Source organism: Paracoccus yeei ATCC BAA-599, from assembly GCF_000622145.1.
GTDB lineage: Bacteria > Pseudomonadota > Alphaproteobacteria > Rhodobacterales > Rhodobacteraceae > Paracoccus > Paracoccus yeei.
The window spans coordinates 54,018-109,201 of the sequence record NZ_KK211404.1; the positions used below are offsets into that span (position 1 = coordinate 54,018).

56 protein-coding genes (2 of these 56 cut by a window edge) are annotated in these 55,184 nt (G+C 68.7%); 35 read left to right on the top strand and 21 right to left on the bottom strand.

The window, feature by feature from the left end; genetic code table 11:
* The 8 genes from BU28_RS0120970 to cysQ form a co-directional block, all read right to left on the bottom strand.
* Positions 1–274, bottom strand: partial view of a beta-1,6-N-acetylglucosaminyltransferase gene (locus BU28_RS0120970; RefSeq protein ID WP_223850348.1) — the start only. 1,433 nt of this gene lie to the left of the window's left edge; the window shows 274 of its 1,707 coding nt (coding positions 1–274); the start codon lies at positions 272–274; its stop codon lies off the left edge, out of view.
* Positions 271–1,296, bottom strand: coding sequence for a glycosyltransferase family 2 protein (locus tag BU28_RS0120975; RefSeq protein ID WP_081791498.1), 1,026 nt, complete (start codon positions 1,294–1,296; stop codon positions 271–273). Before BU28_RS0120975 ends, BU28_RS0120970 begins: the two co-directional genes overlap by 4 nt.
* Positions 1,297–1,312: 16 nt before the next feature.
* Positions 1,313–2,569: a glycosyltransferase family 4 protein gene (locus tag BU28_RS0120980; protein WP_028721175.1), complete on the bottom strand. Its 1,257-nt coding sequence runs from the start codon at positions 2,567–2,569 to the stop codon at positions 1,313–1,315.
* The gene (gene galE, locus BU28_RS0120985) at positions 2,559–3,557 is read right to left on the bottom strand and encodes a UDP-glucose 4-epimerase GalE (protein ID WP_028721176.1); all 999 of its coding nucleotides are present in this window, start codon (positions 3,555–3,557) and stop codon (positions 2,559–2,561) included. Before galE ends, BU28_RS0120980 begins: the two co-directional genes overlap by 11 nt.
* Before the next feature lie 2 nt (positions 3,558–3,559).
* Positions 3,560–4,450, bottom strand: coding sequence for a UTP--glucose-1-phosphate uridylyltransferase (locus BU28_RS0120990; protein WP_028721177.1), 891 nt, complete (start codon positions 4,448–4,450; stop codon positions 3,560–3,562).
* A gap of 149 nt (positions 4,451–4,599) precedes the next feature.
* Positions 4,600–5,802, bottom strand: coding sequence for a glycosyltransferase family 2 protein (locus tag BU28_RS0120995; RefSeq protein ID WP_036763980.1), 1,203 nt, complete (start codon positions 5,800–5,802; stop codon positions 4,600–4,602).
* Entirely contained in the window at positions 5,795–6,595 is an 801-nt protein-coding gene (locus tag BU28_RS0121000; protein WP_028721179.1) for a 3-deoxy-manno-octulosonate cytidylyltransferase, read from the bottom strand. The genes BU28_RS0120995 and BU28_RS0121000 overlap by 8 nt, the downstream gene beginning before the upstream one ends.
* 4 nt (positions 6,596–6,599) lie before the next feature.
* Positions 6,600–7,397, bottom strand: coding sequence for a 3'(2'),5'-bisphosphate nucleotidase CysQ (gene cysQ, locus BU28_RS0121005; RefSeq protein WP_028721180.1), 798 nt, complete (start codon positions 7,395–7,397; stop codon positions 6,600–6,602).
* A 130-nt stretch (positions 7,398–7,527) separates the two neighbouring features.
* Between cysQ and BU28_RS0121010 the strand changes: the two genes are divergently transcribed.
* The 10 genes from BU28_RS0121010 (at position 7,528) to uvrC (ending at position 20,392) form a co-directional block, all read left to right on the top strand.
* A complete protein-coding gene (locus BU28_RS0121010) occupies positions 7,528–8,349 on the top strand; it encodes an ABC transporter permease (protein WP_028721181.1) in 822 nt (273 codons plus the stop codon).
* Positions 8,350–8,529: 180 nt separating this feature from the next.
* Positions 8,530–10,446, top strand: coding sequence for a molecular chaperone DnaK (gene dnaK / locus BU28_RS0121015; protein ID WP_028721182.1), 1,917 nt, complete (start codon positions 8,530–8,532; stop codon positions 10,444–10,446).
* A gap of 81 nt (positions 10,447–10,527) precedes the next feature.
* Positions 10,528–11,685: a molecular chaperone DnaJ gene (dnaJ, locus tag BU28_RS0121020; protein ID WP_028721183.1), complete on the top strand. Its 1,158-nt coding sequence runs from the start codon at positions 10,528–10,530 to the stop codon at positions 11,683–11,685.
* A gap of 49 nt (positions 11,686–11,734) precedes the next feature.
* Positions 11,735–12,529, top strand: coding sequence for a RadC family protein (gene radC, locus BU28_RS0121025; protein WP_028721184.1), 795 nt, complete (start codon positions 11,735–11,737; stop codon positions 12,527–12,529).
* Between the two features lie 262 nt (positions 12,530–12,791).
* On the top strand, positions 12,792–13,364 hold the full coding sequence (gene petA / locus BU28_RS0121030; RefSeq protein WP_028721185.1) for a ubiquinol-cytochrome c reductase iron-sulfur subunit: 573 nt from the start codon (positions 12,792–12,794) through the stop codon (positions 13,362–13,364).
* A 10-nt stretch (positions 13,365–13,374) separates the two neighbouring features.
* Positions 13,375–14,697 carry a cytochrome b gene (gene petB / locus BU28_RS0121035; protein ID WP_028721186.1) on the top strand — a complete coding sequence of 441 codons (1,323 nt, stop codon included), beginning with the start codon at positions 13,375–13,377 and terminating at the stop codon, positions 14,695–14,697.
* A gap of 11 nt (positions 14,698–14,708) precedes the next feature.
* Positions 14,709–16,223 carry a cytochrome c1 gene (locus BU28_RS26695; protein WP_028721187.1) on the top strand — a complete coding sequence of 505 codons (1,515 nt, stop codon included), beginning with the start codon at positions 14,709–14,711 and terminating at the stop codon, positions 16,221–16,223.
* Positions 16,224–16,368: 145 nt separating this feature from the next.
* Complete coding sequence (locus BU28_RS0121045) at positions 16,369–17,244, top strand: PfkB family carbohydrate kinase (protein WP_028721188.1); 876 nt, start codon at positions 16,369–16,371, stop codon at positions 17,242–17,244.
* A gap of 55 nt (positions 17,245–17,299) precedes the next feature.
* A complete protein-coding gene (locus BU28_RS0121050) occupies positions 17,300–18,109 on the top strand; it encodes a S49 family peptidase (RefSeq protein WP_028721189.1) in 810 nt (269 codons plus the stop codon).
* 414 nt (positions 18,110–18,523) lie between these two features.
* The gene (uvrC, locus tag BU28_RS0121060; RefSeq protein ID WP_028721190.1) at positions 18,524–20,392 is read left to right on the top strand and encodes an excinuclease ABC subunit UvrC; all 1,869 of its coding nucleotides are present in this window, start codon (positions 18,524–18,526) and stop codon (positions 20,390–20,392) included.
* Positions 20,393–20,422: 30 nt separating this feature from the next.
* Here the strand turns inward: uvrC and BU28_RS0121065 are convergent, their stop codons facing one another.
* Entirely contained in the window at positions 20,423–21,100 is a 678-nt protein-coding gene (locus tag BU28_RS0121065) for a ZinT family metal-binding protein (protein ID WP_028721191.1), read from the bottom strand.
* Between the two features lie 122 nt (positions 21,101–21,222).
* Between BU28_RS0121065 and pgsA the strand changes: the two genes are divergently transcribed.
* The 4 genes from pgsA to BU28_RS0121085 all read left to right on the top strand — a co-directional run bounded on the left by pgsA (position 21,223) and on the right by BU28_RS0121085 (position 23,562).
* The gene (gene pgsA / locus BU28_RS0121070; protein ID WP_028721192.1) at positions 21,223–21,852 is read left to right on the top strand and encodes a CDP-diacylglycerol--glycerol-3-phosphate 3-phosphatidyltransferase; all 630 of its coding nucleotides are present in this window, start codon (positions 21,223–21,225) and stop codon (positions 21,850–21,852) included.
* Positions 21,842–22,093, top strand: a complete 252-nt coding sequence (moaD, locus tag BU28_RS0121075; RefSeq protein ID WP_028721193.1) for a molybdopterin converting factor subunit 1 — start codon at positions 21,842–21,844, stop codon at positions 22,091–22,093. The genes pgsA and moaD overlap by 11 nt, the downstream gene beginning before the upstream one ends.
* A 3-nt stretch (positions 22,094–22,096) precedes the next feature.
* On the top strand, positions 22,097–22,531 hold the full coding sequence (locus BU28_RS0121080) for a molybdenum cofactor biosynthesis protein MoaE (protein ID WP_028721194.1): 435 nt from the start codon (positions 22,097–22,099) through the stop codon (positions 22,529–22,531).
* Positions 22,532–22,605: 74 nt separating this feature from the next.
* Complete coding sequence (locus BU28_RS0121085) at positions 22,606–23,562, top strand: acetyl-CoA carboxylase carboxyltransferase subunit alpha (RefSeq protein ID WP_028721195.1); 957 nt, start codon at positions 22,606–22,608, stop codon at positions 23,560–23,562.
* Positions 23,563–23,735: 173 nt separating this feature from the next.
* On the opposite strand, the gene BU28_RS0121090 is transcribed toward BU28_RS0121085, so the two are convergent.
* On the bottom strand, positions 23,736–25,004 hold the full coding sequence (locus tag BU28_RS0121090; protein ID WP_028721196.1) for a 4-aminobutyrate--2-oxoglutarate transaminase: 1,269 nt from the start codon (positions 25,002–25,004) through the stop codon (positions 23,736–23,738).
* Between the two features lie 117 nt (positions 25,005–25,121).
* Between BU28_RS0121090 and BU28_RS0121095 the strand changes: the two genes are divergently transcribed.
* Positions 25,122–25,841, top strand: coding sequence for a rhomboid family intramembrane serine protease (locus BU28_RS0121095; RefSeq protein WP_028721197.1), 720 nt, complete (start codon positions 25,122–25,124; stop codon positions 25,839–25,841).
* On the opposite strand, the gene mnmC2 is transcribed toward BU28_RS0121095, so the two are convergent.
* A complete protein-coding gene (mnmC2, locus tag BU28_RS0121100; protein WP_028721198.1) occupies positions 25,815–26,492 on the bottom strand; it encodes a tRNA (5-methylaminomethyl-2-thiouridine)(34)-methyltransferase MnmC2 in 678 nt (225 codons plus the stop codon). The two genes, BU28_RS0121095 and mnmC2, sit on opposite strands and share 27 nt — an antisense overlap.
* 46 nt (positions 26,493–26,538) lie before the next feature.
* Between mnmC2 and BU28_RS0121105 the strand changes: the two genes are divergently transcribed.
* The gene (locus tag BU28_RS0121105; RefSeq protein WP_028721199.1) at positions 26,539–27,567 is read left to right on the top strand and encodes an NAD(P)/FAD-dependent oxidoreductase; all 1,029 of its coding nucleotides are present in this window, start codon (positions 26,539–26,541) and stop codon (positions 27,565–27,567) included.
* Here BU28_RS0121105 and BU28_RS0121110 read toward each other — a convergent pair.
* Entirely contained in the window at positions 27,551–28,051 is a 501-nt protein-coding gene (locus BU28_RS0121110; protein WP_028721200.1) for an NnrU family protein, read from the bottom strand. The two genes, BU28_RS0121105 and BU28_RS0121110, sit on opposite strands and share 17 nt — an antisense overlap.
* A gap of 93 nt (positions 28,052–28,144) precedes the next feature.
* On the opposite strand from BU28_RS0121110, the gene BU28_RS0121115 reads away from it, so the two are divergent.
* Together BU28_RS0121115 and BU28_RS0121120 are read left to right on the top strand one after the other, a co-directional pair.
* Positions 28,145–28,708, top strand: coding sequence for a DUF4202 domain-containing protein (locus BU28_RS0121115; protein WP_028721201.1), 564 nt, complete (start codon positions 28,145–28,147; stop codon positions 28,706–28,708).
* Positions 28,701–29,405 carry a CbiX/SirB N-terminal domain-containing protein gene (locus BU28_RS0121120; protein WP_036763986.1) on the top strand — a complete coding sequence of 235 codons (705 nt, stop codon included), beginning with the start codon at positions 28,701–28,703 and terminating at the stop codon, positions 29,403–29,405. The genes BU28_RS0121115 and BU28_RS0121120 overlap by 8 nt, the downstream gene beginning before the upstream one ends.
* A gap of 45 nt (positions 29,406–29,450) precedes the next feature.
* On the opposite strand, the gene BU28_RS0121125 is transcribed toward BU28_RS0121120, so the two are convergent.
* The 6 genes from BU28_RS0121125 to BU28_RS0121150 form a co-directional block, all read right to left on the bottom strand.
* Positions 29,451–32,543: a valine--tRNA ligase gene (locus BU28_RS0121125; RefSeq protein WP_028721203.1), complete on the bottom strand. Its 3,093-nt coding sequence runs from the start codon at positions 32,541–32,543 to the stop codon at positions 29,451–29,453.
* A 61-nt stretch (positions 32,544–32,604) separates the two neighbouring features.
* Positions 32,605–33,219 (bottom strand): glutathione S-transferase family protein, encoded by a 615-nt coding sequence (locus BU28_RS24035; RefSeq protein ID WP_051578367.1) that lies wholly within the window; start codon positions 33,217–33,219, stop codon positions 32,605–32,607.
* Positions 33,220–33,262: 43 nt separating this feature from the next.
* Positions 33,263–33,457 (bottom strand): thioredoxin domain-containing protein, encoded by a 195-nt coding sequence (locus BU28_RS0121135; protein ID WP_028721204.1) that lies wholly within the window; start codon positions 33,455–33,457, stop codon positions 33,263–33,265.
* A gap of 3 nt (positions 33,458–33,460) precedes the next feature.
* Positions 33,461–34,096 carry a YceI family protein gene (locus tag BU28_RS0121140; protein WP_028721205.1) on the bottom strand — a complete coding sequence of 212 codons (636 nt, stop codon included), beginning with the start codon at positions 34,094–34,096 and terminating at the stop codon, positions 33,461–33,463.
* Entirely contained in the window at positions 34,093–34,884 is a 792-nt protein-coding gene (locus BU28_RS0121145) for a VOC family protein (RefSeq protein ID WP_028721206.1), read from the bottom strand. Before BU28_RS0121145 ends, BU28_RS0121140 begins: the two co-directional genes overlap by 4 nt.
* An 11-nt stretch (positions 34,885–34,895) precedes the next feature.
* Positions 34,896–35,249, bottom strand: a complete 354-nt coding sequence (locus BU28_RS0121150) for a DUF1428 domain-containing protein (RefSeq protein ID WP_028721207.1) — start codon at positions 35,247–35,249, stop codon at positions 34,896–34,898.
* 91 nt (positions 35,250–35,340) lie between these two features.
* Between BU28_RS0121150 and BU28_RS0121155 the strand changes: the two genes are divergently transcribed.
* Positions 35,341–36,054 carry a winged helix-turn-helix transcriptional regulator gene (locus BU28_RS0121155; protein ID WP_028721208.1) on the top strand — a complete coding sequence of 238 codons (714 nt, stop codon included), beginning with the start codon at positions 35,341–35,343 and terminating at the stop codon, positions 36,052–36,054.
* Here BU28_RS0121155 and BU28_RS0121160 read toward each other — a convergent pair.
* Complete coding sequence (locus tag BU28_RS0121160) at positions 35,988–36,470, bottom strand: peroxiredoxin (protein WP_028721209.1); 483 nt, start codon at positions 36,468–36,470, stop codon at positions 35,988–35,990. The two genes, BU28_RS0121155 and BU28_RS0121160, sit on opposite strands and share 67 nt — an antisense overlap.
* A gap of 76 nt (positions 36,471–36,546) precedes the next feature.
* Between BU28_RS0121160 and BU28_RS0121165 the strand changes: the two genes are divergently transcribed.
* Entirely contained in the window at positions 36,547–37,740 is a 1,194-nt protein-coding gene (locus tag BU28_RS0121165) for an NAD(P)/FAD-dependent oxidoreductase (protein ID WP_028721210.1), read from the top strand.
* Positions 37,737–38,303, top strand: coding sequence for a 16S rRNA (guanine(966)-N(2))-methyltransferase RsmD (gene rsmD / locus BU28_RS0121170; protein ID WP_028721211.1), 567 nt, complete (start codon positions 37,737–37,739; stop codon positions 38,301–38,303). Before BU28_RS0121165 ends, rsmD begins: the two co-directional genes overlap by 4 nt.
* A 9-nt stretch (positions 38,304–38,312) precedes the next feature.
* Here rsmD and BU28_RS0121175 read toward each other — a convergent pair whose 3' ends face one another.
* Positions 38,313–38,744, bottom strand: coding sequence for an Lrp/AsnC family transcriptional regulator (locus BU28_RS0121175; protein ID WP_028721212.1), 432 nt, complete (start codon positions 38,742–38,744; stop codon positions 38,313–38,315).
* Between the two features lie 130 nt (positions 38,745–38,874).
* Between BU28_RS0121175 and BU28_RS0121180 the strand changes: the two genes are divergently transcribed.
* Together BU28_RS0121180 and BU28_RS24040 are read left to right on the top strand one after the other, a co-directional pair.
* The gene (locus tag BU28_RS0121180) at positions 38,875–40,032 is read left to right on the top strand and encodes a type III PLP-dependent enzyme domain-containing protein (protein WP_028721213.1); all 1,158 of its coding nucleotides are present in this window, start codon (positions 38,875–38,877) and stop codon (positions 40,030–40,032) included.
* Between the two features lie 42 nt (positions 40,033–40,074).
* Positions 40,075–41,133 carry a DUF2235 domain-containing protein gene (locus tag BU28_RS24040; RefSeq protein ID WP_081791499.1) on the top strand — a complete coding sequence of 353 codons (1,059 nt, stop codon included), beginning with the start codon at positions 40,075–40,077 and terminating at the stop codon, positions 41,131–41,133.
* Between the two features lie 84 nt (positions 41,134–41,217).
* Here BU28_RS24040 and metF read toward each other — a convergent pair whose 3' ends face one another.
* Positions 41,218–42,084, bottom strand: a complete 867-nt coding sequence (gene metF / locus BU28_RS0121190; protein WP_028721214.1) for a methylenetetrahydrofolate reductase [NAD(P)H] — start codon at positions 42,082–42,084, stop codon at positions 41,218–41,220.
* A gap of 90 nt (positions 42,085–42,174) precedes the next feature.
* On the opposite strand from metF, the gene BU28_RS0121195 reads away from it, so the two are divergent.
* The 12 genes from BU28_RS0121195 to BU28_RS0121250 all read left to right on the top strand — a co-directional run.
* Entirely contained in the window at positions 42,175–43,080 is a 906-nt protein-coding gene (locus tag BU28_RS0121195) for a LysR family transcriptional regulator (RefSeq protein WP_028721215.1), read from the top strand.
* A gap of 62 nt (positions 43,081–43,142) precedes the next feature.
* Positions 43,143–44,198, top strand: coding sequence for a glycosyltransferase 61 family protein (locus BU28_RS0121200; protein ID WP_028721216.1), 1,056 nt, complete (start codon positions 43,143–43,145; stop codon positions 44,196–44,198).
* Positions 44,199–44,240: 42 nt separating this feature from the next.
* Positions 44,241–45,329, top strand: a complete 1,089-nt coding sequence (locus BU28_RS0121205; RefSeq protein ID WP_028721217.1) for an ABC transporter permease — start codon at positions 44,241–44,243, stop codon at positions 45,327–45,329.
* Complete coding sequence (locus BU28_RS0121210) at positions 45,326–46,093, top strand: ABC transporter ATP-binding protein (protein ID WP_028721218.1); 768 nt, start codon at positions 45,326–45,328, stop codon at positions 46,091–46,093. The genes BU28_RS0121205 and BU28_RS0121210 overlap by 4 nt, the downstream gene beginning before the upstream one ends.
* A 3-nt stretch (positions 46,094–46,096) precedes the next feature.
* Complete coding sequence (locus tag BU28_RS0121215) at positions 46,097–47,398, top strand: MlaD family protein (protein ID WP_028721219.1); 1,302 nt, start codon at positions 46,097–46,099, stop codon at positions 47,396–47,398.
* A 13-nt stretch (positions 47,399–47,411) separates the two neighbouring features.
* Positions 47,412–48,062 carry an ABC-type transport auxiliary lipoprotein family protein gene (locus tag BU28_RS24045; protein ID WP_051578368.1) on the top strand — a complete coding sequence of 217 codons (651 nt, stop codon included), beginning with the start codon at positions 47,412–47,414 and terminating at the stop codon, positions 48,060–48,062.
* A 74-nt stretch (positions 48,063–48,136) separates the two neighbouring features.
* Positions 48,137–50,002 carry an ATP-binding protein gene (locus BU28_RS0121225; protein WP_081791500.1) on the top strand — a complete coding sequence of 622 codons (1,866 nt, stop codon included), beginning with the start codon at positions 48,137–48,139 and terminating at the stop codon, positions 50,000–50,002.
* On the top strand, positions 49,999–51,342 hold the full coding sequence (locus BU28_RS0121230; protein ID WP_028721221.1) for a sigma-54-dependent transcriptional regulator: 1,344 nt from the start codon (positions 49,999–50,001) through the stop codon (positions 51,340–51,342). The genes BU28_RS0121225 and BU28_RS0121230 overlap by 4 nt, the downstream gene beginning before the upstream one ends.
* A gap of 181 nt (positions 51,343–51,523) precedes the next feature.
* Positions 51,524–52,498, top strand: a complete 975-nt coding sequence (locus tag BU28_RS0121235; RefSeq protein WP_028721222.1) for a tripartite tricarboxylate transporter substrate-binding protein — start codon at positions 51,524–51,526, stop codon at positions 52,496–52,498.
* Positions 52,499–52,546: 48 nt separating this feature from the next.
* The gene (locus BU28_RS0121240) at positions 52,547–53,008 is read left to right on the top strand and encodes a tripartite tricarboxylate transporter TctB family protein (protein WP_028721223.1); all 462 of its coding nucleotides are present in this window, start codon (positions 52,547–52,549) and stop codon (positions 53,006–53,008) included.
* Between the two features lie 10 nt (positions 53,009–53,018).
* The gene (locus BU28_RS0121245; protein ID WP_028721224.1) at positions 53,019–54,527 is read left to right on the top strand and encodes a tripartite tricarboxylate transporter permease; all 1,509 of its coding nucleotides are present in this window, start codon (positions 53,019–53,021) and stop codon (positions 54,525–54,527) included.
* A gap of 17 nt (positions 54,528–54,544) precedes the next feature.
* On the top strand, positions 54,545–55,184 hold the 5' portion of the coding sequence (locus tag BU28_RS0121250) for a Bug family tripartite tricarboxylate transporter substrate binding protein (RefSeq protein WP_028721225.1). 332 nt of this gene lie beyond the right edge of the window; the window shows 640 of its 972 coding nt (coding positions 1–640); it begins with the start codon at positions 54,545–54,547; its stop codon lies off the right edge, out of view.

A 55,184-nucleotide genomic window follows, 5' to 3' on the forward strand; every position in this document is an offset into this window, starting at 1 on the left:
CCGCATCCTGCGTCGCGCGGACCAGGCTGAACATGCCCCATTCGCAGCTGTAGCGCGGCGACACGACGATCCGGTCCTGGCCGGCCAGGTCCGTCATCAGCGTCGCGAAGGCATCGCGCGAGACATCGGCATCGACATGGATCACGACACGGGCGCCGCCTTCGGCCCAGACGCGGGCCATCCGCGTGGCCGTCGGCATCTCGTTGTGGCACAGCATCACCACGCCCAGCTGCACCGGCCCCGGCGCACCCGTCCTGTCCGCCGCGCCCGTCATGCCCAGTTCCCCTTGGAGATCAGGCCCAGATCCTCGAGCTGGCGCCAGTCCTCGAGCCTGCGCGATTCCTCGCACCAGAAATCGGGATCGTCCTGCAGGCCCGAGTGATAGGCCATGTATTCCTGGCTGTCGGCGTAATGCTGGCGGCGCGACAGCTCCTCGGCCGATTTCTCGACGAAGGTGGACAGGAACTTGGCGTGCAGCAGGCAGCCCGAGGCCTTTTCGCCCCCGTCCTCGTCATAGACCACATTGAGCGAGCGCGGCAGCAGCATGTGCGTCGAACTGACATAGACATAGGGCCGTTCCCAGCGCACCAGCGGGATCTTGTTCAGAGCCGGGCCCTTTTCGGGATTGTCGGGAAAGAACACCCGGCCGCGCGGCCCGCCCTGGATCCACAGGTTCCAGTATTCGCCGTTCTTGCGGATCGTGTAGTTCGCCGGATCGAACCAGTTGGCGATCTGGAACGGGTCGCCCCCCTCGCGGTAGGGCTGGGCGTTCAGCGGGCCCTTGGGATACATGTCCAGCAGCATGGCCGAGAAGGACCGCACCGCCGACGCGTCGAGCCAGTCCGTCAGCGCCTTCAGCGGCCGGGAATCGTGGTGGGGATAGATCAGGAACTCGTCGGGATCGACCGTCACGCACCAGTGCCCGGCGCCATGGCGGCGCAGCAGCCAGTTCATCCAGTCCATGCCAAAGCGCGATTCCTTGTAGCTGGCATGGGTCAGCCAGACCGACACGTCCATCTGCTCGGTCAGGTATTCGCGTCCGCCGTCGTCCGAGCCGTTGTCCACGACCAGGAAGTGCTGCACCCCCATGCGCCGGTAATAGTCCAGGAAGAACGGCAGCCGGATCTTTTCGTTGCGCAGCACCATGAACAGCAGGATGTCGCCCGGGCGGATGCGGCGGGTGCGGTCCTGCACCGGCTTCAGCGCGCGGCCACGTCGGATCGCCCGCGCCAGCAGATATTGCCTGCGGGCGCGCAGCCTGAGTTTCTTGCGAAAGATCCTGAAAAAGCGCGGCACGGGTCTTGTTCACATCCTATCGCGGCATAGCGCCTGCCGCCCCGGCAGGCAATCGTTCCCTGATCGCGGCCGCGACCTGGGCAAAGTGGCCGTCCCATTGCGGCACCGGATGGGGCGGCAGGCGCAGGGGCAAAGCCGCCGCCAGCAGCGCCACGGCCCCGGCCCAGGCGCGGGCATCGTCGGGTGGCAGGTACCGGGCGTAACCGCCCAGCAGCTCGCGTGCAACCGGAAGTGGTGCGGAGATGACGGGAATGCCCCGCGCCGCCGCCTCGGTCAGGGGCAGGCCGAAGCCTTCGGCGCGGCTGGGCATCAAGAGGCCGTGGCTGCGGCCCAGGAGTTCCGCCACCGCGCCGTCGTCCAGCCCGTTCAGTTCCCGCACCGGCCCGCCCGGCGGCAGCGCGTCGAGCCGGGCGAAGGTTTCCGCGTTTTCCCAGCCGCGGCTGCCGACGATGAACAGCTGCGGCAGGCGCGGCGGGTCCAGCCGGCGGGAGAGTTCCTGCCAGGCGTCCAGCAGCAGGGCGTGGTTCTTGCGCGGCTCGATCGTGCCCAGGGTGACGAAGAAGGGCCGCGACAGGTCCAGGCCGGGCGGCAGCCCCGCCGGATCGGGCGCGGCCAGGCGCGTGCCGATGGGGGCGGCGACCACCGGCAGGGCACGGCGCTGGCGCAACCTGCCCTGCCAGTCCCGCACCGACTGGGCGCTGGCCTGCGATACGGTCAGCACCAGGTCGGCGCCGGCCAGCACCGCGGCGAAGCGGTCGCGAAACAGCGCGCTCTGGCCCTGGCGGGTATATTCGGGATGATCCAGCGGGATGGCGTCGTGGACCATGACCACGCGCGGCAGCGGCGACAGGGCGGCCATCACCCGCCGGTCCCAGTTGGCATGGCCAAGGTTCAGATAGGCCGCATCCGCGCCCAGCCGGCGCGCGACATCGGCGCCGAGCCCCCGGGGCGCGCGGCCATAACGGCGCAGCGCCATGCGCCGCAGCCCCCGGACCGCCCGCAGCCGCAGCGTGTCACGGCCCAGCAGGCGGTGCCACGGGCCGGGGCGCGGCAGGTCGGCCAGATCGCCCGCCAGCCAGCGCAGCAGCGCCGCCCCGGCGGGGGGCGGCAGCAGCAGCTGGCCGCGCGGCACGCGGCACAGCAGCAGGTGGTCGCGGGTTTGCAGATGGGCCAGCCATTCGGCCTCGACCCGGTCGATCCCGGTGGCGGTGCCGCGCCCCAGCCGGGACAAGAGCCGCGAGATGTCCAGCAGGATCGCCGGATCAGCGGGCATAACCGCCGTTCTGGTGCCAGCGCCAGGCATCGGCCACCATCTGCTGCATGGTCGAACGCGCCGGGTTCCACCCCAGGACCGAGACGGCCTTTTCGCTGCCCGAGACCAGCTTGACCGCATCGCCACCGCGCCGCGGCCCGTCCTGCATGGGCACGGGCCGGTTGGTGACATGACGCGCCTCGGCCACGACCTCGCGCACCGAGAAGCCGTTGCCGGTGCCCAGGCAGAACACCTCGTGACCGCCGTCCGCGACCTTGCCGGCCAGCAGGTGGCGCAGGCCCAGCACATGCGCATCGACCAGGTCCATGACATGGACATAGTCGCGGATGCAGGTCCCGTCCGGCGTCGGATAGTCGGTGCCGTGGATGGTCAGCGCCGCGCGCTTGCCGTCGACGGCGTCCAGGATCAGCGGGATCAGGTGGGTTTCGGGCTGGTGGAATTCGCCCACCTCGCCATCGGGGTCCGCGCCCGCCACGTTGAAATAGCGGAAGATCACCGAACGCAGCCCGTCCGAGGCGCCGAAATCCTTCAGCATGTCCTCGATCGCGCGCTTGGAGGCGCCATAGGCGTTCAGCGGCGTCTGGACAGTGTTTTCGTCCAGCACCACCCCATCATGGTCGCCATAGGTCGCGCAGGTCGAGGAAAAGACGAAGTTCCCGACCCCGGCGGCCAGCGTCGCCTCGATGAGGTTCAGCGAGGCGCTGACATTGCCGCGCCAGTACTTGCCCGGCTCGCGCATTGCCTCGCCCACCTGGCTCAGCGCGGCGAAATGCATCACCGCGACGGGCTTGTGGGTGGCAAAGACCTGGTCCAGCCGCGCGCGGTCCATCAGGTCGCCCTGCTCGAAGGGGCCGAACTTCACCGCCTCCTGCCAGCCGGTGCACAGGTTGTCATAGGTCACGGGCACGAAGCCCGCGTCGCGCAATGCCTTGCAGGCGTGCGAGCCGATATAGCCGGCGCCGCCCGTCACCAATACGGTCTGGGTCATGGTTATTCGGCGGCTTTTCGCATGGCCATGACATCGGCCAGATAGTCGGCGAATTCGTCCTTGAGCTCATCCCGGGCCAGGCCGAAGGCGACGGTCGCCTGCAGGAAGCCGGCTTTCGAGCCGCAGTCGAAGCGCTGGCCGCGGAAGCGCAGGCCGAAGACGTCGCGCCCCTCCTCGATCTCGTCGGCGATGGCGTCGGTCAGCTGGATCTCGCCGCCGGCCCCCTGCTTGAGCTTGTTGAGGTTTTCCATGACGGTCGAGGCCAGGATGTAGCGCCCGATCACCGCCAGGTTCGAGGGCGGGTTTTCCTTGGGCTTTTCGACCATGCCCTTGGCGCGCACGATGGCGCCCATGTCCTCGGCCACGTCGAGAACGCCGTAGGACTTGGTCTTTTCGAGCGGGACCTCCATGGTCGCGACCATGGTGCCGCCGGTTTCCTGATAGGCCTCGATCATCTGCTGCAGGCAGGGCGGCTCGCCCATGATGACGTCGTCGGTCAGGATCACGGCCACGGGTTCGTCATGGACCAGGCGGCGGGCGCACCAGACCGCGTGGCCAAGGCCCAGGGCCTTGTGCTGGCGGACATAGGCGATGGCGCCCGAATCCATGTTGGTCGACCGCAGGATATCCAGCAGGTCGTTCTTGCCGGCCTTTTTCAGGCTGGATTCCAGTTCGTGGGAATGGTCGAAATAATCCTCGAGCGCGCCCTTGCCGCGCGAGGTGACGAAAATGAATTCCTCGATCCCGGCGGCGCGCGCCTCGTCGATCGCATATTGGATCAGGGGGCGGTCGACCAGCGTCATGATTTCTTTCGGGACGCTTTTGGTGGCAGGCAGAAAACGGGTTCCGAGGCCGGCAACCGGGAAGATCGCCTTGGTGACTTTGCGGCTCATCAATATGGTCTCCTGATGTCTGCGCCAGTTTGGCAAAGCTTATCCTCTTTTGCCACCGTTAGCGCAACAATCGCTTAACAAAGGGAATGGCCGGTTTTTGCCAGCAATGGCCGGAAAAGAACAAGGCCCGACGGCAGCTTCCCGCCCATTTAACGCCGCAGTGCGGCAAAAATCTTCCGTTCCCGTTCCGTCCTGCCCTGCAGGCGGCAGAACATCAGCGCAGAATCACCCGGGCGCGACGGTCCCCAAAGGCCGCCGCGCTGTTCCCACCAGCCGCCCGGGGTCAGGATCAGCCGGTGCGGCAGGAGACTGGGCGTCAGCAGCAGCAGCGTGACGCGCCGGCCCTGCGCCACCGCCTGCGCAGCGCGGCGGCGCAATGTGCGGGCGCGCCAGTGCCAGCCGGCCAGAAACAGCGCCTCGCCCGGGCGCGCAGGCAGGGGCAGGAAGGCCGGCGGATCGGGGGCAAGCGGGCCGGGCCGCGGCGGGGCCATGCCCTGCGCCTCGGCCAGGCCCGCGCGCAGGGTGGCAAGCACGCGGCCGACGGCGCGGGGCTCCAGCCGGCCCGCCACCATCAGCCGCAGCAGGCGCCTGCGCTGCGCGGCCGCCAGCCAGTCCGCGCTGCCGCCATGGCGCGCCGCGAAGATCGCGGTCGAGCGGCCCACCGCGCGCAGGTCGTGCGGCACCCCCCGGCTGGCGCGCGAGGTGCCGGGCTCCAGGCCGTGGATCACCTCGGCCCCGGGCACCACGGCGGTCAGGCCCTGCGGGAAGGCCTGGGCCAGCCGCCGGTTCACGTCGCTTTCGTCCAGGTGATAGGCGAAAGCCGGATCGAACCCGCCGACTGCCAGCAGCGCATCGCGGCGAAAGGCGCAGTTCGTGCCCAGGGTGCTGACCGGATCGCCCCATTCGGGGGCCAGCAGGGCCGGGCCTTCGACCGGGATCGGATAGCTGCGTCCCGAGGCGTCGATCCGCTCGGCCCGCGCCTGCCAGTTCAGCCCGTCGGGACCGCGGGTGAAGCCGGTCGCGGCGATGACGCGCGGGTCGGCGAAGGGCGCGACCAGATCGCGCACCCAACCCGGTTCCGCCAGCGCGTCGTCGTCGATGAACAGCACGACATCGCCCGCCGCCCGGGCCAGCCCGAGGTTGCGGGCCAGCGAGATGTTGGGCCGGTCGAAGGCCACCCGCTTGGCGGGCAGATCGGGCCGGATCCCGACCGCGCCGGGATCCGCGACCAGCACCAGTTCCAGCGGGTGGTCCTGCAGGGTCAGCGCGGCCAGGCAGCGCGCCAGCGCCTCGGGCCGGTGCCGCGAGACGACGACGACGCTGGCCCGCAGCGCGGGCACGTCATCAGGCAAGGCCCATCCGCTGCATCATCGCTTCCAGTTTCGGCACGTCCGAGGGGTTGTTCAGTTCCCAGAACTCGCGCCCGCGCGCTTCGACCTCGACGCAGAGGATGCGGCGGCCGCGTTCCAGAAAGCGCAACTGCTCGAGCCCCTCGAGCGCCTCGAGCCGGCCCTCGCCCCAGCCGGGGTATTCGGCCAGCGCGGCCGGGCGGTAGGCATAGACGCCGACATGGTGAAACACCGGCGTCGGGTCCGAGGGGCCGAAATCATCCGCCGCGAAGGGAATGACTTCCTTGGAGAAGTAAAGCGCACGGCCGTCATGGCCGAAGACGGCCGTGGTGCCGCCGACCCGCCCCGCCACGCGGTCGGCGATCAGGTCCGAGCGCATCGCGCCCGAGCAGCGCAGCACCGGCGTCGCCACGTCGGCGCCCGGATCGGCCCGCAGGCCCGCGACCAGATCCTCGACGAACCAGGCGGGGGTCAGCGGCGCGTCGCCCTGCAGGTTGACCACGATCTCATGCGTCAGGCCAAGCCTGGCCACCGCCTCGGCGCAGCGTTCGGTGCCGTTGCGGGCCTGGGTCGAGGTCATGGCGGTCTCGGCCCCGAAGCCCGCGGCATGGTCGGCGATGCGCTCGTCGTCGGTGGCGACGATCACCCGGTCCACGTCCCGGACCTGGCGCGCGGCCTCCCAGCTGCGGCGGATCAGGGTCAGGGCCTGCCCGGTCGCGCCGCGCAATTCGACCAGCGGCTTGCCCGGATAGCGTGTCGAGGCGTGCCGCGCGGGGATTACGATGACGACGGACATGGACCTAGTCCCGCGCCAGCAGCACGCCCGGCGCGAAGGCGATGAAGAAGGGGTTGGCAAAGCCTTCCTTGCCATAGGCCAGGGGCGTGTGGTCGTCGAACCGCACCACCTGCCCGCCCGCGCCGCGCAGGACCGCGTCGCCCGCCGCCGTGTCCCACTCCATCGTGCGGCCCAGGCGCGGGTAAAGGTCGGCCTCGCCGGTGGCGACCAGGCAGAACTTCAGCGACGATCCGGCCGAGGTCATGTCGCGCACGCCGTAGCGGGCGATGTATTCGTCCGTCGCCGCGTCGCGGTGCGATTTCGAGGCGACGACCATCAGCGCGCGGTTGTCGGGCATGGAGTTGACGCCGATCGGCGTGACCTCGCCCGGCTGATCGCCGAAGGGGGCCTTTTCCTCGACCGAGCCGCCCTCGGCCAGGGTATAGAACAGCCGGCCCTTGGCCGGGGCATAGACCACGCCGAACCGGGGCGTGCCGTTTTCCACATAGGCGATGTTGACGGTGAAATCGCCGCGGCGCTGCACGAATTCCTTGGTCCCGTCCAGCGGATCGACGATCAGGAAGGTGGACAGGCTTTGCCCGTGCGTGGCGGCCTGTTCCTCGGTCACCAGCGGGATGTCGGGAAAGGCCTCGCGCAGCCCGGCCGAGATCAGCGCGTCCGCCGCCTCGTCCGCCGCCGTCACCGGCGAGGCGTCGGATTTCGCGCGCACGTCGAAATCCTCGGACCCGTAGATCTTCATGATTTCGTCGCCCGCCTGCAGGGCAAGGCGGCGCATCTGGGCGATCATTCGATCGAATTGCATGGTTTATCCTTTTCGTCGCGGCCGGCCGGGCATGTGGCGGCGATTGAATTGGGCGGTTTGCTTCCTTATGATGCCAGCCATCGCGCAGGGCAAGCGCCGCCCTCATGCCAGTCAGGGAATCCCGCAAGACATGTTCGCACAGCGTCGCAGCCGCAATCTGGTCGAGGCCGCGTTCACCACGCTGGCGCTGATCTATCACATCACCGCAAACAACCTGCGCAAGGGCCAGCGCAACGCCGTCGTGGGCCTTTTGATGACGGTCCTGCAGGCGGTCACGATGATCGCGGGCTTTTGGCTGATGTTCTCGATCCTGGGCGTGCGGAACTCGCCCATTCGCGGCGACTTCATCGTCTACATCATGAGCGGCATCTTCATGTTCATGGCCCATGCCCAGGCCATCGGCGCGGTCGCGGGCGCGGGCAGCCCGACGAACCAGATGATGAAGCACGGGCCGATGAACACCGCCGTCATGATGGCGGGCGCGGCCCTGGCGGCGCTTTACCGGCAGACCTTCTCGGCCATCGTGGTGCTGTCGGCCTATCACTACCTGATCCAGCCGGTGCATATCGACAAGCCGCTGGCCTGCTACGGAATGCTGCTGATGGCCTGGTTCTCGGGCTGCTGCATCGGGCTGATCTTTCTGTCCTTCCGGCCCTGGTGGCCCGAAGGGTCGCAGGTGCTGACAAGCTTTTACCAGCGCATGAACATGATCTTTTCTGGCAAGATGTTCGTCGCCAACACCCTGCCGCTTTACATGCTGCACGCCTTTGCCTGGAACCCGCTGTTCCACATCATCGACCAGACGCGGGGCTTCGCCTTCATCAATTATTCGCCGCGCAATTCCTCGTTGAGCTATCCGCTTTACTGCATCGTGGCGCTGCTGATGATCGGGCTGATGGCGGAATACGTCAGCCGCAAGTCGGTTTCCATCTCGACGCTCGCGGGGCGCTGACGCCCTGCGCAAGGGCCACAGATTCTGCCGCAGGCTCAGCTTGCAGGCCGTTTGCGGCCTTCCTATATAGCCCCACAGAGTTCGGAAGGGCCTGGCCCTCCGATGAAATCCAAGGGATCGGGCTTCGGGGGCCGCTTGAGGACCCAAGGCCCAGAATATCGCCGCAAGAAAGGTTACTGCATGTCTAAAGTCATCGGCATCGACCTCGGGACCACCAACAGCTGCGTCGCCATCATGGACGGCAGCCAGCCCAAGGTTATCGAGAACTCGGAAGGCGCGCGCACGACGCCTTCGATCGTCGGCTTCACCGACAGCGAACGCCTGGTCGGCCAGCCCGCGAAACGCCAGGCGGTCACCAACCCCTCGAACACCATCTTCGCGGTCAAGCGCCTGATCGGCCGCCGCACCACCGACCCGGAAGTCGAAAAGGACAAGAAGCTCGTCCCCTATGCCATCGTCGATGGCGGCAATGGCGACGCCTGGGTCGAGGTCCGGGGCGAGAAGTATTCGCCCAGCCAGGTGTCGGCCTTCATCCTGCAGAAGATGAAGGAAACCGCCGAATCCTATCTGGGCGAGCCGGTGACGCAGGCCGTCATCACGGTGCCCGCCTATTTCAACGACGCCCAGCGTCAGGCCACCAAGGACGCCGGCAAGATCGCGGGCCTGGAAGTGCTGCGCATCATCAACGAGCCGACCGCGGCCGCGCTGGCCTACGGCCTGGACAAGAAGGACAGCAAGACCATCGCCGTCTATGACCTTGGCGGCGGCACCTTCGACATCACCATCCTGGAGATCGACGACGGGTTGTTCGAGGTGAAGTCCACCAACGGGGACACGTTCCTGGGCGGTGAAGACTTCGACATGCGCATCGTCAACTACCTGGCCGACGAGTTCAAAAAGGAACACGGCGTCGACCTGACCAAGGACAAGATGGCGCTGCAGCGGCTGAAGGAAGCCGCCGAGAAAGCCAAGATCGAGCTGTCGAGCTCGAGCCAGACCGAGATCAACCAGCCGTTCATCTCGATGGACCGCGACTCGGGCACGCCGCTGCACCTGGTCATGAAGCTGACCCGCGCCAAACTGGAAAGCCTGGTCGGCGATCTGATCAAGCGCACCATGAAGCCCGTCCAGGACGCGCTGAAGGATGCCGGCATGTCCAAGGGCGACATCGACGAGATCGTGCTGGTCGGCGGCATGACCCGGATGCCCAAGGTGGTCGAGGAAGTGACCGCCTTCTTCGGCAAGGAGCCGCACAAGGGCGTGAACCCCGACGAGGTCGTGGCGCTGGGCGCCGCCATCCAGGCGGGCGTGCTGCAGGGCGACGTCAAGGACGTGGTGCTGCTGGACGTGACGCCGCTGTCCCTGGGCATCGAGACGCTGGGCGGGGTCTTCACCCGGCTGATCGACCGCAACACCACGATCCCGACCAAGAAGTCGCAGATCTTCTCGACCGCCGAGGACAACCAGAATGCCGTGACCATCCGGGTCTTCCAGGGTGAGCGCGAGATGGCCTCGGACAACAAGCTGCTGGGCCAGTTCAATCTGGAGGACATCCCCCCGGCGCCGCGCGGCATGCCGCAGATCGAGGTGACCTTCGACATCGACGCGAACGGCATCGTCTCGGTCAGCGCCAAGGACAAGGGCACCGGCAAGCAGCAGAACATCACCATCCAGGCGTCGGGCGGTCTGTCGGACGCGGATATCGAGAAGATGGTCAAGGACGCCGAGGCCAACGCCGAAGCCGACAAGAAGCGCAAGGAACTGGTCGAGGCCAAGAACCAGGCCGAAAGCCTGATCCATTCGACCAAGAAATCGCTGGAAGAGCACGGCGACAAGGTCGACGGCTCGACCGTCGAGGCGATCGAACTGGCCGTCGGCGCGCTGGAGGATGCGGTCAAGACCGAGGACGCCGGCAAGATCAAGGGCGGCATCCAGAACCTGATGGACGCTTCGATGAAGCTGGGCGAGGCCATCTACAAGGCCAGCCAGCCGGGTGAAGAAGGCGCCGAGGCCGACGAGCCCCGGTCGCGCGGCCGCGATGACGACGAGATCGTGGACGCCGACTTCGAGGATCTCGGCGGCGACAAGCGCAAGTAAGCGCCGATGACGAACCCAGCCGGCCCGCTGCGCAACCCGCGCGGGCCGGCTTTCTCTTGAAGGACCCCGGACGCGATCGACATGGCGAAACGTGACTACTACGAAGTTCTGGGTGTGACTCGGGGCGCCTCGGCCGACGAGATCAAGAAGGCCTACCGCGCCAAGGCAAAGCAGCTTCACCCCGACCGGAACAAGGACTGCAAGGTGTCCGAGGCGGCGTTCAAGGAAGTGAACGAAGCCTATGATTGTCTCAAGGACGATCAGAAGAAGGCGGCCTACGACCGCTTCGGCCATGCGGCCTTCGAAAACGGCGGCGGCTTCGGCACCCGCGGCGGCCAGGCCCATCCCGATTTCGGCTCGGCCTTTGCCGATGTCTTCGAGGACCTGTTCGGCGACATGATGGGGCGCCGCCAGGGCGGCGGCAGCCGGTCGCGCGCAAGCCGCGGCCAGGATCTGCGCTATAACCTGCGGGTGACGCTGGAAGAGGCCTTCACCGGCGCGCAAAAGGCGATCACCGTGCCCGGCTCGGTCGCCTGCGCCGCCTGCGAGGGCACCGGCGCCGAGGGCGCGGTCGAGCCCGCGACCTGCCCGACCTGCTCCGGCATGGGCAAGGTTCGCGCCAGCCAGGGTTTCTTCACCGTCGAGCGCACCTGTCCGACCTGCAACGGCCAGGGCCAGATCGTCAAGAATCCCTGCCGGGAATGCCATGGCGCCGGCCGCGTCGAAAAGGAACGCACGCTGTCGGTCAACATCCCCGCCGGGGTGGAGACCGGAACCCGCATCCGTCTGGCCGGCGAGGGCGATGCCGGCATGCGCGGCGGACCTGCGGGCGACCTTTACATTTTCATCGAGGTCAAGGACCACGCCATCTTCATGCGCGACGGCAAGATGCTGGCCTGCCAGGTGCCGGTCAGCATGGTCACCGCGGCCTTGGGCGGCGAGATCGAGGTGCCGACCATCGACGGCGGCCGCTCGCGCGTCAAGATCCCGCCTGGCACCCAGTCGGGCCGCCAGTTGCGGCTGCGGGGCAAGGGCATGCCGCCCCTGCGCCACGGACCCGGCATGAACGGCGAATCGGGCGACATGCTGATCGAGCTGTCGGTGGAAACCCCGGTGAACCTGACCGCCCGGCAGCGCGAGCTGCTGCGCGAGTTCGAGGGGATCAAGGCCGACAACAGTCCGGAAACCCAAGGTTTTTTTCAGAAGATCAAGGGGTTCTGGGATGAGATGAAGGGCTGACAGGCGCGCGTTAACCGCCCGTTTACCCTTGCCGTGGCAGCATCGCGGCATGGACCCGAATCGCTCATTTCAGGAAGCGCCGCTTCCACTTTTTCCCAGCCCCGGCCCAGGAACCGCGGCGGATGAGGTGCCGCAGGCCGGGGGTGCGCCCCTGGCCCGCGGCGCCCGGCTGCCCAGCTATATCTCGGACCACCGCGCCCGGCTGCGCGACCGTTTCATGCAGGGCGGCGCGGGCGCGATGCCCGATTACGAACTGCTGGAACTTGTCCTGTTCCGCGCCATCCCGCGCCAGGACGTCAAACCCTTGGCGCGGCTGCTGATCGACCGCTTCGGGGACTTCAACCGGGTGCTCTCGGCCCCCGCCCCCCGGCTGGCCGAGGTGCCGGGGGTGGGGCCCGCCGTGGTCCAGGAACTCAAGATCGTCGAGGCGGCGGCGCAGCGCCTGGCGCGGTCGCGCGTGATGCACCGGCCGGTGCTGACCAGCTGGGACGCGCTGCTGGACTACTGCCACACCGCCATGGCGCATCGCGAGATCGAGGAGTTCCGGGTGCTGTACCTTGACCGCAAGAACGTGCTGATCGCGGACGAGGAGCAGGCCCGTGGCACCGTCGACCACGTCCCGGTCTATCCGCGCGAAATCATGCGCCGCGCGCTGGAGCTGACGGCCAGTGCCCTGATTCTGGTCCACAACCATCCGTCGGGCGATCCCACGCCCTCGCAGGCGGACATCACCATGACGAACCGCATCGTCGCCGCGGCCGAGGTCATGGGGATGACGGTGCACGACCATCTCATCATCGGCAAGGCGCGCGAACTGAGCTTTCGGGCCGAGGGGCTGCTGTGATACGTCCGGCCTGCGTCCTGTCCCGGCCGGCACTCCGGGACAAGCTTCGGGCGGCCCTGCACTTTTGCCGTGCGGGTCGGCGGCATGGCGGCGCGCAGCCAAAATCCCACACCTGCGCTGATTTGCTGCAGGCCGCGGCCGGGGCCAATCTGGACTGACAAGATTTTGATCGCTACAACCTCTGCCAAGGGGGGGGAAGTGCGCATGCACGGCCCACTCCGTCATATCGCCCGGAGACGGGCGCGTTAATGGAGATGAACCCGTGTCCCACGCAGACGACCACGTAGGCGACCACGGCACCACCCGGAGGGATTTCCTCTATTTCGCGACGGCCGGCGCCGGCACGATCGCAGCGGGTGCCGCAGCCTGGACCCTTGTCAACCAGATGAACCCTTCGGCCGACGTGCAGGCGCTCTCCTCGATCCAGGTCGATGTCAGCGGGATCGAGACGGGAACCCAGCTGACGGTGAAATGGCTGGGCAAGCCCGTGTTCATCCGCCGCCGGACCCCGGAAGAAATCGAGGCCGGCCGCCAGGTCCAGCTGAACGAGCTGATCGACCAGAACGCGGAAAACGCCAACAAGCCGGACGAATCCGCCCTGGACCAGAACCGCACGCTGGACGAGAATGGCGAATGGCTGGTGATGCTGGGGGTCTGCACGCACCTGGGTTGCGTCCCCATCGGCGACGGTGCAGGCGATTTCGGCGGCTGGTTCTGCCCCTGCCACGGCTCGCACTACGACACTGCCGGCCGCATCCGCAAAGGCCCGGCTCCGCAGAACCTGCACATTCCCGTCGCCGCTTTCGTGAACGACACCACCATCCAGCTGGGCTGAGGAGCGCAAGATGGCCGGAATTCCCCACGACCATTACGAACCCAAGACCGCGCCCGAGCGCTGGCTGCACCGCCGCCTGCCGGTCCTTGGCCTGATCTACGACACGATCATGATCCCCACCCCCAAGAACCTGAACTGGTGGTGGATCTGGGGCATCGTGCTGGCCTTTTGCCTGGTCATGCAGATCGCGACCGGCGTGGTGCTGGTCATGCACTACACGCCCCATGTGGACCTGGCCTTCGCCAGCGTCGAACACATCATGCGCGACGTGAACGGCGGCTACATGCTGCGCTATCTGCATGCGAACGGCGCCTCGCTGTTCTTCCTGGCGGTCTATATCCACATCTTCCGCGGCCTCTACTACGGCTCCTACAAGGCCCCGCGCGAAGTGACCTGGATCGTCGGCATGCTGATCTATCTGTGCATGATGGGCACCGCCTTCATGGGCTATGTGCTGCCCTGGGGACAGATGTCCTTTTGGGGCGCGACCGTCATCACCGGCCTCTTCGGCGCCATTCCGGGCATCGGGGAATCGATCCAGACCTGGCTGCTGGGCGGCCCGGCGGTCGACAACGCCACGCTGAACCGCTTCTTCTCGCTGCACTATCTGCTGCCCTTCGTGATCGCGGCGCTGGTGATCGTGCATATCTGGTCCTTCCACACCACCGGCAACAACAACCCCACCGGGGTCGAGGTGCGCCGCAGCTCGAAGGCCGAGGCGCAAAAGGACACGCTGCCCTTCTGGCCCTATTTCGTGGTCAAGGACCTGGTGGGCCTGGCCATCGTCCTGGTCATCTTCTTCGCCGTCGTCGGCTTCATGCCGAACTATCTGGGCCACCCCGACAACTATATCGAGGCGAACCCGCTGGCCACGCCGGCCCATATCGTGCCGGAATGGTATTTCCTGCCCTTCTACGCGATCCTGCGCGCCTTCACCGCCGATGTCTGGGTGGTGATGCTGGTCAACTGGCTGTCCTTCGGCATCATCGACGCCAAGTTCTTCGGCGTGCTGGCGATGTTCGGCGCCATCCTGGTGCTGGCGCTGGTGCCCTGGCTTGACACCTCGCGGGTGCGCTCGGGCCGGTTCCGGCCGCTGTTCAAGTGGTGGTACTGGCTGCTGGCGGTGGATTTCGTCGTGCTGATGTGGGTCGGGGCCATGCCCGCCGAGGGGATCTATCCCTATATCGCCCTGTTCGGCTCGGCCTACTGGTTCGCCTATTTCCTGGTGATCCTGCCGATCCTCGGCGTCATCGAAAAGCCCGAGCCGATGCCCTCGACCATCGAGGAAGACTTCAACGCCCATTACGGCGCGAACACCCATCCGGCCGAGTAAGGAGAGGCAACATGACGCTGAGAAACGCACCGCTCGCGGCTGTTGCGGCCCTGACCCTTGCGCTGTCGGGCGCCGCCCTGGCGCAAGACGGGACCGCAACGGACCAGGCGACCCCCGCGTCCCCGGCCCCGGCCGGGACGCCCGCGCCCCAGCCCGGGGCGGGCGGCACCGCCGGGACCACCACGACATCCGAGGCACCCGCCGCGCCGGGTCAAACCGGCACCGGCGCCAACCAGAGCGGCACGACCGGCGCCGAGGCGCCGACCGACACGCCGACGAATGCCGCCGAGGCTCCGCTGACCGCCGAGCCGCAGACGGACGAACCGCAGGACGCCCCACCCCAGACCGCCGAGCCGGCTGCCGAGCCCACCGCCCCCGAGGGCGAGGCGGCGACCGCCGCCGAGAACGCGGCTCCGCTGCCCGAGGCGGGGGCGTCGGAAACCGCCTCGCAACCTGCACCGGACAGCGCGGGTGAAACCCCCGCGATGGACGAGGATCAGGCTCCGGCAGCCGACGCGCCCGCCGCCGCTGCGCCCGAGGCTCCGGCGCCCGACGCTTCGGCCGAAACCGCGGGCGAGCAGCCTGCGGCAGCTGAAACCGCAGCCGAAGCGGCCACCGAACCCGCAGCGGGCGAAGCTGCGGGCCAGACCGGCACCGTGGTCGAAACCCCGGCGCCCGCCGCCGAGGCCGCCGCCGACACGCCGGTCGAGAGCGGGGGTGAGCCCCCGGCAGAACCCCCCGCCCCGGGCGAGGCCGCGGGTGGCCATGCCGAGGCCGAGGGCGAAGCCGCCGGCGGCCATGCCGCGCCCCATATCGAGGACATCTCGTTCAGCTTCGAGGGGCCGTTCGGCAGGTTCGACCAGTTCCAGCTGCAGCGCGGGTTGCAGGTCTATACCGAGGTCTGTTCGGCCTGCCACGGGCTGCGCTATGTGCCGCTGCGCACGCTGGGCGACCCCGGCGGCCCCGGCCTGCCCGAGGATCAGGTCCGCGCCTATGCGGCCAACCTGACCATCATGGACGCCGAAACCGGAGAGGAGCGTCCGCGCACGCCGACCGACCATTTCCCGACCGTTTCGGGCGAGGGCATGGGCCCGGACCTGTCGCTGATGGCCAAGGGGCGCGCCGGCTTCCATGGGCCTTACGGCTCGGGCCTGTCGCAGCTGTTCCGGGGCATCGGCGGGCCGGAGTACATCCATGCGATCCTCGTGGGCTACAACGGCGAGGAAAAGGAAGAGGCGGGCAGCACCTTCTATCACAACGCCGCCTTCTCGACCGGCTGGATCAAGATGCCGCCGCCGCTGTCCGACGGTCAGGTCACCTATGAGGACGGGACCGAGGCGAGTGTGGACCAGATGGCCCGCGACGTCGCAGCCTTCCTGATGTGGACGGCCGAGCCGAAGATGATGGACCGCAAGCAGGTGGGCTTCGTCTCGGTCATCTTCCTGATCGTGCTGGCCTCGCTGCTGTATCTGACCAACAAGAAGCTGTGGTGGCCGATCAAGCACGGCACCCGCAAGCCCGAATAGGACAGCCCCGACCCAAGGATAACGCGCCCCCCTTCGGGGCGCGTTTTTCGTTTGGCGGCGGGACATCGCGCATTTTCCGGTGCGCGCCCGCTGGACAAGGAGGCCGCCTGCCGCTTGGATGCGTCCCAAGGGGCGGGAGCGCGCAATGACCATCTACAACCTCGGTTCGATCAACATCGACCATGTCTATCGGCTGGCCGACATGCCCCGTGCAGGCGAGACGATCCATGCGCTGGACCACGCCCTGGGCCTGGGCGGCAAGGGCGCCAACCAGTCGGTCGCGGCCGCCCGCGCCGGCGCGAGGGTGGTGCACCTGGGGGCGACCGGACCCGCCGACGACTGGGTGCACGACCGGCTTGCCATGGCCGGGGTCGAGACCGGGGCCATCGCCCGCCTGCCAGACCATGTCACCGGCCATGCCATCATCCTGATCGACCGGACGGCCGAGAACTGCATCGTCGTCCATGGCGGCGCGAACGTGGCCCTGCCACCCGAGGTGCTGGCGCGTGGCCTGTCCGGCATCGGCCCGGGCGATATCCTGCTGGCGCAGAACGAAACCAGCCTGCAACCCCAGGCGGCGGCGCAGGCCCGGGCCGCCGGCGCCCGCGTGATCTATTCCGCCGCCCCCTTCGATCTGGCGGCGCTGCGCCTGGTCCTGCCCCATGTCTCGATTCTGGCGGTGAACGCGGGCGAAGCGCGCCAGACCTTTGCCGCCCTGGGCGAGGACCTGCCGATCGAGGGCCTGCTGATCACCAAAGGCGCCGAGGGGGCCGAATACCGCGACATGGCGACCGGCAGCGTGCTGCGCCAGCCGGCCTTTGCGGTCAAGGCGGTGGATACGACCGGCGCGGGCGACTGCTTTGCCGGCTGGTTCGCCGCTGGGCTTGACCGGGGCGAGGATGCGGCAACCGCGCTGCGCCATGCGGCGGCGGCGGCGGCAATCCAGGTCACGCGACCGGGCGCGGGCGACGCCATGCCCGACCGGGCCGAGGTCATGGCGTTTCTGGCCGCGCAGACCTAGGCGAAAGACGGCGCATGAACTTGCCGAACGCCCGTTCCATGCCTATCTGACAGCCATGAAAATCCCCTTCCTGAACCGTCTTCTGAACCCTGCGCCGCATGTCGCCGTGATCCGGCTGCAGGGCGTGATCGGCATGGCCTCGCGCGGGGGCGGCATGACGGATGCCGGCCTGGCCCCGGTGCTGGAACGCGCCTTCAAGCGCAAGAAACCCGTCGCCGTGGCGCTGGCGGTCAATTCGCCCGGCGGCTCGCCGGTGCAGTCCAGCCTGATCGCCGCCCGCATCCGCCGCCTGTCCGAGGAACGCAAGGTTCCCGTCCACGCCTTTGTCGAGGACATGGCGGCCTCGGGCGGCTACTGGCTGGCCTCCAGCGCGGATCATGTCTGGGCGGACGAAAGCTCGGTCCTGGGCTCGATCGGGGTGATTTCGGCGGGCTTCGGCTTTCACGAGTTGATCGAGCGCTGGGGCATCCAGCGCCGCGTCCACACCGCCGGCCGGTCCAAGTCCATGCTGGACCCGTTCCGCCCCGAAACCCCCGAGGATGTCGAGCGGCTGAACCGTCTGCTGGTCCCGATCCACGAAGCGTTCAAGGATCACGTCCGCGCGCGACGCGGCACCCGGCTGGCCGCCGACCGCGACCTGTTCACCGGCGAGATCTGGACCGGGCGCGAGGCGGTGGAGCTGGGCCTGGCGGATGGCATCGCCCATCTGGTGCCCCGGATGCGCGCGCTTTACGGCGACACGGTCCGCTTCCTGCCCTATGGCCAGCGCGTACCGCTGCTGCGCCGCTTTGGCCTGTCGGCGGGCGACGTGATGGACAGCCTTGAGGAACGCGCGGCCTTTGCGCGCTTCGGGACCGGCGCATGATCAAGACCGTCCTGCTGTGCCTGCTGATCCTCATCGCCCTGGCGCTGGCAGCGGGGCCCGGCGTGCGCCGGCTGATCGCCCGCCTGCTGGGCATCCGCTGGAAATGATGGTGGCGCCCGCATGGTCCGGGCGCCCCTACTTGTCCACCTGCGGGACAGCTGTCGTAATTTCTTTACGATTCCTCCAACGGATTCAGCACATTGTTGCCAGAATGAAAAATATCATTGAAAATCAAGGCGCTGATTTCCTGCCTAAAATTTACGCAGGCCAAGCAAACCCCAACAAATGCTCGCTCGCGCCATGCTGGTCCCACGGAGACTCACAGACTTATCCCCAGATTCCGTGGACAGGATTCCGCTTGAATTCCGCACCCGGACCTTGCAGCGCGGACCCAGAATCATTTCCTGAACGACCATGACCGATTCCACCCCAGAAAAGCCCTCCAAGACAGGCCAGGCGCTGATCCAGGACTATGTGAAGACGCTCGACGGCTCGCCGGGGGTCTATCGGATGCTGGATGCGCAGGGGGCCGTGCTTTACGTCGGCAAGGCCCGCAATCTGCGGGCCCGCGTCTCGAACTATGCGCGCGGCAGCGGCCATTCGGGGCGCATCGCGCGGATGATCCGCGAAACCGCCTCGATGATGTTTCTGACAACGCGCACGGAAACCGAGGCGCTGCTGCTGGAACAGAACCTCATCAAGCAACTGAAGCCGCGCTACAACGTGCTGTTGCGCGACGACAAGTCCTTCCCGAACATCCTGGTCGCCAAGTCGCATCCCTTTGCCCAGATCAAGAAGCATCGCGGCGCCAAGTCGGAAAAGGGGGACTACTACGGCCCCTTCGCCAGCGCGGGTGCGGTGAACCGGACACTGAACCAGTTGCAGCGGGTGTTCCTGCTGCGCAGCTGCACCGATGCGACATTCAGCAGTCGCACCCGGCCCTGCCTGCTTTACCAGATCAAGCGGTGCAGCGCGCCCTGCGTCGGCCGCATCGAGCAGTCCGATTACAACGCCCTGGTGCAGGATGCCGAACGCTTCCTGCAGGGCAAGTCCACCGCCGTGCAGGCCAACCTGGCGCGCGAGATGGCCGAGGCGGCCGAGGCGATGGAATACGAACGCGCCGCGGCGCTGCGCGACCGCATCAAGGCGCTGACCGCCGTGCAGTCGGTCCAGGCGATCAACCCGCGCGGCGTCCCCGAGGCCGACGTGATCGCGCTGCATATGGAGGGGGGGCAGGCCTGCGTGCAGGTCTTCTTCATCCGCGGCAACCAAAGCTGGGGCAACCGCGACTTCTACCCCAGGCTCAACGGCGTCGAATCCGCCGATGAGGTGATGCAGGCGTTCCTGGCGCAGTTCTACGACGGCAAGGTGCCGCCCCGGCTGATCCTGCTGTCGCATGGCATCGAGGACCCGGACCTGATGGCCGAGATCCTGACCCAGAAGGCCGGGCGCAAGGTGGCCGTGGGCGTGCCCCAGCGCGGCGAAAAGGCCGAACTGGTGGAAAACGCCCTGCGCAACGCGCGCGAGAGCCTGGCCCGCCGCATGTCGGAAAGCGCGGCGCAGCAACGGCTGCTGGAGGGTCTGGCCGAGGCCTTCGACCTGCCCGCCGTGCCGCAGCGGATCGAGGTCTATGACAACAGCCACATCCAGGGCACCAATGCCGTCGGCGGGATGGTCGTCGCTGGCCCCGAGGGCTGGATCAAGAGCCAATACCGCAAGTTCAACATCAAAGGCACCGAGATCACCCCGGGCGACGACTTCGGCATGATGAAGGAGGTGCTGACCCGCCGCTTCGCCCGCCTGCTGAAGGAAGACCCCGACCGCCAGACCGATGCCTGGCCCGATCTTCTGCTGATCGACGGCGGCGCGGGCCAGGTCAGCGCGGTGCACCAGATCATGGCCGAGATGGGGGTCGAGGACATTCCCATGGTCGGCGTCGCCAAGGGCGAGGACCGCGACCACGGGAAAGAAGAATTCCACCGTTTCGGCGCCCGCCCCTTCGCGCTGCGCATGAACGACCCGGTGCTGTATTTCATCCAGCGCCTGCGCGACGAGGCGCACCGCTGGGCCATCGGCACGCATCGCGCCAAGCGCGCCAAGGCCGTGATGGCGAACCCGCTGGACGAGATCGCGGGCGTCGGCGCCGCGCGCAAGCGCGCGCTGCTTCAGCATTTCGGCAGCGCCAAGGCGGTCAGCCGCGCGGGCCTGGCCGATCTGGTCGCGGTCGAGGGGATCAACGAATCCCTGGCGCAGAAGATCGTCGATCACTTCCACAAGGGTTAGGGGGCGGGTGCCCCCTTTCCCGTCCCGGCCCTAATGGGCCATCATCTCGTCGACGATCTGCTCGGCGCTCAGCGCGTTCGGGTAATAGGTCGGCCAGTTCGTGACCTCCTCCAGCAGGGCCTTGCGGTCATCGCCCCAGTACAGGTGGTAGTGGTCTGATTTGGCCGGCGCGATCCTGTGGTCGCTGAACTGGATATAGCCGGGCGCCGCCTCGTCCCCCGACACCTTCCTGAAGACATAGCGCACGCCGCGGTTGCCCTTGGCATAGGTCAGGATCTCGTGCCCGTCGGCGGCATAGGTTCCGCGCGCCACCGTGTCGCCGCTGATGAAGGTGACGGTGTCGCCCGCGATCTCGATCCGGTCCACGTCGGTCTTGTAGCCGGTTTCGTAATAGGCGCGATACGCCTCGGCCGTCTTGTCGCCGTGTTCGGCCTTGTGGGCCATCACCGGATCCAGGCTGCCGTCCTGCAGCAGCGGATAGACCGACTTCCAGTCACCCTGCCAGTCCGACAGGGGGCGGTCCTGGACCTGGGCATCCTCGAAATACCCCTTGTAGATGCGCTCATCGCCATGATTGTGGCTGTGGCCATGCGCATGGTCGTGCCCATGGTCATGGTTGTGGCCCGTGCCCTGTGCCAGCGCGCCCCCCGCCAGCAACGTCAAGCCAAGCGTCACTGCGCCGATCCGGCCGATCATCCCGTTCCGCATTCGTCCGTCATCCCTCGTTTGCCAAGTTTCGTGATGTTATTACATTTCAAACATGCCCCATGCAACCCCTTGCCGTCCGCGCCCCCTTTCCCCGGCCCGCACAAGCGCCTAGATTGAGCGTCATGCGCTGGACCTTGCCCAACCTTCTGACCGTTCTGCGACTTCTGGCTGCGCCGCTGGTGCCGCTGATGTTCCTGTTCCTCAGCCGGCCCTTTGCCGATTTCGCGGCCCTTGTCCTGTTCCTTGTCGCCGCGATCACCGACTGGTTCGACGGCTATCTGGCACGGGCCTGGGGCCAGGAAAGCCGCTTTGGCGCGGCGATGGACCCGATCGCCGACAAGGCCATGGTCATCATCGCCGTGGTGGTGATCACCGGCTATTCCGGCATGAACCCCTGGCTGATCCTGCCCGCCACCGTGATCCTGTTCCGCGAGGTCTTCGTGTCGGGCCTGCGCGAATTCCTGGGTGCCAATGCCAAGCTGCTGAAGGTCACCCGGCTTGCCAAATGGAAGACGACCGCGCAGATGGTCGCCATCTCGGTCCTGTTCCTGGGCACCGGCCTGAACTATTACGAGGTCGGCCATCCGCCCCTGGTGGGCGAAACCAGCCTGCCCTGGTCCGACAGCTGGTCCGATCTCGCGACCCAGATCGGCCTGGCGCTGATCTGGATGGCGGCGGTGCTGACCGCCATCACGGGCTGGGACTATTTCGACAAGGCCCGCCCCTTCCTGAGGGATCCCGATGCGGCTTGACGTGCTTTACTTCGCCTGGCTGCGCGAACGCATCGGCCAGCCGCGCGAGACGGTCGAGACCGAGGCCGCCACCGTGCGCGCCCTGGTGGCCCAGCTGGCGGCCATGGACGACTGGCACGCGGCGGCGCTTTCGGACCTGAGCGCGGTGCGCGTGGCGCTGGACCAGGAACTGGCCGACCTCGACGCCCCCCTGGCCGGCGTGCGCGAGGTGGCGTTCTTTCCGCCCATGACCGGGGGCTAGGCGATGTCCGCGCGGGTGCAGGCCGAGGCCTTCGACCTGGGGGCCGAGATCGCGGGCTTCGGCCGGGATGCCGGGGCCGTCGTCACCTTCTCCGGCCTGGTCCGGTCCGAGGACGGGCGCCTTGTGGCGCTGGAAATCGAGCATTACCCCGGCATGACCGAAAAGGCCCTGCAATCCTATGGCGAGGAAGCCGCCCGCCGCTTCGGCCTGACCGACTGGCGGATCGTGCACCGCCACGGCCGGATCGCGGTAGGCGAGCCGATCATGATGGTCGCGACCGCCGCCCGGCACCGGCAGGCGGCATTCCAGGGTGCCGAATACCTGATGGACTGGCTGAAATCCCGCGCCCCGTTCTGGAAGCGCGAAATCGGCCCGGACGGCCCCGGCCAATGGGTCGAGGCGCGCGATGCCGACGAAGGCGCCCTGTCGCGCTGGTGAGCGGCACGTTGCAATCCGCCCCGTCCGCAAGCATATAGTCGCCAACCCGACAGGATGACAGCGCGGAGCCTCGCATGACCTACCTCGAGTTCGAAAAGCCCCTTGCCGACCTGGAGGGCAAGGCCGAGGAACTGCGCGCACTGGCCCGCAAGGGCGAAGGCGTCGATCTTGAGAAAGAGGCCACCGCACTCGACCGCAAGGCCGAGGACATGCTGCGCGACCTCTACAAGTCGCTTGATCCCTGGCGCAAGACGCTGGTCGCCCGCCACCCCGAACGCCCGCATTGCAAGGATTACGTCGAAGCCCTGTTCACCGAATACACGCCCCTGGCCGGCGACCGCGCCTTTGGCGAGGATCACGCCGTGATGGGCGGCCTCGCGCGGTTCCGCGACGCGCCCTGCGTCGTCATCGGTCACGAAAAGGGCAACGACACCCGGACCCGGCTGGAACACAATTTCGGCATGGCCCGACCCGAGGGCTATCGCAAGGCGATCCGGCTGATGGACCTGGCCGACCGCTTCCGGCTGCCGGTCATCACCCTGGTCGACACGCCCGGCGCCTATCCCGGCAAGGGCGCCGAGGAACGCGGCCAGTCCGAGGCCATTGCGCGGGCGACCGAGAAATGCCTGCGGATCGGCGTGCCGCTGGTCTCGGTCATCATCGGCGAGGGCGGCTCGGGCGGCGCCGTCGCCTTCGCCACCGCCAGCCGCATCGCCATGCTGGAGCACTCGATCTATTCGGTGATCTCGCCCGAGGGCTGCGCCTCGATCCTGTGGAAGGATGCCGAGAAGATGCGCGAGGCGGCCCACGCGCTGAAACTGACGGCGCAGGACCTGAAGAAGCTGGACGTCATCGACCGCATCATTCCCGAACCGATGGGCGGCGCCCAGCGTGCGCCCGCCGAAACCATCGCCGCCGTGGGCGACGCGATTGCCGAGATGCTGGCCGAACTCGACGGCATGAAGCCCGCCGACATCGTCCGCCATCGGCGGCAGAAGTTCCTAGCCATGGGCTCGAAGGCCCTGGCCTGACCGCCGGCGGCAGGCGCCGCATGGGTATTTAAAAAACGGTGAAAGCCAAGGCTTGGCCCGCCGGCCCGCGCCTTCGACACGGAAAGCGCCGCGGCGCGGCATTTCACTGTTTTCCAAATACCCGATCCGGCACTTCCGCTGGTCGGGCGATTGGTCTTTCTCGGGTGCCGGCCTTAGCTGCGGGCGGCGCGGATCGAATCCTCCAGAATGTCCAGCGCCTCGTCGAAGACCGCCTCGGGGATGGTCAGCGGCGCGAGGAAGCGGATGACATTGCCGTGGACGCCGCAGGTCAGCAGGATCAGGTTGCGCCCGAGCGCCTCCTCGCGGACGCGGTTCGTCATTTCGGGGTTGGGCTTGTCGGATCCTGCGATGTTGAATTCGACCGCGTTCATGAAGCCGGGGCCGCGGATGTCCACAATTTCCGGCACATCATGGGCGATCCCGGCCAGGCGCTGCTTCAGCCGCTGGCCCAGGCGGGTCGCGCGGGCGCAAAGGTCCTCCTCGGCGATCACGTCGAGGACGGCATGGGCGGCCGCCACGGCCAGCGGATTGCCGGCATAGGTGCCGCCCAGGCCCCCCGGGGCGGGGCTGTCGATCACCTCGGCCCGACCGGTCACGGCGCTGATCGGCAGCCCGCCGCCCAGGCCCTTGGCCATGGTGGTCAGGTCGGCCGCAACGCCGTGATGCTCCATCGCGAACAGCCGGCCGGTGCGGGCAAAGCCGGTCTGCACCTCGTCGGCGATCAGCAGCATGGAATACTGGTCGCAGATCTCGCGCAGACGCTGCATGAAGCCGGGCGGGACCTCATAGAAGCCGCCCTCGCCCTGCACCGGCTCGACGACGATGGCGGCGACGCGGGCCGGGTCGATGTCGGACTTGAACAGCCGGTCCAGCGCCGCCAAGGCATCCTGCTGGCTGGTGTCGTGCAGTTCGACCGGAAAGGGCAGGTGCCAGATGTCGTTCATCATCGGCCCGAAGCCCGCCTTGTAGGGCTGGACCTTGCCGGTCAGTGACATGCCCAGATAGGTGCGGCCGTGAAACCCGCCCGAGAAGGCCACCACCCCGGCCCGGCCCGTGTAATGCCGCGCGATCTTGACGGCGTTTTCCACCGCCTCGGCCCCGGTGGTGTAGAACGCGGTCTTCTTGGGCCAGTCGCCCGGCACCGCCGCGTTCAGCCGCTCGGCCAGGGCGACATAGCTTTCATAGGGCACGACCTGGTGGCAGGTGTGGGTAAAGCGGTCCAGCTGGTCCCTGACCGCCTGCACCACGCGCGGGTGGCGGTGGCCGGTGTTGACCACGGCGATGCCGGCGGCGAAATCGATATAGCGGTTGCCCTCGGCATCCCAGATCTCGGCATTTTCGGCGCGCTCGGCATAGATCTGCGTCGTCATGCCCACCCCGCGCGAGATGGCGGCGTTCTTGCGGTCGGTCAGGCTGGTCATCGGCCCTCTCCCTGCTGCGATTCAGGGCGATGCTATACGCCCGGCCGGGCCGCGAACAGGGGCCGCTTGCGCCCCGCCGCCGGCTCTGCCACGCTGGCCCGGCCAAGGAAGGCCCCCATGTTTCCGATCCGAGACCACAATCCCTCGACCCGCACGCCCCATGTCAGGAACCTGCTGATCCTGCTCAACATCGCGATGTTCCTGCTGACCGAGCCCTGGGGCGGCGGCGCCATCGGGCTGTGGGACAGGCTGGCGCTGTATCCGGTCGCCATCATGCACGAACAATGGCTGTGGGGGTTGGTCACGCACATGTTCCTGCATGCCGGGCTGCTGCATCTGGGCGGCAACATGCTGTTCCTGTGGGTGTTCGGCGACAATCTCGAGGATCAGATGGGCCCCCTGAGCTTTCTGGCCTTTTACCTGGCCTGCGGGCTGGCGGCCGCGGCGGGGCAGATCGCGGCCGACCCGGACAGCGGGATTCCCATGGTCGGCGCCTCGGGCGCCATCGCGGGGGTGATGGGGGGGTATCTGCTGCTGTTTCCCCGCGCCCGGATCGACGTGATCGCCATCATCATCGTCTTCATCAAGCGCTTCACCCTGCCTGCCTGGGTGGTGCTGATGCTGTGGTTCGGGATCCAGCTGTTCTCGGGCTATGCGATGCTGGACGACGGCGTGGCCTATGTCGCCCATATCGGCGGCTTCCTGGCCGGGGGCGTGCTGGCGCTGCCGCTGTTCATCCGGCGGGGCGGGCCGCGATTCTGGCAGGCGACGCATGGCCGCCCGCCGCATCGCGCGGCGGATTACGCGCCCTCACGCATCCCGGTCGTGCGGCGCTAGGACGCCCCGGCTCATGTGCCGCTTGCCGGCAAAGCCCGGCGCCCGGCTGACGGCGAAGCCCGCCGCCGCCAGCGCCCGCCGGACGTGCCCCGCCGCCGTATAGGTGGCGAAGGTGCCCCCCGGCGCGGTATGGCGCGCGACCTGGTCCATCAGCGCCTCACCCCAAAGCTCGGGGTTCTTTGCCGGAGAGAAGCCGTCCAGGAACCAGGCATCCGCCCGCCCCGGCCAGGCCGGCAGGGCGTCCCGCGCATCGCCCTCGACGATGCGGGCCTCGACCGTGCCGACCGTGAACCGGCGCTCGGCCCAGCCGGCGCGCAGCTCTGCCGCCAGAACCGCCAGCTCGGGAAAGGCGGCATGGGCGCGCGTCAGCTCGGCCAGGCTCATCGGATAGGCCTCGAAGCTGGTGAAGCGGACGGGCACCGTCGCCACCTGCGCCAGCGCCAGCAGGTTCAGCCCGGTGCCGAACCCCAGCTCCGCCACATGAAACCCCGGCCGCAGCCGCGTCGGCAAGCCGTTTCCGGCCAGAAAGACGTGGCGGGTTTCCGCAAGCCCGCCGTTCAGGCTGAAATACGGGTCGTCGAACCGGCGAGAGACCGGGATCGCCCCCTCGCGCCAGTCCAGGTCCGCGCCGCTCTGGTCCGCATCGTGCATTCGCGCTAACTCCGGTTTCGGCGGCAGATGCGGCGAAAGGAAGCGGATGGCAAGCGAAATCACCCCGACAGTCACGGTGGCGGGCGCGGGCATCTTTGGCCTTGCCTGCGCCTGGGAACTGCTGCGCCGCGGCCAGCCGGCGCGCGTGGTCGAAGCGGCCCGGATCGGCGCCGGGGCCTCGGGCGGTCATGTCGGCGCGCTGGCCCCCCATGCGCCGGAAAACTGGAACGCCAAGAAGCAGGTCCAGCTTGAGGCGCTGATCGGCGCCGAGGCCTGGTGGGCCGAGGTGGCCCAGGCCGGCGGCGTGGACCCCGGCTATGCCCGCACCGGCCGCATCCAGCCCGTCGCCCCGGGAACCAAGGCGCGCATGGCCGAACGCATCGCCGCCGCCCGCGCCCATTGGCCCGGCTGGGCGGCGATGGCCTTGACCGACAGCCCCGATGCGGCGCTGGTCCCGGTGTCGGACAGCGGCCTGTGGCTGGTCGACCGGCTGACCGCGCGGATCAGCCCGCGCCGCGCCTGCGCCGCGCTGGCCGCAGCCATCCGGGCGCGGGGCGGCATCATCGAGGAAGGTTCGACCACACAAGGCCCCGCCATCTGGGCCACCGGCTGGGCCGGGCTCGCGTCTTTCGGTGGCGGCGGGGTCAAGGGCCAGTCGGCGCTGCTGGGCTTCGCCGCCCCCGAAGCGCCGCAGGTCTTTGCCGACGGCATCCATATCGTGCCGCATGGCGACGGGACGGTGGCGGTCGGCTCGACCTCGGAGCGCGACGTCGCAGACCTTGCCACCGACGCCCAGCTGGATGTGCTGATCGCCAGGGCCCGCGCGCTGTGCCCGGCCCTGGCCGATGCCCCGGTCGTGGACCGCTGGGCCGGCATCCGCCCCCGCACGAAATCCCGTGCGCCCATCGTCGGGCCGTGGCCGGACCGGCCGGGGCATTACGTCGCCAATGGCGGCTTCAAGATCGGCCTGGCGATGGCACCGGCCTGCGCGGGGATGCTGGCCGACCTGATCCTTGAGGGGCGCGACACCATCCCCGAAGGGTTCAGGGTGCCCGATCCTAGGGCTGGGGGCTGACCCCGATCACCCAGGGATGCAGGTGGAACAGCGCCGCCCAGACCAGCAGCGCCAGCGCCCCCCGCCGCCAGGACAGCCGCCAGCGGAACCGCGTGACCTTCAGCCCGAACAGCGCGTAACTCAGCAGCAGGCCAAAGAAGATCGCATGTGCCAGATCGCCGTTCGCGACCAGATGCGCCCCGGCCCAGACCGCGAACCCCGCCATCAGCCCGCGCATGCCGCCGGCGACGGCCAGCAGGATCGCCAGCGGCATCGCCAGATTGACCAGCCAGCGCATCCAGGGCAGCTGCGGCCAGACCTCGACAAAGGGCGCGCGTCCCGCCGCCAGGATCAGCCAGTACAGCAGTCCCAGCGACAGCAGGCTGTAGCCCGCGACATAGGCCCGCCGCCCGAATCGCGCGACCAGCGGCCCGCGCAGCCGGGCCGGAATGACGTGCGATGCCAGAAAGGCCGCCAGCGCCAGGGTGAATTCTGCCCATTCCATGGTCCCGCTTCTAGGCCGCCGCCCGCCGCCGGGCAATCGGATTGACCCCGCGCCCGGCTGCGGCATGATGGCGCAAAAGCCAAAGGGACCCCCATGAGCCGCCTTCAGACCGCCTTCGACGCCATCGACAAGGCCAATGCCGCCGATCCGCACCTGGACGAAACCGGCCAGCCCAAGGAACTGCTCTATGGCCAGCGCATGACGGCCGAGCAGCAGGCGCTTTACCCCGACGCCTCGGAGGCGCTGCAAATCGCCTGCCGCGGGCAGCATGTCGAACGCTGGCTGCTGCCGCGCGACGCCTATCCGATGGACCGGCCCGGCTATCTGGCCTGGCGCACCGAACAGGGCCGCCGCCATGCCGCCCGCGTGGCCGGGATCATGCGCGAGGCGGGCTATGACGACGAACAGATCGCCCAAGCCGAAAGGATGCTGACGAAACAGGGCATCAAGCGCGACGCGCAGGTGCAGGCGCTCGAGGATGTGGCCTGCTTCACCTTCATCCGCTGGTATCTCGGCCCCTTCGCCGAAACCCGCGACCCCCAGGAGCTGCACCGGATCGTGGAAAAGACCGCGCGCAAGATGTCGTCCCAGGCGCGGATGATCGCGTTGAAGGAATTCGACATCCCCGAACCCTTCGCGCAGGCCTTCCGTGGCTGAGCCCCTGCCCAACGCGCTGCCCGACGCGCTGATCGTCGCCCATGGCCAGCCGGGCGATCCCGGCCCCCAGCAACGGGCGGCCGAGGCGCTGGCCGCCCGCGTCCAGGTCCCCGGCACGACCGTCCGGGGTGCGACGCTGGCCATGCCGGGCGCGCTGGACATCGCCCGCGACGAGACGCTGATCTATCCGCTGTTCATGGCGCAGGGCTGGTTCACCCGCAGCGAACTGCCGCGCCGCCTGGCGCTGGCCGGCGCGGCCGGGGCCCGCATCCTGCCGCCCTTCGGCGCCGATCCCGGCCTGCCCGCGCTGTGCCGGCGCCTGCTGGACCAGGCCGCCGCCGCCGAAGGCTGGGCGCTTTCCGAAACCCACATCCTGCTGGCGGCCCATGGCTCGGGCCGCTCGCGCGCGCCGGCCGAGGCGGCGCAGGCCATGGCCCGCGACCTTGCGCCCCTGACCGTGACCTGCGGCTTCATCGAGGAAGCGCCCTTCATCGCGGACGCCGCCCGCCATCTGCCCGCACGGGCGATCTGCCTGCCCTTGTTCGCCACCCGGGCCGAGCATGTCACCGACGACCTGCCCGCCGCGCTGCAAGCCGCAGGGTTCCAGGGCATCACCCTGCCCCCGGTCGGCATGGCCGCCGAAGTCCCCGCCATGATCGCCGCAAGCATCAGGGCCGCCCTGTCCGAGCGGCCCTGATGTTCACCGTTTTCCAAATACCCATGCGGCCGCGCGGCGGGGCGACTACATCGCCGCCAGTTGCGCCAGGGCCGCCCTGATCCGCGCCAGATCATCCTCCAGCGCCACAAGCTTCTCGCGGGTTTCCTCGATCACCTCGGGCTCGGCGTTCTCGACGAACTTCGGATTGCCCAGCCGGTTGCGCAGGCCCGCGGCGTCCTTTTCGGCCTTGGCGGCGGCCTTTTCCAGCCGCGCGGTCTCGGCCTTGACGTCGATCATCTCGCCCACCGGCAGGGCAAAGCTCGCCCCCAGCGCCGCGACCGAGATCATGCCCGGCCCCATCGCCCCCGCCTGCGGCGGATTGACCCGGGCCAGCCGCTCGATCAACGCGCCGTTTGCCTCCAGCGCCGCGCGCGCGGCCGCATCGGCCTCGGTCACGATCAGGTCGGGACGCGCGCCCGCCGGCACGCCGATCTGCGCCCGGGCCGAGCGGATGTTCTCGATCAGCGCAATCACCCAGTTCATCTGCCGGTCGGCCTCGGGGTCGATCAGTTCGGCGCCGTAACCCGGCCAGTCGCCATGCACCAGCAGCCTGGCCCGGTCGCCGGTCAGCGCCCAAAGCTCTTCGGTGACGAAGGGCATGATCGGGTGCAGCAGCGTATAGCACTGGTCCAGCACCCAACCCATGGTGGCCCGCGTCTCGTCCGCGAACGCGCCGTCGAACAGTGGCTTCGAGAATTCCACGTACCAGTCGCAGACCTTGCCCCAGACAAAGGCGTAAAGCCCGGTCGCGGCGTCGTTGAAGCGGTAACTGGCCAGCGCCTCGTCGGTCGCCATGCGGACGCGGGCGACCTCTCCGATGATCCAGCGGTTGACGACATGCCGGGGCTCGGGCCGGGCGACGCCGCCGCGCACGCCGTTCATCTCGGCAAAGCGGCTGGCGTTCCAGATCTTGGTGACGAAGTTGCGGTTCGCCTCGACATGCTTCGGGCCGAGCTTGGGATCGCGGCCCATGGCGGCCATGCTGGTCAGCGTGAACCGCAGCGCGTCGGCGCCGTATTCGTCGATCAGGGTCAGGGGGTCGATGACGTTGCCTTTCGACTTCGACATCTTGGCGCCCTTTTCGTCGCGCACCAGACCGTGGACATAGACCGTGCGGAACGGCACCTGCCCGACCACGGCCAGTTGCATCATCATCATCCGGGCGACCCAGAAGAAGATGATGTCGAACCCGGTGATCAGGGTCGAGGTCGGGAAATAGCGCCGCAGTTCCGGCGTGTCCTCGGGCCAGCCCAGCGTGCCGATGGGCCACAGCCCCGAGGAAAACCAGGTGTCCAGCACATCGGGATCGCGCCAGACCGGATAGACGAGCTTCGTCGGATCCTGCGTCAGGTTATAGTCGGCCAGCCCCTGCGCAAAGGCATCGACGGCCGCCTCGCGGTCCTCGACCTCGACCACTCGGGCGATTTCCAGGGGCTGGGGCAGTTCGGCCAGCGCATCGCGAAACTTGTCGGCCACGCTCTCGAAATTCGCGGCGCATTGCAGGATCTCGTCGCTATGGACCAGCCCCTCCTCGAGCAGCGCGAAGATCTCCACATCGTCCAGCGCGCCGTCGTGGTCGTCATCGACCTGGCCTTCCAGCCGCAGGTCCAAGCCGTACCAGACCGGGATCTGGTGGCCCCACCACAGCTGGCGGGAGATGGTCCAGGGCTCGATATTCTCCAGCCAGTGGAAATAGACCTTTTCGTGCTGTTCCGGCAGGATCTTCGTCGCGCCGGACCGCACCGCCTCCAGCGCCGGGCCGACGATCTTCGGCGTATCGACGAACCACTGGTCGGTCAGCATCGGCTCGATCACCACGCCGGAACGGTCGCCGAAGGGCTGCATGATCGGCTTGGCTTCGACCAGGGGTCGGCGCTCCAGATGCTCGGCGCCGGTTTCCCTGTCGATTTCCTTGTGCAGATAGGTGACGGCCAGCCCCTCGCCGGTGATCGCCTCGACCACGCGCTTGCGGGCCTCGTAGCGGTCCAGGCCGCGCAATTCCTCGGGCACCAGGTTGACCGCGGACACGTCGCCCACGTCCTCGCCCCGCGCCGCCCGCGTGGCGATCTCGGCGCTTTCCTCATAGCTCAGCCCGTCCGCGCGCATGGCGCCCTTGCCGTCCATCAGCGCATACAGCGGAATGCCGTTGCGCATCGCCACGGCATAGTCGTTGAAGTCATGCGCGCCGGTGATCTTGACCGCGCCCGAGCCGAAATGCGGGTCCGGGTAGTCGTCGGTGATGATCGGGATCAGCCGGCGATGCTGTTTCGGCCCGACCGGGATTTCCACCAGCTTGCCGACGATGGGCGCATAGCGGGCGTCGTCGGGATGGACCGCGACCGCGCCGTCGCCCAGCATGGTTTCCGGCCGCGTGGTGGCGATGCTGATATAGTCGCGCGTCTCGCGCAGGGTGACGTTGCCGTCGGCGTCGCGCTCGATGTATTCATAGGTCTCGCCGCCGGCGAGCGGATACTTGAAATGCCACATATGGCCGGGCACCTCGCGGTTCTCGACCTCGAGATCGGAAATCGCGGTCTCGAAATGCGGGTCCCAGTTCACCAGCCGCTTGCCGCGATAGATCAGGCCCTTGTCGTACATGTCGACAAAGACCTTGATGACGGCGTCGTGGAAGTTGCCGCCCTCGCCTGCTGGCGCGCCCGGCGCGCCCGACATGGTGAAGGCGTTCCGCGACCAGTCGCAGCTGGCGCCCAGGCGCTTGAGCTGGCCAATGATGGTGTCGCCGGATTCCTGCTTCCAGGCCCAGACCTTCTGCAGGAAGGCCTCGCGCCCGATCTCGCGCCGGCCCGGCTCCTGCCGCTCGGCCATGCGGCGTTCGACGACCATCTGGGTGGCGATGCCGGCATGGTCCTGGCCGGGCTGCCACAGCGTGTCGAAACCGCGCATCCGGTGCCAGCGCACCAGGATGTCCTGCAGCGTGTTGTTCAGCGCGTGGCCGATGTGCAGGCTGCCGGTCACGTTCGGGGGCGGGATCACCACCGAGAAGCTGTCCGCCCCCGGTTTCGCATTGGCGCCGGCGGCAAAGGCGTTTTTCGCCGCCCATTCCCCGGCGATCCGCGCCTCGGCGGATTGCGCGTCGAAGTTCTTGTCCATGGCCATGTCGCTCACCCCTTGAATTGCGAAAGGGGATAGCGAAACCAAGGCCAAAGGCCAAGAGGCGCTAGCGGAACCGGGCCGGAATCCCCTCGGCAAAGGGGAACCAGCGATACCAGGGCCGCGCCCCTTCGATCACCCTCTGGACCGAAGCGCGGCCGGCCAGCCGGTCGAAATAGGCCATCAGCCGGGAATGCCCGGCAAAGGGGTGGATGGCGCCGGCATAGAACAGCGCCGGAAACGCCGCGCAATCGGCCAGGCCGAAGCCGCCCGCGATCCAGTCGCGCCCGTCCAGGCGGCGGTCCAGCGCGGCATAGGCCAGCTCCAGCTTGGACCGCGCAAAGGGCGCCACGCGGTCCTCGGCCCCCTCGCCCATGAAGATGCGGGCATCGACGATCTGCTGCATCATCTGCATGACCTGGAAATCCAGGAAACGGTCCCATTGCCGCGCGACCAGCGAGGCATCGGGGTCCGGGTCCAGCAGGCGCTGCGGCCCGGGATGGTGCCGGTCCAGCCATTCGATCATCAGCGAGCTTTGCGACAGCACCCGGTCGCCGTCGCGCAGCGCCGGCATCCGGCCCATCGGCTCCAGCGACTGCATCAGCGCGCGGTCCTCGGGCTGGCTCAGATCGACGGTCCGCAGGGTGAAATCGGCGCCGGTCTCGTAAAGCGCGACCAGCACCTTCTGGTATAGGAGGACAGCGGATGACCGAACAGTTCGAGCATCAGTCGGCCTTTCCGAAATGCCTCGGCCGGCCACAAGGCTGGCGGGCGAAATACTCGGGGGTCTCGTCCCGCCCGGCGGTCGTCTCGACGCGACAGGGCTGGCCGGCCTCGTCGCAGACCCAGCGGATGCGCAGGTCGCGGACATAGCCGCGCGCCAGCTCGGGCACCCAGTCACAGGTCGCGATCTCATCCATCGCTCACTCCTGTCGGGCGAATTCGGCGTCGATCACGATGGGGATCGGCGCGGTGAAAAAGGGGCTCATGCCATAGGCCTGCGGGTCGATCTGCGTTTCCGCATGGACGCCCAACAGGTTGCGGATCACCGGATTGCCGTTCTCGTCCCCGGTATAGCCCTGGCCGGCGCCGACCAGTTCGACCGCGAAGGTCGCCGGATGGGTCCGGCCCATCAGCGTCAGCTGCCCCGACACGATGCCCTTGGTGTCGCTTTCGGGAGTGAAGCTGTCGGACACGAAACGCGCCACCGGATCGGCCGCGACATCCAGGTAGTCGGCGCCCTTCAGCGCCTCGGCAAACCCTTCGACCGGGGTCGAGATCGAGCCGACCTGCACCTCGGCCCTGAGCCCGCTTTGCGCCGGGTCCTCGGGATGCCACGCCAGTTCGCCCGAAACCCGGTCGAAACGAAACACGCTGTAGGAAAAGCCCATGTGCGGCACCCGGGCGATGACCGCGCTGTGATAAGGGTCAAGGCGGTAATCTCCCGCCTCGGCGGCGTGATAATCCTTCCGGCCCTGCGGTATGTCCTGGGGCTGCATCTCTTGCGCCGCCACCGGGGCGGCGCAAAGGGCGCACAACAGCAGCGCGGTCCGGATCATGACGGCGCATGTTCCTTTGGGCCGACCAGGGCGAAATGCGCGCCCTGCGGGTCGCGGGCGACCGCGATGAAGGCGCCGCCCGGCACCTCGGTCGGGCCGTGCAGCACCGTGCCGCCGCCGTCGTGGATGCGCTGAATGGCCTCGGCGACGCCGTTCACGCCGAAATAGGGCAGCCAGGTCGGTACGGGCGCGTTGCCCTGGCCCATCATCCCGCCGATCTCGGCCCCCTGCCAGCGGAACAGCTGATAGGTGCCCATCTCGCCCATGTCGAGCGCGTCACCCCGGGTCCAGCCGAACAGCTCCGAATAGAACTCGAACCCCGCCCCAGGGTCGGGGGACATCAGTTCAAGCCAGTTGCCGTGGCCGTCCTTCTGCTGGTTCCAGGCACCGGCCTCGACCGGCGGGCGCGGATCCATCGGGCCGGGCTCGAGCAGCCCGCAGACGGCACCCTGCGGATCGGCGACAATGGCGAAGCGCCCGGTTCCGGGGATCGGCTGCGGACCCATCAGGACCTTGCCGCCCAGGGTCTCGACCTTGGCCACGGCGGCGTCGATCTCGTCCACGTCGAAATAGACCGTCCAATGCGGCGGCACGCCGCTGCGATCCTCGGGGGTTTCCATCAGGCCGGCGACCATGTCCCCGCCCTGGCTGGCCAGGTGATAGTCAAAGCCCGGCACGCCCGCATCCTTGCAGGTCCAGCCCAGAAGGCGGTTGTAGAAGGCCTCGGCATCGGCAAGCCCGCCGCGCAGGGTCGCGAGTTCGAACCAGCAGGGTTTTCCGTGAAACATGACCGCCCCCTTCAGCGCTCGTCCACGACGGGTTCGAACCCGCCCCACATCATGCGCATGCCGTCGAAGGGCATCTCGCCCATCTTCTGCATGTCGGGGTCGGACATCATCTTTTCATAGGCGGCGTCGGCCGTGGCCTTGTCGGGCCATTCGATCCACGAGAAGACGACGCTTTCGTCCTCCTTGGCCTGGGTCGCCATGTAGAAGTCCGTGACCTTGCCGCGCGGCACGTCGACCCCCCAGGCCTCGACCATCCGCAGGGCGCCGAAGCGCTTGAACATCGGCGCGGCCATCTTGGCGTGGTCGATGTATTTCTGCTTGTTCGCGGTCGGCACCGCCAGAAGAAATCCCGAATAATAGGTCATGATGCGTTCCCTCCTGTCCCGGCACGGATGTACCGGCCCGAGTCGAAGGCTGGCACTTGAAGTATCAAAATGCAACTGGTAATATTGTTTCATGACTGAACCTGGCAAAAACCCGCGTCTGCGATACGAAGAAGGCTGCCTTGGCGCCCATGCGCTGAACCTGGTCGGCGACCGCTGGGCGCTGCTTGTCGTGCGCGAACTGATGTTTGCGCCCAAGCGGTTCCAGATGATCCGCGCCGGGCTTCCCGGCATCACCGCCAGCGTGCTGACCCAAAGGCTGGCGCAACTGACGCAGGCGGGGGTGGTCGCGCATGATGCCGTCCTGGGCACCTATGCCCTGACCGAGGCCGGCCGCGCCCTGCATCCCGTCCTGCGCGAACTGTGCCGCTGGGCCTTGCTGATGCCGGGGCACGATCCCCGGATGTTCATCAGCATCACGGCGCTGATGATCTCGATCTCGGCGACGGTCGATGCGGCGCGTGCGGCGGGATCGGGGCTGCGCGGCGCCTTTCTGTCGGGGAAAGAGGGGTTCGAGGTCGTCTTTTCGCCCCAGGGCGCGCCGCAGGTCGTGGCCGCGCGCGAGCCACGGGGCGATTTCCTGCTGGAGGGGACGGGCAATGCCCTGGCCGCCGCGGTCTATGGCCCGGGACCCGTGACGCTGGCGGGCGCGGGGCTGGTTTCCCTGCGCGGCGACAAGGCCGCCGCGCAGGCGTTCACGGATCTGTTCAGCCTGCGGCCTCAGACCAGGTCCAGCAGCGCATCGCCCGAGGACAGTGCGCAGGTGCCGGGGCTTTCCTCAACCTGAAGCTCGGTCACGGTGCCGCCATCGACCAGCATGGCGTAGCGCTTGGAGCGGCCGTTGATCCAGCCCGCGCCCTCGATGTTCATGCCCAGGGCCTTGGTCCAGCTGCCGTCGGCATCGGCGAGCACCTCGATCCCGGCATCCGCGGCGCCGGTCGATTTCGCCCAGGCGCCGGCGACGAACGGGTCGTTCACCGTGATGCAGACCACGCGCGAGACGCCCTTTTCGCGGAACTTGTCCACGTTCTTCACAAAGCTCGGCATGTGGCTGTTGTTGCAGGTGGGCGTATAGGCGCCGGGAACGGCAAAGATCGCCACCCGGCCCTGCGCCAGATCAGAGACCTCGACCGTCTCGGGGCCGTTTTCGCCCAGTTTCACCAGCTTGCCCTGGGGCAGCGTGTCACCCTTTGCGATTGCCATGCGCTTTCTCCATGAATTGCATCGGTTCGGGGCGGACTATAGGGTTCGCCCCGCGAAACACCAGCGAGGGCGTAAGATGAACATCGTGATCCTGGGGGCGGGTCAGGCGGCGGCCTCGCTGGCGGCCAGGCTGCGGGCACTGGGGCATGGCGGGCCGATCACCGTGATCGGCGACGAGGCCGCGCCGCCCTATCAGCGCCCGCCCCTGTCCAAGGCCTATCTGCTGGGCCAGATGGACCTGGACCGGCTGACCCTGCGCGCGCCGGACTGGTGGGCGGACCAGAACATCGCGCTGCGCCTGGGCGAAACCGCGACCGCCATCGACCGCGACGCCCGGGTGGTGAGAACCGACCGGGGCGAATACCCCTATGACCGGCTGGCCCTGACCCTGGGGGCCCGGCCGCGCCGCCTGCCCGCGGAGATGGGCGGAGAGATGCCCGGCGTGCATGTGGTCAGGAACCTGGCCGACATCGCCGCGCTGCGCCCGGCGCTGGCCCCCGGTCGCCGGCTGGTGGTGATCGGCGGCGGCTATATCGGGCTGGAGGCCGCCGCCGTCGCCCGCAAGCTGGGCCTGGCGGTCACGCTGGTCGAAGCCGCGCCCCGCATCCTGGGTCGCGTCGCAGCAGCCGAGACCGCCGACATGATCCGCGACCTGCACCGCACGCACGGGGTCGAGATCATCGAGGGCGTGGGCATCGCGCGGATCACCGGCGATACGGCGGCGAACGGCGTGGCGCTGGCCGACGGTCGCCACCTGCCCGCCGACCTGGTGATCTGCGGCATCGGCGTTTCGCCCGAGACGGCGCTGGCCGAAGCGGCCGGGCTGGAGATCGACAACGGCATCGCGGTCGATGCGCAGGGCCGGACCTCGGACCCGGCTGTCTGGGCCGCGGGCGATTGCGCCAGCTTTCCGATGTCGCGGGGCCGGCTGCGGCTGGAAAGCGTCGGCAATGCCATCGACATGGCCGAGGCGGTGGCCGCGAACATGCTGGGCGCCGGCGCGGATTATACGCCCAAGCCCTGGTTCTGGTCCGATCAGTTCGACGCCAAGCTGCAGATCGCCGGGCTGAACCTGGGCTATGACAGGGTGGTGACGCGGCCCGGCGCCAACGGCGGCTCGGTCTGGTATTTCCGCGACGGCGCGCTGATCGCGGTCGACGCGCTGAACGACCCGCGCGCCTACATGATCGGCAAGCGGCTGATCGAGGCCGGGCGGTCCCCTGCCCCCGAGGCCATCGCCGAGGCCCCCGACCTGAAGGCCCTGCTGTGAGGATCATCGGCGGCACCCTGCGCGGGCTGAGGCTGGCCGATGTCGGCGCGGGCGACCCTGGCGCGCATCTGCGCCCGACCACCGACCGGGTGCGGGAATCGATCTTCAACCTGCTGGTCAATGGCGTTCACGGCGACCCGATCCCGGGTGCGCGGGTGCTGGACCTGTTCGCGGGCACCGGCGCGCTGGGGCTTGAGGCGCTGTCGCGGGGCGCAGCGCGCGTGGCCTTTGTCGACGATGGCGTGGCGGCGCGCGGCCTGCTGCGCAGCAACATCGAAAAGGCCCGGGCGATGGGCGTGACCGACGTGTGGCGCCGCGACGCGACCCGGCTGGGCGAAAACCGCGGTGCGCCCTATGGGCTGGTGTTCCTGGACCCGCCCTATGGGCTGGGCCTGGGGGAACGCGCGCTGGCCTCGGCGCTGGCCGGGGGCTGGATCGCCCCGGACGCCATGATCGTCTGGGAGGAGGCCGCCCCCCCGCCCCCGGTCGCGGGCCTGGCCCGCATCGACCAGCGCAGATACGGCGACACCACCGTCACCCTGCTGCGCCCCAAAAACGCCTGACTGGACCGTCTAGCTGGACCGATCCAGCTTGGTCGACAGGTGGATCAGGCTTTCGGACGACCTGACGCCGGTCAGCCCGCCGATCTGGTCCAGCACGTCGTCCAACTGGCTGGTCGAGGCCGCGGCCAGTTGCAGCAGCAGGTCCACGCGGCCGCTGGTGGTGTGGATGCGCTCGACTTCGGGCATGTTGCGCAGCCGCGACAGGATGCCCACCTGCGAACGCGGCTCGATGGTCAGAAGGCAGGTGGCGCGGATGCGGTGTTCGCGCGCGGAATCGCCCAGCCGCAGCGTATAGCCCGCGATCGCGCCCGAGGTTTCCAGCCGTTCCAGCCGGGCCTGCACGGTCGAACGCGCGACCTTGAGCCGCCGCGCCAGCACCGCTACCGAAAGCCGCGCATCCTGCGCCAGATGGGCGACAATGCCCCGATCAAGATCATCCACGCTGTTCCGCCTGTCATTTCGACGATGTTTTCGTCATATTTACCGATGCGGCGCACCATTTCCACCCTTTTGGGTGCTGCGCCTGACCGGTCCCGGCGCGATCCTGAAGCCAGGAACAAAGGAGACGCCGATGGGACTGACCGAGGGGCGTGGCCCCCGCACCCTGTGGAACAACCCCGCCCAGATCATCCGCGCGCTGGCCCCGGATCACCCGGTCATGGCCTTTGCGCCTTCGGTCCTGCGCGACACCGCGCGTCGCTTTCTGGACGGTTTTCCGGGGCTTGTCACCTATGCCGTCAAGGCCAACCCCGACGAATCCGTGATCCGCGCCCTGTGTGCCGAAGGGGTCGGCGGCTTCGACGTGGCCTCGCCCTGGGAAATCGACTGGATCGGACGCCTGGCGCCGGGGGCTGCGCGGCACTATCACAACCCGGTCCGCGCGCGGGCCGAGATCTGCCATGCCCTGGCGGCCGGCATCCGGTCCTGGTCGGTGGACAGCCACAGCGAACTGGACAAGCTTTTCGCCGAACTGCCCGCCGGCGGGCACGAGATCGCCGTCCGCTTCAAGCTGCCGGTCGGCGGCGCCGCCTATGACTTCGGGTCCAAGTTCGGCGCCCTGCCTGAACTGGCGGCCGCGCTTTTGCGCAGTGCCGCCGACCATGGCCATCTGCCGTCCCTGACCTTTCATCCCGGCACCCAATGCACCGATCCGCAGGCCTGGCGGGCCTATATCCAGACCGCGGCCTGCATCGCGGCGGCGGCGGGCGTCCGGCCGCGCCGGCTGAACCTGGGCGGCGGCTTTCCCTCGCACCGGGTGGCGGCGGCGGCGCCCGACCTGCCCGCGATCTTCGCCTGCATCCGCGAGACCCATCGCGCGGCCTTTGGCGAGCATGCGCCCGAACTGGTCTGCGAACCGGGACGCGGCCTTTGCGCCGACGCGTTTTCGCTGATCGCCCGGGTCAAGGCCCTGCGCGACGGGCGCGACGTGTTCCTGAACGACGGCGTCTATGGCGGGCTGACCGAACTGCCGCTGATCGGCAATCTGGACCGGATCGAGGTGCTGACCCCCCAGGGCACCGTCCGGCGCGGGCGGGTCCGGCCCCGGCCGGTCTTTGGCCCGACCTGCGATTCCGTCGACCGCCTGCCGGGCGAACTGCCCCTGCCCGCCACCCTGCGCGAGGGCGATTATGTGATCTTTCATGGTGCAGGTGCCTATTCCACCGTCACCAACACCCGTTTCAACGGCTTCGGCCAGGTTTCCCATCTGACTGTCAGGACAGTTTCGTAAGGCCGCAACTTTTCATTCGTATTTTCGTTCTAGTATAAGGCCATGGAAAACAGCACCCCACCCCGCACCCTGGTTGTCCTGATGGATGGCACCTTCGCCTCGCTGACCGAAGGACGGGGTTCCTCGATCGCGCGGATCCACGGGATGCTGTCGGGCGACATGGGCCCACCGGGCGGCCAAGTGCTGCTGCATTACGCGCCGGGCCAGCAATGGGCGGCTTGGCGGACGGTGCCGGAACTGGTGTCGGGCGCGTCGCTGGACTGCAACATCCGCGCCGCCTACGGCTGGCTGGCGCAGACCTGGCGGCCCGGCGACCGGCTTTATCTGTTCGGCTATTCGCGCGGCGGGGTCGGGGTCTGCGCCCTGGCCGACATGATCGCGCGCATCGGCCTGCTGACGCCCGATCAGGCCACCGGCGACGCCGTGCTTTGTGCCTGGAACATCTATCGCCACTGCCCGGGCGAGCGGCTCGACCCGGCGCGCTGCCATGACCATGTGCCCGTCCGCATGGTCGGGCTTCTGGACACGGTCATGTCGCTGGGCCTGCGCCTGCCCTTCCTGTGGACCCTGTCCGAGCCTGATTTTTCCTATGCCAAGGGCCGGCTGGCCCCGAACGTGGAACATGGCGTCCATGCCCTGGCCCTGGACGAAACCCGCGTCGCCTTCGCGCCGATCCTGTGGGACGATGCCGACGGCCGGGTCCAGCAGATGTGGTTCCGCGGCTGCCACCCCGACGTGGGCGGCCAGCTTGGCGGGCAGGAAACCGCCCGGCCGCTGGCCAATGTGCCGCTGGTCTGGCTGCTGACCCAGGCCGAAGGGCTGGGCCTGCCCCTGCCCGAAGGCTGGCGCCGCCATCACCCCTGCGACCACGGCGCACCGGCGGTCGGCTCGTGGCGCAGCTGGGGCAAGATCTTCCTGACGCGCGCGCCGCGCCGGGTTGGCTCCGATGCATCCCAGGCCCTGCACCCCAGCGTCGGACCCTATGACGGCCCGGCGCTGCTGACCGGCCACTTGGCCGCCGCCGCGCGTCCCGGCCGCGCGCGCCGGTTGCGCCTGCGCCTGTCCGGGCCCCGGGGCATGGACCCCTCGGCCCCGGCCTGAGGCGGCAGGACCATCTTTCCAGGATCATCGGAGACCCCTGGCGCGCTGCTCGGATCAGCCCGCTGGCAGCAGGGCCAAAGCCCCTCAGGCGACGTCCGGCATCGCCCCCCGAGGCGGGACCACGCCAAGCGCCGCGCAGACCTTCTGCACCAGGTCCGGCTTGTTCAGCGTATAGAAATGCAGGCTGTCCACACCCCCCGCCACCAGGTCCGAACACAGCTGCACGCAGGTTTCCAGCGCCAGTTGGGCCTCGCCCGCCTTGCCGGCGGCGGCAAAGGCGTCCTCGGCCCATTGCGGAACGGACGTGCCGCAGCGCTCGGCAAAGCGGCGGGTGCCTGCCCAGCTTTGGATCGGCAGGATGCCCGGGATGATGCGCGCCGTGATCCCCGCGCGTTCGCACTGGTCGCGAAAGCGGAAGAAGGTCTCGGCGTCGAAAAAGAACTGGGTGATCGCGCTGGTCGCCCCGGCGTCGGTCTTGCGCTTCAGCCAGGCCACGTCGGCGGCGGTGTCGGGGCTTTCGGGATGCGGCTCGGGATAGGCGCCGCAGCGGATGGTCATGTCTCCGCGCGCGGCAATCGCCTCGATCAGTTCGACGGAATTGGCAAACCCCTGGGGATGGGGGGCGAAACGGTCCTGCCCTTGGGGCGCATCGCCGCGCAGGGCCACGATTTCATGGACGCCGGCGGCCGCGTAATCGGCGACGATCTGCATCGTCTCCTCTCGTGTGGCGTCCACGCAGGTCAGGTGGGCTGCGACGTTCAGTCCGTAGTGGCTGGCCAGCGCCGTCACCGCCTCGTGCGTCAACTGCCGCGTGGTGCCGCCCGCGCCATAGGTCACGCTGACGAAGTCCGGCCCCAGCGGCGCCAGCGCGCGCGCGGTTTCCCACAGGCGGAAGGACTGGTCCAGCGTCTTGGGGGGAAAGAACTCGAAACTGAGGGCGGGCGTCGTCATGGCACTATCCTTTTGTCGCAAGGCTTGTGACACGATGCGGGACGTGAGACAAATTCATAATCCTCAAGATCGTGATGAGGCCGGCTCAAGATGCATCTGGAACTTCGCCATCTGCGCAGCCTGCGCGCCATCCATGAACAGGGCGGGCTGGCGCGCGCGGCCGAGCTGCTGAACCTGACCCAATCGGCCCTGTCCCACCAGATCAAGGCGCTTGAGGAACAGGCCGGGGTCGAACTGTTCCTGCGCAAGACCAAGCCTCTGCGCCTGTCGGCGGCGGGAATGCGCCTGCTGCGCACCGCCGAACAGGTGCTGCCGCTGATCGACGCCGCCGAGGCCGAGTTCCGCGCCGTGGAACTGGGCCGGGCGGGCCGGCTGCATGTCGCGATGGAATGCCACCACTGCTTCGACTGGCTCTTGCCGGTGCTGGACCAGTTCCGCCGCGCCTGGCCCGAGGTGGACCTGGACATCCGCCAGAGCCTCGCGCTCAAGGCGCTGCCGGCGCTGGTGCGGGGGCAGGTGGACCTGGTGATTTCCTCGGACCCCGAGGAAATGGAGGGCGTGACCTTTCAGCCGTTGTTCGACTATGCGCCGACGATGGTCGTGCCGGCCAGCCACCCGCTGGTCGCCAAGGGTTATGCCGAACCGCAGGACCTGGCGGCCGAGACGCTGATCACCTATCCCATGGACCGCGCGCGGCTGGACGTGTTCTCGCAGTTCCTGGACCCGGCGGGGGTCGAGCCTGCCCATCACCGTCAGGTCGAACAGACGGCGGTGGCCCTGATGCTGATCGCCTCGGGGCGGGGGGTGGCGGTGATGCCTGACTGGGTGCTGCGCGCCCATGCCGGCAACCCGGAACTGGCGCTGCTGCCGCTGGGGCCGCAGGGCATGCTGCGTCGGCTTTACGCCGCGGTGCGCGCCGACGACCTGGGCCAGCCCTTCGTCGCCCATGTCCTGCGGCTGGCCCGGACCGAGCCGGTGCGCATGATGCGGGGCTGAGTGCTGGCGTTCGCCCGCAGGATGCGTCACTGTTCCCACCGTCACCGCAGGGGAGAAGATCCTTGATCGCGCCAACGCTGTTTCTGCAAAGGCTATCCACCCGGATCGCGCGCAAGCTGGGCCGCGATCCGGCCGATCAGGCCGTTGCCGCCGAGGTGGTCGAGGTCTCGCCCGACGAACAGGCGCAACGCCCCGCGGCCTTTGCCCTGCCTGGCCAGCTTGAGCGGGTCAGGGCGACCGCCCCCGATACCACGCTGGAGAACGAGATGGCGCGGATCACGGGCGGCACGGTCCGCCATGACGCGACCCGGGCCTATCGCTTTCGCGACCTGCAGTATTTCGACGGGTTCCTTTACTGCGGCGGCATGCGCCGCCAGCAGGTCGTCCGCCCCGAGCCGCTGCTGGGCCGCGGCCCGGTCGAGGAGATCGACCGCTGCTCGCTGCCCGGCACCACGGTCGGCGACCAGTTCTTCGGCCATTTCCTGATCGACGATTCCGCGACCGCGCTGCTGGCCGAACGCTTTGCCCCGCCGCGCCTGCCCCGACCGACCGCGCGCCAGGGCTGGTCCCATGCCCTGCGCTATCGCGAGCGGCTGGGCATCGCCATCCCGCCCGTGGGCCATGCCCTGATCCGCGATGCCTGGGTGTTTCGCGACCACGGCATGACCGCCGACCGCCGCGCCCGCCTGGCCGAGCTGCGCCGCCGGATGCGGGCTGGCGGCGGGCGGCGGTCCGGGCACGGGGTGTTCATCCGCCGCACCGGCGGCCAGGCCCGCAACCTGGCCAACGAGCCCGAGATCGAGGCGCTGCTGGCGGCGCGGGGCTTCGACATCGTGGATACGGCCAGCCAGCCCGTCGACCAGATCGCCGCCCTGCTGCACGGCGCGGCCGTGGTCTGTTCGGTCGAGGGCAGCGCCTTTGCCCATGCCCTGCTTGGCATGGCGGACGGCGGCGCCATTGTCGCGATCCAGCCGCCCTGGCGGTTCAACAACCCGTGGAAGGACTATACCGACGCCCTGGGCCTGGGCTACGGCTATGTGCTGGCCGAAGGCGGTGCCACGGATTTCCGGCTGAACCCGGACGACCTGCTGCGCACGCTGGACCTGGCGGGGGGCTGACATGGGCCGGCATCCCCATCCCAGGCGCCCGCGGGGGCGGCCATGACCGCCGCGCCCGACCAGGACCTGACCGTCCGGGCCGATGGCGACGCGCTGCACCTGGGTGGCGCGCTGACCGTCTGGACCCTGCCCCGCCTGCCCCAGGACGGCGGCGCGACGCGGATCGACCTTTCGGGCCTGACCCGCCTTGACACGGCGGGCGCCTGGCATCTGGCCCGCCTCCGCGCCGAGGGCGCCCGGATCGACGGGCTGGACGAGGCGCAGCAGGCGCTGCTTGACACCGTGACCAAGGCCGTTCCCCAGTCCGAGCCCGCGCCCCCCGCGATGGCGCGCTGGCGCGCCGCCTTGGACGCGACCGGGCGCCGCGTGGTCCGGGCCGGGGTCTTTCTGCGCGAGATCTGCGAATACCTCGGCCGCTTCCTGGCGGCGCTGGCCCGTGCCATTCGCAATCCGCGCGATTTCCGGCTGACCTCGCTGGTGCACCATTGCCAGGAAACCGGGCTGCGGGCCGTGCCCATCGTGGCGCTGATGTCCTTCCTGATCGGGGTGGTGCTGGCGTTCCAGGGCGCGGCGCAGCTCAGCCAGTTCGGGGCCGAGATCTTTGTGGTCGAATTGATCGCGATCTCGATCCTGCGCGAACTGGGCATCCTGCTGACGGCGATCATCGTCGCCGGGCGCACGGCCTCGGCGCTGACGGCCTCGATCGGCTCGATGAAGATGCGCGAGGAAATCGACGCCATGCGCACGCTGGGCATGGACCCCGACATGGTGCTGATCCTGCCCCGCGTGCTGGCGCTGATCATCACGCTGCCGATCCTGGGGCTGGTCGCCAATGTCTCGGGCCTGGTGGGGGGCGCGATCATGTCCTGGATCGAGCTTGGCATCTCGCCCTCGATGTTCCGCTATCGGCTGCTCTCGGAAACCAGCGTGGACCATGTGATCGTGGGTCTGTCCAAGGCGCCGGTCTTTGCGCTGGTGATCGGCGTCATCGGCTGCCACGCCGGCATGAAGGTCGGCAAGGACGCCGAAAGCCTGGGCGCGCAGACCTCGACCGCGGTGGTCAACGCGATCTTTGCGGTGATCGTGATCGACGCGCTCTTCTCGGTCTTCTTCGCCAAGGTGGGCCTATGACCGAGAACGTGATCGAGGTTCGGAGATTGCGCACCCAGTTCGGCAGCCATGTCATCCATGACGGCCTCGACCTGGACCTGAAGCGCGGCGAGATCCTGGGCGTGGTGGGCGGCTCGGGCACCGGGAAATCGGTTCTGCTGCGCACCATCGTCGGGCTGATCCGGCCCACCGCCGGGACGGTGCGCGTGCTGGGCCAGGACGTGACCGGCCTGTCGGGCCCCGCGCGCGAGGCGCTCGAGCGGCGCTGGGGCGTGATGTTCCAGGACGGGGCGCTGTTTTCCGCCCTGACCGTGCAGGAAAACGTCGAGGTCCCGCTGCGCGCCGTCCCCGGCCTTTCCGATACCGCGCGCCAGGGGCTGGCGCAGCTCAAGGTCGCGATGGCGGGGCTGCCCTGGAACGCGAACGGCAAGTATCCCTCGGACCTGTCGGGGGGCATGAAAAAGCGCGCGGGCCTGGCGCGAGCCCTGGCGCTGGACCCGGAAATCGTCTTTCTGGACGAGCCCACGGCGGGGCTGGACCCGATCGGGGCGGATGCCTTCGACCGGCTGATCGTGGGCCTGCGCGACGCGCTGAACCTGTCGGTCTTTCTGGTCACGCACGACCTTGACACGCTGCACGCCTGCTGCGACCGGGTCGCGGTCCTGGCCGAACGCAAGGTGCTGGCAACCGGCACCATGGCCGACATGCTGCGCGTCGATCACCCCTGGGTGCACGAATATTTCCACGGCCCCCGCGCCCGCGCGGCCCTGGCGGAAAAGGAGTAAGCGATGGAGACCAAGGCCAATTTCGTCCTGATCGGGGCCTTCACCATCGCCGGTTTCCTGGGGCTGGTGGCCTTTCTGATGTGGTTCGCGAACCTGTCCCTGAACCGGCAGTTCGCCTGGTACGACATCTATTTCCCCGAGGTCTCGGGCCTGGGCCTGTCGTCCGAGGTGACCTATGCCGGCCTGACCGTGGGCAAGGTCATCGACATGCAGCTGGCCCAGGGCCAGTCCGGCGCCGTCCGCGTCCGCGTCGAGGTGGCCGAGGACACGCCCGTCCGCACCGACAGCCGCGCCGCCATCGAGATCACCGGCGTCACCGGAACGTCGAACGTGGCGATCACCGCCGGATCGCAGGACGCGGAGCTGCTGCGCGTGGCCCAGCCCGACGGGGTACCGGTGATCCCGGCCAACCGCTCGGCGCTCCAGACCCTGTCGGACCAGGGCCCCGAGATGATTTCCCGCCTGAACACGGTGGCCGAGCAGATGACGCGGCTGCTGGGCCAGGAAAACCAGGACCGGGTGCGCAACATCCTGGACAATGTCGAACGCTCCAGCGCGAACCTCGACAAGGCGCTGGCCGACGTGACCAAGGCCACCGATTCCATCGCCAGCGCCGCCAGCGACATCTCGGGCTTTGGCGACCAGCTGGGCAGCCTGGGCGAGGCCGCGCAAAGGACGCTGGGCAATGCCGATACCGCCCTGGCGCAGTTCGACGAGACGGCCAAGCGCGCTGACCGCGCGCTGGACGCCGGCACCGCCGCGCTGGACGAGGTGCGGACCTATGTCTCGGGCGACCTGCGCGGGCTGACGCAGACGCTGGACCGCACCGCGACCGCCCTGCAGTCCGACCTGTCGCGGCTGACCGAGCGGGCCGGCACCACCATGGACCGGCTGGACGCGGCCCTGGCCGTGGGCGAGCGCGCGCTTGCCAGCGCCGAGGGCGCCTTCGGCAGCGCCGACCGGGTGATGAACAGCCAGATCGAGCCGGTCGTGACCGACCTGCGCGCGACGCTGGCGCGCTTCAACGATGCCATCGGCAGCGTGACCGAGGATATTCCCGCGATCACCGCGCGGCTGCGCAATGCCGCCGACAGCGCCGACGCGGCCTTCGTCAGCCTGCGCGGGATGCTGGACGGGGCCCGCGCGCCGGTGCAAAGCTTTGCCCGGGACGGCTTGCCGCAATTCACCCGCCTGGCCAGCGACCTGCGCAATCTGTCGCAGAACCTGAACCAGCTTGTCACCACCCTGCGCCGCAACCCGGCGCAGGTCATCACCGGGCCAAGAACGCCCGAGTTCCGCCGCTGAAGGAGAGGTGCCCGTGACCCTTGCGAGGACGACCCGCCCAAGAACCGCCGCAGCCATTCTGGCGCTGACCCTGGCCCTGCCGGGCTGCGGCGCGCTGTCGGCCCTGTCGGGGGGGCCGGCGCTGGACGTGTTCGAACTGCGCGCCCCCGACGAAACGCCGAAGTCCTGCGGCCGCGGCCGCCGCGCCGAACTGGTGATCGAGGAGCCCAAGGCCCGCGGCACCCTGGATACCGAGCGCATCATGATCCGCCCCAATGCGCTTCAGACCCAGTACCTGCCCGATGCGCAATGGGGTGACACCGTGCCCGTCACGCTGCAGAACCTGCTGGTGCGCAGCTTTTCGCCCTATGACGCCTTCACCCATGTGGGCCGCGCGCCCCTGGGGACCGCCGGCGATTTCGCCCTGATCAGCGAGATCCGGGACTTCAACGCCGAGGTCGCGGGCAAGGGCGCCATCGTGCGCCTGTCGGTCGACGCCCAGCTGGTGCGAGAAATGGATGCCTCGGTCGCCGCGCGGGGCAGCTTCAGCGCCACCGCCACCGCGTCCAGCACAAGGACCGCGGACCTGATCCCCGCCTTCGATGCCGCCGGGCGCGAACTGCTGGGGCAGATGACGGACTGGGGCCTGCGCGGCGTGGGGGTGAACCCGGCCGCGTGCCGATAAGGCCGCGGCGCGATTGCATGGCCCTCTCCATGCTGTAACATCGCGGCGACGCAAAGCCAGAAGGACGCCCGGCCATGCCGCTCGGACCCGCCCCGCCTGCCGCCGCGCGGGCCTGGGTTCCGGCCCGCCTGGGGCGCCTGACCCCTTGGCTGGCTGGCGCTGTGGCGCTGGCGCTGCTGGTGGGCCTGGGCGGGCGGCTGGCCTTTCAGCACGCGATGGCGCAGGGTCTGGCCCGGGCCGAGGCGGCGTTGCGCCTGACCGTCAACGCGCTGAACGCGGATCTTGCCCGCTATGAGCACACCCCGCAGCTGATCGGCGACCTGGACCTGATCCACCGGCTGGCGGCGGCACCCGGCGATCCGGCGCTGGTCGAGGCGACGAACCGCAAGCTGGCCGAGCTGAACGCCGCGCTGATGGCCTCGGACATCTACCTGATCCGGCCCGATGGCGAGACGATCGCCGCCTCGAACTATCAGGCCGAACTCAGCTTCGTGGGGCAGAACTTCAGCTATCGGCCCTATTTCATCGACGCCATGCGGGGCATGCCGGGGCGGTTCTACGGGGTCGGCACCACCTCGGGGGTGCGGGGCTATTTCTTCTCCGCGCCGGTCAGGGACGCGGCGGGCGCCATCGTCGCCGTGGTCGCGGTCAAGATCGGCGTGGACCGGCTCGAGGCGGGCTGGGCCGGCAGCGACCACGGCGTGCTGGTGACCGACCCCGACGGCACGGCGTTCCTGTCGTCGAACCGCGCCTGGCTTTACCGCAGCCTTTACCCGCTGACGCCGGCGCGGATGGCCCGGACCGAGGCCTCGCGCCGCTATGCCGAAACGCCGCTCAGCGAATTTCCCCATCCGCGCCAGGTCAGCCACGGGGTCGACGTGCTGCGCCTGCCCGACGATCCGGGCAGCCCCGCCAGCCCCGCGCGGGACTATATCATCGCCTCGCAGCCGATGTTCGAGGCGGGCTGGACGGTCCATGTGCTGCTGGACAGCGCCCCCCTGCGGGCCGAGGCACGGCTGGCGCTGGCCAGCCTGATCCTGCTGCTGGCGGCCGCGACCTGCGGCGCCCTGATGCTGCGCCAGCGCCGCGCCCGCATCGCCGAGCGGCTGGCCGCGACCGAGGAACTGGAACGGCGGGTGGTCGAACGCACCGCCGACCTTGCCCGCGTGAACCGCCAGCTGGAGCAGGAGATCGCCGAGCGCCGCGCGACCGAGGACGAGCTGCGCGCCGCCCAGGCAAGCCTGGTGCAGGTCGGCAAGCTGGCCGCGCTGGGGCAGATGTCGGCCTCGCTGAGCCACGAGATCAACCAGCCGCTGGCCGCGGCGCGCAATTACGCCGACAGCGCCGCCATCCTGATCGAACGCGGCGATTACGCCCGCGCCCGCGACAACATCGCCGAGATCCTGGCCCTGGTCGACCGCATGGCCGCCATCGGCCGGCACCTGCGCCAGGCCGCGCGCAAGCCCGACGAGGTGCTGGGCGCCGTGGCCCTGGCGCCCCTGCTGCGCGAGACGCGAACCATCGTCGCACCGCGCCTGGCCGCGGCCGGGGCCACGCTGGACCTGGACCTGCCCGCCGACCTGCCGGCGTTGCGCGCGGGGCCGACGCGGCTGCAGCAGGTGCTGGTCAACCTGATCGCCAATGCCGCCGACGCGGTCGAGGGGCGGGACGACCGCCGCATCACGCTGTCGGCGCGGGCCGCGGGCGGGCGTGTCGTGATCGCGGTGCGTGATCGGGGCGCGGGCGTGCCCGACGCCATCGCGGCCCGCATCTTCGACCCGTTCTTCACCACCAAGGGCATCGGCGCGGGGCTGGGCCTGGGCCTGTCGATCACCGCCAACATCGTGCGCGACTTCGGCGGGGACATCAGCGTCCACGACGCCGCCCCCGGCGCCGAGTTCCGCATCGCCCTGCCCATCGCGCTGGAGGCCGCCGCATGATCCCCCGCGTCCTTTTGGTCGACGACGACGACCGGATGCGCAATTCGACCGCGCAGGCGCTGGAACTGGCCGGCTTCGCGGTCGAGCCCCTGGCCTCGGGCGAGGAGGCTCTGGCGCTGGCGGGCCCCGGCTTTGCCGGCGCCGTGGTCAGCGACATCCGCATGCCCGGCATGGACGGCATGACCCTGCTGTCGCGCCTGCACGAGATCGACGCCGAGCTTCCCGTGATCCTGGTCACCGGCCATGCCGAGGTGCCGCTGGCGGTCGAGGCGATCCGCGGCGGCGCCTATGACTTCATCGAAAAGCCCTTCGTGGTGCAGGAGCTGGCGACCGTGATCCGCCGCGCCGTCGATCATCGCGGGCTGGTCCTGGCGAACCGCCGCCTGCGCGCCGTCGCCGGCAAGCGCGACGATCTCGAGGCCCGGCTGCCCGGGCGCACGCCGGTCATGGTCGACCTGCGCCACCGGCTGCGCGCCATCGGCGCCTCGGACGCGGATGCGCTGATCATCGGCCCCACCGGCGCGGGAAAAGAGGTCGCGGCCCGCGCGCTTCACGACATGTCGCCGCGCGCGGGCCATCCCTTCATCGCCATCAACTGCGCGGCCCTGCCCCAGGCCCTGATCGAATCCGAACTGTTCGGGCATGAGGCCGGCGCCTTTCCCGGCGCGCTGCGGCCCCGCTACGGCAAGTTCGAACATGCCCGGGGCGGCGTGGTGCTGCTGGATGAAATCGGCTCGATGCCACTGGACCTGCAGGCCAAGCTGCTGCGGGTGCTGCAGGAACGCGTCATCACCCGGCTCGGCTCGAACGACCCGGTGGCGCTGGACGTCCGCTTCATCGCCACCTCGAAGACAGACCTGACCGATCTGGTCCGGCACGGCGCGTTCCGCGAGGACCTGTACTGGCGGCTGAACGTCGCCGTGCTGCACGTCCCGGCCCTGTCCGCCCGGCGCGAGGACATTCCCCTGCTGTTCCTGCAGCTGGTCCGCGAATCCGCCGCCCGCCATTCCGTGCCCGAACGCGACGTGCCGCCGGCCTTCCTGTTGGGCCTTGCGGCGCGGGACTGGCCGGGCAACGTGCGGGAACTGCGCAACCTGGCCGAACGCGTCGTGCTGGGGCTGGAAGGGACCGAGACGCCGCAGGCGGACGGCGCCCGACTGGCCGAACGGGTCGCGGCCTTTGAACGCAGCCTGATCGCGGGCGCCATCGCCGCCCATGGCGGACGGCTGCGCGCGGTCTATGAAACGCTGGGGATCTCGCGCAAGACGCTGTACGAAAAGATGCAGAAATACGGGCTGGACCGGCGGCTGATCGTCGAGGCGCCCGAAGACATGGGGTGAATGGGTGGATTTCCACCCACGCCACCGGCAGGCCGTCACCCTTTCCACCCGTTTTCCCGCGAGAACCCGCAGCCGCCACCCGGCTTGGGCGATTTTGCATTTGTCGGCCCGCGCCCGCGCGCGCAACCTGCCCTGCAGCGGCCGCAGGGGAGTGCGGCCCAAACCCCAGGGAGAGGAACTCATGGCATACCCGAGGATCGTCGCCGCCCTTGCGGCGGCGCTAAGCCTGACCGGCGCGGCCCAGGCGCAGGATTATCCCAACCGCCAGATCACCATGGTGGTGCCGTTTTCGGCCGGCGGGCCGACCGACACCGTGGCCCGGCTGGTCGCGGAAAAGATGTCGTCCGACCTGGGCCAGCAGATCGTCGTGGAAAACGTCGGCGGCGCCGGCGGCACGCTGGGCGCAGGCAATGTCGCCAAGGCCGAGCCCGACGGCTATACCGTGCTTCTGCACCACATCGGCATGGCGACCTCGGCCACGCTTTACCGCAAGCTGGCCTATGACCCGCTGACGGCCTTCGACTATGTGGGGCTTGTGACCGAGGTGCCGATGGTCGTCGTCGCCCGCAAGGACTTCGAGCCGGCGGATTTCAAGGGCTTCACCGAATACGTCAAGGCGAACGCCGACAAGCTGACGCTGGCGAACGCCGGCATCGGCTCGGCCAGCCATCTGTGCGGGATGATGCTGATGCAGGCGCTGGAGGCGCCCTTGGTGACCGTTCCCTACAAGGGCACCGGCCCGGCGATGACCGACCTGCTGGGCGGGCAGACCGACATCATGTGCGACCAGACCACCAACACCACCCAGCAGATCAAGGGCGGCACGATCAAGGCCTATGCCACCACCACGACCGAGCGCCTGCCGCTGTTCCCCGACCTGCCGACGGCGACCGAAGCCGGCCTGCCGGCGCTGCAGGTGGGCATCTGGCACGGCATCTATACCCCCAAGGGCACGCCCGCCGAAGTGAACGAGCGCCTGTCGCAGTCGCTGCAGAAGGCCCTGGCCGACGAAGGCGTCTCCAAGGCCATGGCCGATCTGGGCACCGCGCCCGAGCCGGCCGAGAACGCCACCCCCGCCGCGCTGAAGGCCAAGCTTGAATCCGAGATCGCGCGCTGGAAGCCGGTGATCGAATCCGCCGGGGTCTATGCCGACTGATGAAGGGCCCCGCGCGGTGCGGGGCCGCTTTCCGAACAAGGGGGGATCATGTCCACGAAACCCAAGGATTCGACCGATCTTGCGGCCGGCCTGCTGCTGATGGCGGCCGCCGCCTTTTTCGGCTGGCAGACGCTGGATCTGGAAATCGGCACATCGCTGCGGATGGGCCCGGGCTATTTCCCGATGGTGCTGTCGGGGCTGCTGTTCGTGCTGGGCGCGCTGGTCACGCTGAAGGCCTTCGGCCGCGAAGGCGAACCCTTTGGCAAGATCGCCTGGCGGGGGCTCGTCTTCATCCTGCCGGCGCCGGTGTTCTTCGGGCTGACGGTGCGGGGCCTGGGCTTTGTCCCGGCGCTGTTCATCACCACGCTGATCGCGTCCCAGGCCTCGGTCAGGATGCGGCCGCTGCCGGCGCTGGTGCTGGCGGTCGCCGTCACCATCCTGTCGACGCTGATCTTCAGCTATGGTCTTGGGCTGCCGTTCCGGCGCTTCGGCCCCTGGCTGCCGCTGTAAGGGGGCGCGCATGGACCTGCTTTCCAACCTCGCCATGGGCTTCTCGGTCGCCTCGTCGCTGGCGAACCTGGCCTTCTGCCTGATCGGCGTGATCCTCGGCACGCTGATCGGCGTGCTGCCGGGCATCGGCGCCACCGCGACCATCGCCATGCTGCTGCCGATCACCTTCCAGCTTGAGCCGGTCAGCTCGCTCATCATGCTGGCGGGCATCTATTACGGCGCGCAATACGGCGGATCGACCACGGCGATCCTGATCAACATGCCGGGCGAAAGCTCGTCGGCCGTGACCGCGATCGACGGCTATCAGATGGCGCGCAAGGGCCGGGCCGGGACGGCGCTGGCGGTGGCCGCGCTGGGGTCGTTCTTTGCCGGCACCGTCGCGACCTTCCTGGTGGCGATCTTTGCCCCGCCGCTGACCGCGGTCGCGCTGAAATTCGGCGCGGCTGAATATTTCAGCCTGATGGTGCTGGGCCTGGTCATGTCGGTCGCGCTGGCGCATGGCTCGGTCTTGAAGGCGCTGGCGATGGTGGTGCTGGGCCTCTTGCTGGGCATGGTCGGCACCGACATCTATACCGGCACGCCGCGCTTTACCCTGGGCATCACGGAATACGCCGATGGTCTGAACTTCGTCGCGCTGGCCGTGGGCGTCTTCGGCATCGCCGAGATCTTGCGCAACCTCGAGGACGAGCATGACCGCGAGGTGATGACGAAAAGCATCAACCGCCTGCTGCCGACCGGGGCCGAACTCAGGCAGATGATCGGCCCGGTGCTGCGCGGCACGGGCGTCGGCTCGGTCCTGGGCATCCTGCCGGGCGGCGGCGCGATCCTGGCCAGCTTCGCCAGCTACACGGTGGAAAAGAAGCTGTCGAAACACCCCGAGGAGTTCGGCAAGGGCGCGCTGGCCGGCGTCGCCGGGCCGGAAAGCGCCAACAACGCCGGCGCGCAGACCAGCTTCATCCCGCTTCTGACCCTGGGCATCCCGGCGAACCCGGTCATGGCGCTGATGATCGGCGCAATGATCATCCAGGGCATCGTGCCGGGGCCGAACGTGGTCAGCGAACAGCCGCAGCTGTTCTGGGGCATCATCGCGTCGATGTGGATCGGCAACCTGATGCTGGTCGTGTTGAACCTGCCCTTGATCGGGCTGTGGGTGCGGCTGCTGACCGTGCCCTATTTCGTCCTGTTCCCGATCATCATGGCGATGTGCTCGATCGGGGTCTATTCGGTGGCGACGAACACCTTCGACCTGTTCGCGGTCGCCTTCTTCGGGCTTCTGGGCTATGTCATGTCCAAGCTGCGCTGCGAACCGGCGCCGCTGCTCCTGGGTTTTGTCCTGGGCCCGCTGCTGGAAGAAAACCTGCGTCGCGCCATGATCCTGTCGCGCGGCGATCCCTCGACCTTCATCACCCGCCCGATCAGCCTGGCGCTGCTGCTGATGGCCGCCGCCGTGCTGGTGCTGGTGTTCCTGCCGCAGATCCGCCGGCGCCGGGACGAGGTCTTTACCGAAAGCGATGCATGATAATGGGAGGCATAGACATGACACCATCCATCACCCGCAGGCTCCTGCTGGGCGCCGCCATGGCGCTGGGGCTGGCCGGCGCCGCCGCCGCCGAATTCCCCGAACGCCAGGTCACGCTGGTCATCCCCTTCGCCGCCGGAGGCTCGACCGATGTCGTGGGCCGCATCGTCGCCGACCGGATGAGCCGCGACCTGGGCCAGCAGGTCGTGGTCCAGAACGTGGGCGGCGCCGGCGGCTCCCTGGGCGCGCAACAGGTCGCCAAGGCCGACCCGGACGGCTACACGATCCTGATGGCCACGGTCGCCACGCATGCGCTGAACCCGCTGATCCTCAAGCAGAAACCCTATGACCCGGTGGCGGATTTCGCCCCCGTGTCGCTGCTGGTCCTGGTGCCCAACGTGCTGGCGGTGAACCCCGAACTGCCTGTCAACAGTGTGCAGGAACTGATCGACCTGGCCAAGAAGGAACCCGGCACGCTGGCCTATGCCTCGTCCGGGAACGGAACGCCGCTCCACCTGTCGGGCGAGCTTTTCAAGTCGATGGCGGGGGTCGATCTGACCCATATCCCCTACAAGGGCTCGGGCCCGGCGCTGACCGACGTCCTGGGCAACCAGGTGCCGATCATCTTCGACAACCTGCCCTCGGCCTCCAGCCACA

Excerpts from the sequence above, each read along its gene's own strand:
- BU28_RS0121105 (WP_028721199.1), top strand. The coding sequence starts at position 26,539 with ATGGCAAGCGAAATCACCCCGACAGTCACGGTGGCGGGCGCGGGCATC.
- BU28_RS0120990 (WP_028721177.1), bottom strand. The coding sequence starts at position 4,450 with ATGAGCCGCAAAGTCACCAAGGCGATCTTCCCGGTTGCCGGCCTCGGA.
- BU28_RS0121115 (WP_028721201.1), top strand. The coding sequence starts at position 28,145 with ATGAGCCGCCTTCAGACCGCCTTCGACGCCATCGACAAGGCCAATGCC.
- cysQ (WP_028721180.1), bottom strand. The coding sequence starts at position 7,397 with ATGCAATTCGATCGAATGATCGCCCAGATGCGCCGCCTTGCCCTGCAG.
- metF (WP_028721214.1), bottom strand. The coding sequence starts at position 42,084 with ATGACGACGCCCGCCCTCAGTTTCGAGTTCTTTCCCCCCAAGACGCTG.
- pgsA (WP_028721192.1), top strand. The coding sequence starts at position 21,223 with ATGCGCTGGACCTTGCCCAACCTTCTGACCGTTCTGCGACTTCTGGCT.
- dnaJ (WP_028721183.1), top strand. The coding sequence starts at position 10,528 with ATGGCGAAACGTGACTACTACGAAGTTCTGGGTGTGACTCGGGGCGCC.
- BU28_RS0120980 (WP_028721175.1), bottom strand. The coding sequence starts at position 2,569 with ATGCCCGCTGATCCGGCGATCCTGCTGGACATCTCGCGGCTCTTGTCC.
- BU28_RS0121140 (WP_028721205.1), bottom strand. The coding sequence starts at position 34,096 with ATGATCCGGACCGCGCTGCTGTTGTGCGCCCTTTGCGCCGCCCCGGTG.
- BU28_RS0121225 (WP_081791500.1), top strand. The coding sequence starts at position 48,137 with ATGCCGCTCGGACCCGCCCCGCCTGCCGCCGCGCGGGCCTGGGTTCCG.
- BU28_RS0121165 (WP_028721210.1), top strand. The coding sequence starts at position 36,547 with ATGAACATCGTGATCCTGGGGGCGGGTCAGGCGGCGGCCTCGCTGGCG.
- BU28_RS24040 (WP_081791499.1), top strand. The coding sequence starts at position 40,075 with ATGGAAAACAGCACCCCACCCCGCACCCTGGTTGTCCTGATGGATGGC.
- BU28_RS0121180 (WP_028721213.1), top strand. The coding sequence starts at position 38,875 with ATGGGACTGACCGAGGGGCGTGGCCCCCGCACCCTGTGGAACAACCCC.
- BU28_RS0121235 (WP_028721222.1), top strand. The coding sequence starts at position 51,524 with ATGGCATACCCGAGGATCGTCGCCGCCCTTGCGGCGGCGCTAAGCCTG.
- BU28_RS0121230 (WP_028721221.1), top strand. The coding sequence starts at position 49,999 with ATGATCCCCCGCGTCCTTTTGGTCGACGACGACGACCGGATGCGCAAT.
- BU28_RS0121050 (WP_028721189.1), top strand. The coding sequence starts at position 17,300 with ATGAAAATCCCCTTCCTGAACCGTCTTCTGAACCCTGCGCCGCATGTC.
- BU28_RS0121210 (WP_028721218.1), top strand. The coding sequence starts at position 45,326 with ATGACCGAGAACGTGATCGAGGTTCGGAGATTGCGCACCCAGTTCGGC.
- moaD (WP_028721193.1), top strand. The coding sequence starts at position 21,842 with ATGCGGCTTGACGTGCTTTACTTCGCCTGGCTGCGCGAACGCATCGGC.
- BU28_RS0121195 (WP_028721215.1), top strand. The coding sequence starts at position 42,175 with ATGCATCTGGAACTTCGCCATCTGCGCAGCCTGCGCGCCATCCATGAA.
- BU28_RS0121045 (WP_028721188.1), top strand. The coding sequence starts at position 16,369 with ATGACCATCTACAACCTCGGTTCGATCAACATCGACCATGTCTATCGG.
- radC (WP_028721184.1), top strand. The coding sequence starts at position 11,735 with ATGGACCCGAATCGCTCATTTCAGGAAGCGCCGCTTCCACTTTTTCCC.
- uvrC (WP_028721190.1), top strand. The coding sequence starts at position 18,524 with ATGACCGATTCCACCCCAGAAAAGCCCTCCAAGACAGGCCAGGCGCTG.
- BU28_RS0121085 (WP_028721195.1), top strand. The coding sequence starts at position 22,606 with ATGACCTACCTCGAGTTCGAAAAGCCCCTTGCCGACCTGGAGGGCAAG.
- BU28_RS0121000 (WP_028721179.1), bottom strand. The coding sequence starts at position 6,595 with ATGTCCGTCGTCATCGTAATCCCCGCGCGGCACGCCTCGACACGCTAT.
- BU28_RS26695 (WP_028721187.1), top strand. The coding sequence starts at position 14,709 with ATGACGCTGAGAAACGCACCGCTCGCGGCTGTTGCGGCCCTGACCCTT.
- BU28_RS0121095 (WP_028721197.1), top strand. The coding sequence starts at position 25,122 with ATGTTTCCGATCCGAGACCACAATCCCTCGACCCGCACGCCCCATGTC.
- mnmC2 (WP_028721198.1), bottom strand. The coding sequence starts at position 26,492 with ATGCACGATGCGGACCAGAGCGGCGCGGACCTGGACTGGCGCGAGGGG.
- BU28_RS0121080 (WP_028721194.1), top strand. The coding sequence starts at position 22,097 with ATGTCCGCGCGGGTGCAGGCCGAGGCCTTCGACCTGGGGGCCGAGATC.
- BU28_RS0121145 (WP_028721206.1), bottom strand. The coding sequence starts at position 34,884 with ATGTTTCACGGAAAACCCTGCTGGTTCGAACTCGCGACCCTGCGCGGC.
- BU28_RS0121160 (WP_028721209.1), bottom strand. The coding sequence starts at position 36,470 with ATGGCAATCGCAAAGGGTGACACGCTGCCCCAGGGCAAGCTGGTGAAA.
- BU28_RS0121135 (WP_028721204.1), bottom strand. The coding sequence starts at position 33,457 with ATGGATGAGATCGCGACCTGTGACTGGGTGCCCGAGCTGGCGCGCGGC.
- BU28_RS0121125 (WP_028721203.1), bottom strand. The coding sequence starts at position 32,543 with ATGGCCATGGACAAGAACTTCGACGCGCAATCCGCCGAGGCGCGGATC.
- BU28_RS0121205 (WP_028721217.1), top strand. The coding sequence starts at position 44,241 with ATGACCGCCGCGCCCGACCAGGACCTGACCGTCCGGGCCGATGGCGAC.
- BU28_RS0121065 (WP_028721191.1), bottom strand. The coding sequence starts at position 21,100 with ATGCGGAACGGGATGATCGGCCGGATCGGCGCAGTGACGCTTGGCTTG.
- BU28_RS0121245 (WP_028721224.1), top strand. The coding sequence starts at position 53,019 with ATGGACCTGCTTTCCAACCTCGCCATGGGCTTCTCGGTCGCCTCGTCG.
- dnaK (WP_028721182.1), top strand. The coding sequence starts at position 8,530 with ATGTCTAAAGTCATCGGCATCGACCTCGGGACCACCAACAGCTGCGTC.
- BU28_RS0121110 (WP_028721200.1), bottom strand. The coding sequence starts at position 28,051 with ATGGAATGGGCAGAATTCACCCTGGCGCTGGCGGCCTTTCTGGCATCG.
- BU28_RS0121150 (WP_028721207.1), bottom strand. The coding sequence starts at position 35,249 with ATGACCTATTATTCGGGATTTCTTCTGGCGGTGCCGACCGCGAACAAG.
- BU28_RS0121090 (WP_028721196.1), bottom strand. The coding sequence starts at position 25,004 with ATGACCAGCCTGACCGACCGCAAGAACGCCGCCATCTCGCGCGGGGTG.
- BU28_RS0121240 (WP_028721223.1), top strand. The coding sequence starts at position 52,547 with ATGTCCACGAAACCCAAGGATTCGACCGATCTTGCGGCCGGCCTGCTG.
- petB (WP_028721186.1), top strand. The coding sequence starts at position 13,375 with ATGGCCGGAATTCCCCACGACCATTACGAACCCAAGACCGCGCCCGAG.
- BU28_RS0121155 (WP_028721208.1), top strand. The coding sequence starts at position 35,341 with ATGACTGAACCTGGCAAAAACCCGCGTCTGCGATACGAAGAAGGCTGC.
- galE (WP_028721176.1), bottom strand. The coding sequence starts at position 3,557 with ATGACCCAGACCGTATTGGTGACGGGCGGCGCCGGCTATATCGGCTCG.
- BU28_RS0121215 (WP_028721219.1), top strand. The coding sequence starts at position 46,097 with ATGGAGACCAAGGCCAATTTCGTCCTGATCGGGGCCTTCACCATCGCC.
- BU28_RS0121010 (WP_028721181.1), top strand. The coding sequence starts at position 7,528 with ATGTTCGCACAGCGTCGCAGCCGCAATCTGGTCGAGGCCGCGTTCACC.